General features: G+C 36.0%; 52 protein-coding genes, 9 tRNA genes, 1 rRNA gene, 4 pseudogenes and 2 riboswitches (1 of these 68 running past the window's edge). Of the genes and pseudogenes, 51 read left to right on the top strand and 15 right to left on the bottom strand.

All coding sequences use genetic code 11. The features are described from left to right. From rrf to ACX5JI_RS23035, 21 genes and pseudogenes are all read left to right on the top strand, one after another. A 5S ribosomal RNA gene (gene rrf, locus ACX5JI_RS22935) occupies positions 1-116 on the top strand. A gap of 9 nt (positions 117-125) precedes the next feature. Then, positions 126-200: transfer RNA gene (locus tag ACX5JI_RS22940), tRNA-Asn, on the top strand. A gap of 4 nt (positions 201-204) precedes the next feature. Beyond that, positions 205-277 (top strand) — tRNA-Thr (locus ACX5JI_RS22945). A gap of 22 nt (positions 278-299) precedes the next feature. Next, a tRNA-Glu gene (locus ACX5JI_RS22950) sits at positions 300-374 on the top strand. A 5-nt stretch (positions 375-379) separates the two neighbouring features. Further along, a tRNA-Val gene (locus ACX5JI_RS22955) sits at positions 380-455 on the top strand. Between the two features lie 16 nt (positions 456-471). Then, positions 472-555, top strand: a tRNA-Tyr gene (locus tag ACX5JI_RS22960). 66 nt (positions 556-621) lie between these two features. After that, a tRNA-Gln gene (locus ACX5JI_RS22965) sits at positions 622-696 on the top strand. Between the two features lie 5 nt (positions 697-701). Further along, positions 702-777 (top strand) — tRNA-Lys (locus tag ACX5JI_RS22970). Positions 778-782: 5 nt separating this feature from the next. Then, positions 783-854, top strand: a tRNA-Gly gene (locus ACX5JI_RS22975). A 10-nt stretch (positions 855-864) separates the two neighbouring features. Further along, positions 865-937 (top strand) — tRNA-Ala (locus ACX5JI_RS22980). 163 nt (positions 938-1,100) lie between these two features. After that, positions 1,101-2,246, top strand: coding sequence for a glycerate kinase (locus ACX5JI_RS22985; protein WP_459503329.1), 1,146 nt, complete (start codon positions 1,101-1,103; stop codon positions 2,244-2,246). A 217-nt stretch (positions 2,247-2,463) separates the two neighbouring features. Then, positions 2,464-3,357 carry an arginase gene (gene rocF, locus ACX5JI_RS22990; RefSeq protein WP_459503330.1) on the top strand — a complete coding sequence of 298 codons (894 nt, stop codon included), beginning with the start codon at positions 2,464-2,466 and terminating at the stop codon, positions 3,355-3,357. 260 nt (positions 3,358-3,617) lie between these two features. Further along, positions 3,618-4,445 (top strand): diadenylate cyclase CdaA, encoded by an 828-nt coding sequence (gene cdaA, locus ACX5JI_RS22995; RefSeq protein ID WP_459503331.1) that lies wholly within the window; start codon positions 3,618-3,620, stop codon positions 4,443-4,445. Then, positions 4,438-5,919: a CdaR family protein gene (locus ACX5JI_RS23000; RefSeq protein WP_459503332.1), complete on the top strand. Its 1,482-nt coding sequence runs from the start codon at positions 4,438-4,440 to the stop codon at positions 5,917-5,919. The genes cdaA and ACX5JI_RS23000 overlap by 8 nt, the downstream gene beginning before the upstream one ends. Further along, on the top strand, positions 5,912-7,258 hold the full coding sequence (gene glmM, locus ACX5JI_RS23005) for a phosphoglucosamine mutase (RefSeq protein WP_459503333.1): 1,347 nt from the start codon (positions 5,912-5,914) through the stop codon (positions 7,256-7,258). The genes ACX5JI_RS23000 and glmM overlap by 8 nt, the downstream gene beginning before the upstream one ends. Positions 7,259-7,545: 287 nt before the next feature. Beyond that, positions 7,546-7,729 (top strand): annotated as a pseudogene (locus ACX5JI_RS23010) (hypothetical protein). A 12-nt stretch (positions 7,730-7,741) separates the two neighbouring features. Continuing rightward, positions 7,742-9,544, top strand: coding sequence for a glutamine--fructose-6-phosphate transaminase (isomerizing) (gene glmS, locus ACX5JI_RS23015; protein WP_459503334.1), 1,803 nt, complete (start codon positions 7,742-7,744; stop codon positions 9,542-9,544). 419 nt (positions 9,545-9,963) lie between these two features. Continuing rightward, entirely contained in the window at positions 9,964-10,446 is a 483-nt protein-coding gene (locus ACX5JI_RS23020; RefSeq protein ID WP_459503335.1) for a DUF2975 domain-containing protein, read from the top strand. Positions 10,447-10,457: 11 nt separating this feature from the next. Next, a complete protein-coding gene (locus ACX5JI_RS23025) occupies positions 10,458-10,673 on the top strand; it encodes a helix-turn-helix domain-containing protein (protein WP_017153334.1) in 216 nt (71 codons plus the stop codon). 47 nt (positions 10,674-10,720) lie between these two features. Further along, positions 10,721-11,968 carry a DUF4153 domain-containing protein gene (locus ACX5JI_RS23030; RefSeq protein ID WP_459503336.1) on the top strand — a complete coding sequence of 416 codons (1,248 nt, stop codon included), beginning with the start codon at positions 10,721-10,723 and terminating at the stop codon, positions 11,966-11,968. Between the two features lie 607 nt (positions 11,969-12,575). Next, positions 12,576-12,790, top strand: a pseudogene (locus tag ACX5JI_RS23035) (heteromeric transposase endonuclease subunit TnsA); the annotation flags it as partial. Positions 12,791-12,841: 51 nt separating this feature from the next. On the opposite strand, the gene ACX5JI_RS23040 reads toward ACX5JI_RS23035, so the two are convergent. Further along, positions 12,842-13,510, bottom strand: a complete 669-nt coding sequence (locus tag ACX5JI_RS23040; protein ID WP_459503337.1) for a DUF4097 family beta strand repeat-containing protein — start codon at positions 13,508-13,510, stop codon at positions 12,842-12,844. A 394-nt stretch (positions 13,511-13,904) separates the two neighbouring features. Here ACX5JI_RS23040 and ACX5JI_RS23045 point away from each other — a divergent pair, with 394 nt between their 5' ends. The 11 genes and pseudogenes from ACX5JI_RS23045 (at position 13,905) to ACX5JI_RS23095 (ending at position 26,729) form a co-directional block, all read left to right on the top strand. Next, positions 13,905-14,048, top strand: coding sequence for a hypothetical protein (locus ACX5JI_RS23045; protein ID WP_003201958.1), 144 nt, complete (start codon positions 13,905-13,907; stop codon positions 14,046-14,048). Positions 14,049-14,113: 65 nt separating this feature from the next. Then, positions 14,114-14,872, top strand: a complete 759-nt coding sequence (locus tag ACX5JI_RS23050; protein WP_459503338.1) for a MerR family transcriptional regulator — start codon at positions 14,114-14,116, stop codon at positions 14,870-14,872. 13 nt (positions 14,873-14,885) lie between these two features. Further along, on the top strand, positions 14,886-15,542 hold the full coding sequence (locus tag ACX5JI_RS23055; RefSeq protein ID WP_459503339.1) for a GAP family protein: 657 nt from the start codon (positions 14,886-14,888) through the stop codon (positions 15,540-15,542). A gap of 230 nt (positions 15,543-15,772) precedes the next feature. After that, positions 15,773-16,034, top strand: a pseudogene (locus tag ACX5JI_RS23060) (hypothetical protein); the annotation flags it as partial. A gap of 223 nt (positions 16,035-16,257) precedes the next feature. After that, positions 16,258-18,231, top strand: coding sequence for a S9 family peptidase (locus ACX5JI_RS23065; protein WP_459503411.1), 1,974 nt, complete (start codon positions 16,258-16,260; stop codon positions 18,229-18,231). A gap of 109 nt (positions 18,232-18,340) precedes the next feature. Further along, on the top strand, positions 18,341-18,907 hold the full coding sequence (locus ACX5JI_RS23070; RefSeq protein ID WP_459503340.1) for a DUF4256 domain-containing protein: 567 nt from the start codon (positions 18,341-18,343) through the stop codon (positions 18,905-18,907). 357 nt (positions 18,908-19,264) lie between these two features. Next, positions 19,265-20,173, top strand: coding sequence for a cation diffusion facilitator family transporter (locus tag ACX5JI_RS23075; protein ID WP_459503341.1), 909 nt, complete (start codon positions 19,265-19,267; stop codon positions 20,171-20,173). 476 nt (positions 20,174-20,649) lie between these two features. Next, complete coding sequence (locus tag ACX5JI_RS23080) at positions 20,650-22,149, top strand: malate:quinone oxidoreductase (RefSeq protein WP_459503342.1); 1,500 nt, start codon at positions 20,650-20,652, stop codon at positions 22,147-22,149. A 433-nt stretch (positions 22,150-22,582) separates the two neighbouring features. After that, positions 22,583-23,842, top strand: coding sequence for a multidrug effflux MFS transporter (locus tag ACX5JI_RS23085; protein ID WP_459503412.1), 1,260 nt, complete (start codon positions 22,583-22,585; stop codon positions 23,840-23,842). A 397-nt stretch (positions 23,843-24,239) separates the two neighbouring features. Continuing rightward, complete coding sequence (locus ACX5JI_RS23090) at positions 24,240-25,838, top strand: LPXTG cell wall anchor domain-containing protein (protein WP_459503343.1); 1,599 nt, start codon at positions 24,240-24,242, stop codon at positions 25,836-25,838. 387 nt (positions 25,839-26,225) lie between these two features. Next, a complete protein-coding gene (locus ACX5JI_RS23095; protein WP_459503344.1) occupies positions 26,226-26,729 on the top strand; it encodes a hypothetical protein in 504 nt (167 codons plus the stop codon). 17 nt (positions 26,730-26,746) lie between these two features. Here ACX5JI_RS23095 and ACX5JI_RS23100 read toward each other — a convergent pair whose 3' ends face one another. After that, on the bottom strand, positions 26,747-26,959 hold the full coding sequence (locus ACX5JI_RS23100) for a DUF3951 domain-containing protein (protein ID WP_459503345.1): 213 nt from the start codon (positions 26,957-26,959) through the stop codon (positions 26,747-26,749). Between the two features lie 168 nt (positions 26,960-27,127). Continuing rightward, positions 27,128-27,233, top strand: a riboswitch (SAM riboswitch). A 138-nt stretch (positions 27,234-27,371) separates the two neighbouring features. Here ACX5JI_RS23100 and ACX5JI_RS23105 point away from each other — a divergent pair. From ACX5JI_RS23105 to ACX5JI_RS23125, 5 genes are read left to right on the top strand one after another with little or no spacing between them, the layout of a single operon-like run. Beyond that, on the top strand, positions 27,372-28,289 hold the full coding sequence (locus ACX5JI_RS23105) for an ABC transporter permease (protein WP_459503346.1): 918 nt from the start codon (positions 27,372-27,374) through the stop codon (positions 28,287-28,289). A gap of 13 nt (positions 28,290-28,302) precedes the next feature. Continuing rightward, on the top strand, positions 28,303-29,307 hold the full coding sequence (locus tag ACX5JI_RS23110) for an ABC transporter permease (RefSeq protein WP_459503347.1): 1,005 nt from the start codon (positions 28,303-28,305) through the stop codon (positions 29,305-29,307). Further along, positions 29,264-30,274 (top strand): ABC transporter ATP-binding protein, encoded by a 1,011-nt coding sequence (locus ACX5JI_RS23115; protein WP_459503348.1) that lies wholly within the window; start codon positions 29,264-29,266, stop codon positions 30,272-30,274. Before ACX5JI_RS23110 ends, ACX5JI_RS23115 begins: the two co-directional genes overlap by 44 nt. Continuing rightward, positions 30,271-31,044 (top strand): ABC transporter ATP-binding protein, encoded by a 774-nt coding sequence (locus tag ACX5JI_RS23120; RefSeq protein ID WP_459503349.1) that lies wholly within the window; start codon positions 30,271-30,273, stop codon positions 31,042-31,044. Before ACX5JI_RS23115 ends, ACX5JI_RS23120 begins: the two co-directional genes overlap by 4 nt. Before the next feature lie 13 nt (positions 31,045-31,057). Beyond that, entirely contained in the window at positions 31,058-32,662 is a 1,605-nt protein-coding gene (locus ACX5JI_RS23125) for a peptide ABC transporter substrate-binding protein (protein WP_459503350.1), read from the top strand. 37 nt (positions 32,663-32,699) lie between these two features. Here ACX5JI_RS23125 and ACX5JI_RS23130 read toward each other — a convergent pair whose 3' ends face one another. Further along, on the bottom strand, positions 32,700-33,167 hold the full coding sequence (locus tag ACX5JI_RS23130) for a YusW family protein (protein WP_459503351.1): 468 nt from the start codon (positions 33,165-33,167) through the stop codon (positions 32,700-32,702). A gap of 181 nt (positions 33,168-33,348) precedes the next feature. Here ACX5JI_RS23130 and ACX5JI_RS23135 point away from each other — a divergent pair, with 181 nt between their 5' ends. Next, complete coding sequence (locus tag ACX5JI_RS23135; protein WP_459503352.1) at positions 33,349-33,930, top strand: TetR/AcrR family transcriptional regulator; 582 nt, start codon at positions 33,349-33,351, stop codon at positions 33,928-33,930. Positions 33,931-33,985: 55 nt separating this feature from the next. Further along, on the top strand, positions 33,986-35,125 hold the full coding sequence (locus ACX5JI_RS23140; protein ID WP_459503353.1) for a YhgE/Pip domain-containing protein: 1,140 nt from the start codon (positions 33,986-33,988) through the stop codon (positions 35,123-35,125). Positions 35,126-35,170: 45 nt separating this feature from the next. On the opposite strand, the gene ACX5JI_RS23145 is transcribed toward ACX5JI_RS23140, so the two are convergent. Beyond that, positions 35,171-36,811: a peptide ABC transporter substrate-binding protein gene (locus ACX5JI_RS23145; RefSeq protein WP_459503354.1), complete on the bottom strand. Its 1,641-nt coding sequence runs from the start codon at positions 36,809-36,811 to the stop codon at positions 35,171-35,173. Between the two features lie 142 nt (positions 36,812-36,953). Next, positions 36,954-37,058: riboswitch (SAM riboswitch) on the bottom strand. A 276-nt stretch (positions 37,059-37,334) separates the two neighbouring features. Continuing rightward, entirely contained in the window at positions 37,335-38,141 is an 807-nt protein-coding gene (gene proC, locus ACX5JI_RS23150) for a pyrroline-5-carboxylate reductase (RefSeq protein WP_459503413.1), read from the bottom strand. A gap of 77 nt (positions 38,142-38,218) precedes the next feature. On the opposite strand from proC, the pseudogene ACX5JI_RS23155 reads away from it, so the two are divergent. Next, positions 38,219-38,317: pseudogene (locus ACX5JI_RS23155) on the top strand (nicotinamide riboside transporter PnuC); the annotation flags it as partial. Between the two features lie 89 nt (positions 38,318-38,406). On the opposite strand, the gene ACX5JI_RS23160 reads toward ACX5JI_RS23155, so the two are convergent. The 3 genes from ACX5JI_RS23160 to modA form a co-directional block, all read right to left on the bottom strand. Then, the gene (locus tag ACX5JI_RS23160) at positions 38,407-39,258 is read right to left on the bottom strand and encodes a GRP family sugar transporter (RefSeq protein ID WP_459503355.1); all 852 of its coding nucleotides are present in this window, start codon (positions 39,256-39,258) and stop codon (positions 38,407-38,409) included. Between the two features lie 510 nt (positions 39,259-39,768). Further along, entirely contained in the window at positions 39,769-40,446 is a 678-nt protein-coding gene (gene modB / locus ACX5JI_RS23165) for a molybdate ABC transporter permease subunit (protein ID WP_459503356.1), read from the bottom strand. A 5-nt stretch (positions 40,447-40,451) separates the two neighbouring features. Beyond that, positions 40,452-41,258 (bottom strand): molybdate ABC transporter substrate-binding protein, encoded by an 807-nt coding sequence (gene modA, locus ACX5JI_RS23170; RefSeq protein ID WP_459503357.1) that lies wholly within the window; start codon positions 41,256-41,258, stop codon positions 40,452-40,454. Positions 41,259-41,417: 159 nt separating this feature from the next. Between modA and ACX5JI_RS23175 the strand changes: the two genes are divergently transcribed. After that, positions 41,418-42,338: a helix-turn-helix transcriptional regulator gene (locus ACX5JI_RS23175; RefSeq protein WP_459503358.1), complete on the top strand. Its 921-nt coding sequence runs from the start codon at positions 41,418-41,420 to the stop codon at positions 42,336-42,338. Positions 42,339-42,403: 65 nt separating this feature from the next. On the opposite strand, the gene ACX5JI_RS23180 is transcribed toward ACX5JI_RS23175, so the two are convergent. Both ACX5JI_RS23180 and ACX5JI_RS23185 read right to left on the bottom strand, forming a co-directional pair. Further along, a complete protein-coding gene (locus ACX5JI_RS23180) occupies positions 42,404-42,511 on the bottom strand; it encodes a DUF3948 family protein (protein ID WP_459503359.1) in 108 nt (35 codons plus the stop codon). 254 nt (positions 42,512-42,765) lie between these two features. After that, on the bottom strand, positions 42,766-43,632 hold the full coding sequence (locus ACX5JI_RS23185) for a LysR family transcriptional regulator (protein ID WP_459503360.1): 867 nt from the start codon (positions 43,630-43,632) through the stop codon (positions 42,766-42,768). Positions 43,633-43,769: 137 nt separating this feature from the next. Here ACX5JI_RS23185 and ACX5JI_RS23190 point away from each other — a divergent pair, with 137 nt between their 5' ends. From ACX5JI_RS23190 to ACX5JI_RS23225, 8 genes are all read left to right on the top strand, one after another. Continuing rightward, positions 43,770-44,738 (top strand): DMT family transporter, encoded by a 969-nt coding sequence (locus tag ACX5JI_RS23190; protein WP_459503361.1) that lies wholly within the window; start codon positions 43,770-43,772, stop codon positions 44,736-44,738. Positions 44,739-44,772: 34 nt separating this feature from the next. Further along, positions 44,773-44,913: a YrzO family protein gene (locus ACX5JI_RS23195; protein ID WP_459503362.1), complete on the top strand. Its 141-nt coding sequence runs from the start codon at positions 44,773-44,775 to the stop codon at positions 44,911-44,913. A gap of 354 nt (positions 44,914-45,267) precedes the next feature. Beyond that, positions 45,268-45,873, top strand: a complete 606-nt coding sequence (locus ACX5JI_RS23200) for a lysophospholipid acyltransferase family protein (RefSeq protein ID WP_459503363.1) — start codon at positions 45,268-45,270, stop codon at positions 45,871-45,873. 355 nt (positions 45,874-46,228) lie between these two features. Then, positions 46,229-46,729: a YybH family protein gene (locus ACX5JI_RS23205; protein ID WP_459503364.1), complete on the top strand. Its 501-nt coding sequence runs from the start codon at positions 46,229-46,231 to the stop codon at positions 46,727-46,729. A 112-nt stretch (positions 46,730-46,841) separates the two neighbouring features. Further along, on the top strand, positions 46,842-47,918 hold the full coding sequence (locus ACX5JI_RS23210) for a hypothetical protein (protein ID WP_459503365.1): 1,077 nt from the start codon (positions 46,842-46,844) through the stop codon (positions 47,916-47,918). Positions 47,919-47,986: 68 nt separating this feature from the next. Continuing rightward, complete coding sequence (locus tag ACX5JI_RS23215) at positions 47,987-48,964, top strand: LacI family DNA-binding transcriptional regulator (RefSeq protein WP_459503366.1); 978 nt, start codon at positions 47,987-47,989, stop codon at positions 48,962-48,964. Positions 48,965-49,124: 160 nt separating this feature from the next. Further along, entirely contained in the window at positions 49,125-49,454 is a 330-nt protein-coding gene (locus ACX5JI_RS23220) for a PH domain-containing protein (RefSeq protein ID WP_459503367.1), read from the top strand. A 117-nt stretch (positions 49,455-49,571) separates the two neighbouring features. After that, positions 49,572-50,408, top strand: coding sequence for a YitT family protein (locus tag ACX5JI_RS23225; protein WP_459503368.1), 837 nt, complete (start codon positions 49,572-49,574; stop codon positions 50,406-50,408). Between the two features lie 31 nt (positions 50,409-50,439). Here ACX5JI_RS23225 and ACX5JI_RS23230 read toward each other — a convergent pair whose 3' ends face one another. The 5 genes from ACX5JI_RS23230 to nirB are packed head-to-tail and all read right to left on the bottom strand — an operon-like array spanning position 50,440 to position 55,808. Continuing rightward, positions 50,440-50,889: a precorrin-2 dehydrogenase gene (locus tag ACX5JI_RS23230; RefSeq protein WP_459503369.1), complete on the bottom strand. Its 450-nt coding sequence runs from the start codon at positions 50,887-50,889 to the stop codon at positions 50,440-50,442. Continuing rightward, positions 50,882-51,592: a sirohydrochlorin chelatase gene (locus tag ACX5JI_RS23235; RefSeq protein WP_459503370.1), complete on the bottom strand. Its 711-nt coding sequence runs from the start codon at positions 51,590-51,592 to the stop codon at positions 50,882-50,884. Before ACX5JI_RS23235 ends, ACX5JI_RS23230 begins: the two co-directional genes overlap by 8 nt. After that, positions 51,589-53,013, bottom strand: coding sequence for a uroporphyrin-III C-methyltransferase (locus ACX5JI_RS23240; RefSeq protein WP_459503371.1), 1,425 nt, complete (start codon positions 53,011-53,013; stop codon positions 51,589-51,591). The genes ACX5JI_RS23235 and ACX5JI_RS23240 overlap by 4 nt, the downstream gene beginning before the upstream one ends. 59 nt (positions 53,014-53,072) lie before the next feature. After that, on the bottom strand, positions 53,073-53,390 hold the full coding sequence (gene nirD / locus ACX5JI_RS23245) for a nitrite reductase small subunit NirD (RefSeq protein WP_459503372.1): 318 nt from the start codon (positions 53,388-53,390) through the stop codon (positions 53,073-53,075). 12 nt (positions 53,391-53,402) lie between these two features. Then, a complete protein-coding gene (nirB, locus tag ACX5JI_RS23250) occupies positions 53,403-55,808 on the bottom strand; it encodes a nitrite reductase large subunit NirB (protein ID WP_459503373.1) in 2,406 nt (801 codons plus the stop codon). Positions 55,809-56,062: 254 nt separating this feature from the next. Here nirB and ACX5JI_RS23255 point away from each other — a divergent pair, with 254 nt between their 5' ends. Together ACX5JI_RS23255 and ACX5JI_RS23260 are read left to right on the top strand one after the other, a co-directional pair. Then, positions 56,063-56,434 carry a YxeA family protein gene (locus ACX5JI_RS23255; protein ID WP_459503374.1) on the top strand — a complete coding sequence of 124 codons (372 nt, stop codon included), beginning with the start codon at positions 56,063-56,065 and terminating at the stop codon, positions 56,432-56,434. An 817-nt stretch (positions 56,435-57,251) separates the two neighbouring features. Further along, positions 57,252-57,671: the 5' portion of a transglycosylase SLT domain-containing protein gene (locus ACX5JI_RS23260; protein WP_459503375.1), read on the top strand. Its footprint extends 105 nt past the window's final position; 420 of the gene's 525 nt are visible here — the first part of the coding sequence; its start codon is at positions 57,252-57,254; its stop codon lies off the right edge, out of view.

Here is a 57,671-nt window from a genome sequence, read left to right on the forward strand (position 1 = left end):
TCTGGTAATGATGGCAGAGAGGTCACACCCGTTCCCATACCGAACACGGAAGTTAAGCTCTCTAGCGCCGATGGTAGTTGGGACCTTGTCCCTGTGAGAGTAGGACGTTGCCAGGCTTGTATTATTCCGCAGTAGCTCAGTGGTAGAGCTATCGGCTGTTAACCGATCGGTCGTAGGTTCGAGTCCTACCTGCGGAGCCATTATGCTTCCATAGCTCAGCTGGTAGAGCACTTCCATGGTAAGGAAGAGGTCACCGGTTCAAGCCCGGTTGGAAGCTTGCGAACGGTATTACAATTTTTGGCCCGTTGGTCAAGTGGTTAAGACACCGCCCTTTCACGGCGGTAACACGGGTTCGAATCCCGTACGGGTCACCACTTTTGGAGGATTAGCTCAGCTGGGAGAGCACCTGCCTTACAAGCAGGGGGTCGGCGGTTCGATCCCGTCATCCTCCACCATATTATTTATCATGTCGGAGGGGTAGCGAAGTGGCTAAACGCGGCGGACTGTAAATCCGCTCCTTCGGGTTCGGCAGTTCGAATCTGCCCCCCTCCACCATTTTTTTAAAAACAACCTGATAAAGGTTTATTTTTTTGAAAAGACAAGCATACTAGTAAATATTAATGGGCTATAGCCAAGCGGTAAGGCAACGGACTTTGACTCCGTCATGCGCTGGTTCGAATCCAGCTAGCCCAGCCATTTACGAGCCATTAGCTCAGTTGGTAGAGCATCTGACTTTTAATCAGAGGGTCGAAGGTTCGAATCCTTCATGGCTCACCATTTTTGCGGAAGTAGTTCAGTGGTAGAATACAACCTTGCCAAGGTTGGGGTCGCGGGTTCGAATCCCGTCTTCCGCTTTCTTACTTCGGGGCCTTAGCTCAGCTGGGAGAGCGCCTGCCTTGCACGCAGGAGGTCAGCGGTTCGATCCCGCTAGGCTCCATTATAAAATAGGAAAAAACCTTACATCAAAAGATGTAAGGTTTTTTGTTTATCTTGCTTAATAAGGATAAGTTTCTATGTAGTTCGTTTACAATAGAAAGATAAAATGAAATAGAGGGTTTGAATTCAAGCGTGTTTGTATGCGGGGAATGGAGGAAGCAGTGTTGAAAATTGTTATTGCATCTGATTCATATAAAGAAAGCTTACGAGCGATAGATGTATGTAAGGCTATTGAAAAAGGATTTACTAAAATTTTTCCTGAAGCTGAATATGTAACAATACCAATTGGAGATGGTGGCGAAGGAACCGTCCAATCTCTTGTTGATGCTACAGGTGGAAAGATTATTTCACTTCCTGTAACAGGACCACTTCTTGAGCGCGTAGAGGGGTTTTACGGCATTTCTCAAGATAAAAAGACAGCTTTTATTGAAATGGCAGCAGCATCGGGATTACACCATGTTCCAGTGCAAAAGCGAAATCCTCTCATCACAACGACAAAAGGAACCGGAGAACTCATATTAGATGCGCTGGATAAAGGCGTACAGCATATTATTTTAGGGCTTGGTGGGAGTGCCACGAACGATGGAGGGACCGGTATGCTCTCTGCTTTAGGTGTAAAGTTTTTAAAGCGAGATGGACGAGTAATAGAACCTGTCGGTGGAAATTTACATACTATTGATTCTTTTGACTTAACGAAGTTGGATTCTCGTTTAGCACATGTAAAAATAGAAGCGGCATGTGATGTAGATAATCCTTTAACAGGGCCAAAAGGAGCATCCTTTGTATTCGCAAAACAAAAAGGTGCAAGTCCAGAAATGATCACACAGTTAGATGACAACTTAAAGCATTATGCCCATGTATTAAAACAACATTTACATATTGATGTGGAAGAAATTGTAGGTGCAGGTGCAGCTGGGGGAGTAGGAGCTGCAGTTATTACTGTATTGCAAGGAAGCTTAAGAAAAGGAATTGAAATTGTATTAGACTATATAAACTTTGATGAACATATAAAAGAAGCGGATCTTGTTCTTACAGGTGAAGGAAGGATAGATGCACAAACAGCTTATGGAAAAGCACCAGTTGGAGTTGCTAGACGTGCAAAGAAATTCCATCTACCTGTTATAGCTATTGGGGGTTCCGTACTTTCTAATCACATTTCAGTTTATAAAGAAGGAATAGATGCTGTGTTTGCTGCTACATCAAGCCCAATGACGCTAGAAGAAGCGTGTATAACAGCAAGAGAAAATGTTGAAATGTCCGCGCAAAATATCGCATCTGTATGGAAAATAGCATCAGCAAGACGTCTCTAATATAGGAGACGTTTTTTATTTTTAATTATTTATATACATATGTAATGAGATTTCCTAAGGAAAGGTTCATCTTATGCATAAAATAGAGCTAGGAGATTAATTTTTCAGTTGATATGAATGAATAAGGTGTATATACATACAAAAAAATGTTGAGTTGAGTCAGACTATAGAAAAGATTTAAAATATTTAGTGAAGGCATAAAAGGGGGATACTATCTATGAAGAAAGAAATTTCAATCGTTGGAGTTCCAATGGACTTAGGACAAATGCGTCGCGGAGTCGATATGGGACCAAGTGCGATTCGTTATGCGGGAGTAATTGAAAGAATTCAAAATATTGGATATGACGTAGAAGATATTGGAGACATCTGTATCGAGAGAGAAAAAGAAGTAGCTGAAAATACAAAATTAAGAAACCTTGCACAAGTTGCTCATGTTTGCGATGAATTAGCAGGTAAGGTTGATAATATTATAGAAAAAGGTCGTTTTCCACTTGTACTAGGTGGTGATCATAGTATTGCTATTGGGACACTTGCTGGTGTAGCAAAGCATTATAAAAATTTAGGGGTTATTTGGTATGATGCTCATGGAGATTTAAATACAGAAGAGACATCACCATCTGGAAACATCCATGGTATGTCACTCGCAGCAAGTTTAGGTTATGGACATCCTTCACTTGTTAATTTATATGAAGGGTATCCAAAGGTTAAAAAGGAAAACGTTGTTATTATTGGTGCGCGTGCATTAGATGAAGGTGAAAAAGAATTCATTCGTAATGAAGGAATTAAAGTGTTCACAATGCATGAAATTGATCGCCTGGGTATGACCGCTGTTATGGAAGAAACAATGGCATATTTATCTCATACAGATGGTATCCATTTATCATTAGATTTAGATGGACTTGATCCGCATGATGCACCAGGAGTTGGGACGCCTGTAATGGGTGGATTATCATATCGTGAAAGTCATTTAGCGATGGAAATGTTAGCAGAGGCTGATATTATTACATCTGCTGAATTTGTGGAAGTAAATCCGATTTTAGATGAGAAAAATAGAACGGCAACAGCAGCTGTCGCTTTAATGGGTTCTTTATTCGGTGAAAAACTAAAATAAATGTAAAAAAGCAGCTATAATGCTGCTTTTTTTATTGTAAAATGAGAGTATAATAATGAGTTATATTATACCGCTTTATAAAAAAGGTCCGACATCTTACCAATTTCAACCAAGTGAAGAACGTTGTTTGTAATTGTCGTTTCTTTCATGTATGGTATAATTAACTAGTTGTTGTAAATACATACAGATAGAGCAGAATAATAATATTTCAGTATTAAGTATATAGATAAAATTGCTCATAAGTAGGAGGAAGGATTAGCATGCCTTTTGGAGATATGAACCTTTTGAAATATCTCAGTACGATATTAGATATCGCCGTTGTCTGGTTTGTTATATATAAGCTAATTCTTGTAATCCGAGGGACGAAAGCTGTTCAACTTTTGAAAGGGATTACAGTTATTATTATCGTTCGTATATTCAGTTATTTGTTTGAGTTGCATACACTGCAATGGCTCACGGATCAAGCTTTGACATGGGGATTTTTAGCGATAATAATTATTTTCCAACCAGAGCTTAGACGAGCGCTTGAACAATTAGGAAGAGGAAGCTTATTTTCTCGTGCAATTGGTCAGGAAGAAGAAGAGCGTGAAATAGTTGCAAATGCTGTGGCAAAGGCAACTGAATATATGGGGAAAAGACGCATTGGTGCGCTTATTACATTATCTAAAGAAACTGGGATGGGAGATTATATAGAAACGGGAATTCCGTTAAATGCAAATGTGTCATCAGAACTGCTTATTAATATCTTTATTCCCAATACACCGCTTCATGATGGAGCTGTTATTATGCAGGGGAATACGATTAGAGCAGCAGCATGCTACTTGCCATTATCAGAAAGTCCGTTCATATCAAAAGAATTAGGAACGCGTCATCGGGCTGCGATGGGGGTTAGTGAAGTAACTGATAGCGTCACAGTAGTCGTATCAGAAGAAACTGGTCAAATCTCTTTAACTAAAAATGGAGAATTGCATCGTGATTTAAAAGTCGAACAGTTGAAAGAGATGCTTTTAGTAGAGTTCAGCGGAAATGTGAAGACAACTTCTTCATCTTTATGGAATTGGAATTGGAGGAGAAAGCGTCATGGATAAGTTGATGGAGAACCACTGGTTTCTAAAAGGAATTTCATTACTATTGGCGTTAATGCTTTACATGTCAACGAATTTGTCAGATAAAACTATTTCCAGCAATAAGAACGCATCGCCTTTTCCAACAGGTGATGTAACAGAAACAATTTCTAACATTACAGTAGCAGTAAACTACGATGAAGATAAATATATTGTAAGTGGTATTCCAAAGTATGTAAAAGTAAAATTGGAAGGATCAAAAAACATAATTACTGCAGCAAGGTCACAACGTGATTTTGGGGTATCTGTAGATTTAAGTGGATATTCTGCAGGAACATACGATGTACCTTTAAAGTATACCGGGATGGAAAGTAATTTAAAAGCAACTGTGCAACCGGCGAAAATTAAAGTTACAATCCAAAATAAGGCGAAGAAGTCAGTTCCTGTGGAAGTGAAGTATTCGAATGAGGATCAGGTGCCGGGAGGTAGTATCGTTGAAAAACCGACTATTAAACCGGGAACTGTCGAAGTTATTGGTACAGAAGATGAACTAGAAAAGGTGGCTTTTGCTAGGGCATCTATTGATTTGAAAGGGATAACAAAAACAGTTACAAAGACAGTTGGAATTGTACTATATGATGCAGATGGTCAAAAATTAGACTTACAAACAACACCTTCTAAGGTAAGTGTTACGATCCCGGTTTCAAATCCAGGTGCAGCGAATAATATTGAAAAAACTGTACCATTAACGTATGTGAAAAAAGGGAGTATATCAGAAGGGCTGGCTATTACAAACATCGGTATCGAACCAAATGAAGTGACAATATCAGGTCCAAAAGATGTGTTGGATACGATAAAGTCCTTGGAGGGCGTCGAAGTAGATCTTAGTAAAATTACGGAGACTACGACATTCGATGCCTCTGTTTTATTACCGAAAGGTGTAACAACTGTAAACCCGAGCCAAGTAAAAGTTTCTGTTGAAGTGCAAAAGCAAAAAAATACAAAGCATAAGACGATAGATGGCATTTCTATACAGAAAAATGGGTTGTCAGATGAATTCACTTTACAATTACTTTCTCCGCAAAATGGGAAGATAAGTGTTGAAATTTCAGGGGAAGAAAATGTAGTAGATAAAATAACAGCAGCACAAATAACAGCGTCAATTAATCTACAAAATGTATCTTCTGGAACGCACGATATTCCAATTCAAGTTAGTGGTCCTGATAATGTCGTAATAGAAATAAAACAAAAAAATGCAAAGATAAATGTCGTGAAAAAGGAAAAACCAGATCAAGAAGTACAAGGAAGACCAGAGCAACCAGATTCACAACCAAACAAAGAAAAAGAACCAGAAAAAGAAAAAGAACCAGAAAAAGAAAAAGAGCCAGAAAAAGAAAAAGAGCCAGAAAAAGAACCAGAAAAACCAAATGGGCAAGACAAAGAGAATGAAACAGAAAAACAAACAGAGCAAGAAAAAGGAGCGAATAACAATGGGTAAATATTTTGGTACAGATGGTGTGCGCGGTGTCGCAAATAAGGAATTGACGCCTGAATTAGCATTTAAAATTGGGCGTTTTGGGGGATATGTATTAACAAAAGATACAGATCGTCCGAAAATTATTATTGGCCGAGATACACGTGTATCTGGCCATATGTTAGAAGGTGCTTTAGTAGCAGGTCTATTGTCAACTGGAGCAGAAGTTATGCGCCTTGGTGTTATCTCAACTCCTGGAGTTGCGTATTTAACAAAAGCGCTAGATGCACAAGCAGGTGTTATGATTTCAGCATCTCATAACCCAGTACAAGATAACGGAATTAAATTTTTCGGTTCAGATGGATTTAAACTAACTGATGAGCAAGAAGCAGAGATTGAGACTTTATTAGATAAAGAAGTGGATGAATTACCACGTCCAACAGGAACAGAACTTGGGCAAGTGAATGACTACTTTGAGGGCGGACAAAAATATTTACAATACATTAAACAAACTGTAGAAGAAGATTTCTCAGGGTTACATATTGCTTTAGATTGTGCACATGGGGCAACATCTTCCCTAGCACCATACTTATTTGCAGATTTAGAAGCGGATATTTCTACAATGGGAACTTCACCAAACGGTATGAATATTAATGACGGTGTTGGTTCTACACATCCAGAAGGTTTGGCGAAATTAGTAAAAGAAAAAGGTGCGGATATTGGGCTTGCTTTTGATGGTGATGGGGACCGTTTAATTGCAGTAGATGAAAAAGGAAACATTGTTGATGGGGATCAAATTATGTACATTTGTGCGAAGTACATGAAAGAAACTGGTCAGCTAAAACATAACACAGTTGTTTCAACAGTTATGAGTAACTTAGGATTCTATAAAGCAGTTGAAGCAAATGGTATTACAAGTAATAAAACAGCAGTTGGCGATCGCTATGTAATGGAGGAGATGAAACGCGGCGGTTATAACCTTGGCGGTGAACAATCTGGCCATATCATTTTGCTTGATTACATTACAACTGGTGATGGAATGTTAAGTGCACTTCAGCTTGTAAATATCATGAAAATGACGAAAAAGCCACTATCTGAGCTTGCTGGTGAAATGACGAAGTTCCCACAATTGCTAGTGAACGTTCGTGTAACAGATAAAAAATTAGCTTTAGAAAATGAAAAAATTAAAGAAATTATCCGTGTGGTAGAAGAAGAAATGAATGGAGATGGCCGTATTCTCGTTCGTCCATCTGGAACAGAGCCATTAATCCGTGTAATGGCAGAAGCACCAACACAAGAGCTTTGTGATGGATATGTACATCGTATTGTAGAAGTTGTGAAAGCTGAAGTTGGCGCTGAATAATTCGCCAATTTTATATGAAAAAGAAGCACTCTTTGTGCTTCTTTTTCATATGTTTTATAGACAATGAAAAATTTTCATTGACGGTTTATGTTGTTTGTTATAAGATGGTTTTGTTCTTTTTCTCAAAGTAAATATTGTAAATTATAAAAGCGCCAGAACTACAAGTTGTGTAGTTGACGAGGAGGAGTTTTATCGAGATTTCGGCGGATGACTCCCGGTTGTTCATCACAACCGAAAGCTTTTACTTAAATCACTGAGGTGACTTGGTGGACAAAGGTAAAGGTGTGATGAGAGAAAAGGAACGGATGAATACTAGCTGTATAAGTATATACGGACTGAAACCAATCGAGAGGAAGGTGAAAGCCGTTACAGACTTACAGGGCTAGCAATATGTAATCCGTTTTTTTATATATAAATAATGGGATCGGACTATGTCGTTACATGTTCGCAAAGCAATGTAAGTATTTGTAACGGCGACTAAACATGTGTGGAATCGTAGGATTTATTGGAGAGCAGGATGCAAAGGAAATTTTATTAAAAGGCTTAGAGAAGTTAGAATACCGTGGATATGATTCAGCGGGTATTGCAGTACAAGCAGACAATGGTGTCGTTGTATACAAAGAAAAAGGTCGTATTGCAAAACTTCGTGAAATCGTAGATGAGAATGTAGTTGCAAGCGTGGGGATCGGTCACACACGCTGGGCTACACATGGTGTTCCAAGCACAGTAAACGCACATCCGCATCAAAGTACATCAAAACGCTTTACACTTGTTCATAATGGTGTAATTGAAAATTATGAATTAGTGAAAAAAGAATATCTTCAAGATGTAACGTTTGTAAGTGAAACAGATACGGAAGTTATCGTTCAGCTTATGGAACAACAAGTAAACACAGGAGTAAGTGTAGAAGAGGCATTCCGTAAAACGTTATCCTTGTTACATGGTTCTTATGCGATTGGATTACTTGATGCTGAAAATCCAAACATGATTTATGTTGCTAAAAACAAAAGCCCGCTATTAGTAGGTGTTGGTGACAATTTTAATGTTGTTGCAAGCGATGCAATGGCGATGTTACAAGTTACAGATCAATTTATCGAGTTAATGGATAAAGAAATAGTGATCGTAACACAAGAAAGCATTACAATTAAAAACTTACAAGGTGAAACGATTGAACGTGCACCGTTTACAGCTGAATTAGATGCAAGTGATATTGAAAAAGGAACATATCCTCATTTCATGCTAAAAGAAATTGATGAACAGCCACTTGTCATTCGTAATATTATTCAAAAGTATCAAAGTGAAAATGGCGAAATTGAATTGGACGAAGACATTCGAAATGCAATTTTAGATAGCGATCGTATTTATATTATTGCATGTGGAACAAGTTATCATGCTGGTCTTGTTGGGAAGCAATTCATCGAAAAATTTGCGAAAATACCTGTAGAAGTACACGTAGCAAGTGAATTCTCTTACAATATGCCACTACTAACAGAAAAACCATTCTTTATTTACATTTCACAGAGTGGTGAAACAGCAGATAGCCGTGCCGTACTTGTGCAAACAAATGAAATGGGTCATAAAGCATTAACAATGACAAACGTACCAGGCTCTACACTTTCTCGTGAAGCTGATTATACATTGCCTTTATATGCAGGGCCAGAAATCGCAGTTGCTTCTACGAAAGCTTATACAGCGCAGCTAGCAGTACTAGCAATCTTAGCAACTGACATTGCAAAAGCAAAAGGAAACGTTCTTGCTTTTGATTTAATACATGAATTAGGTCTCGTAGCGAATGCAATGGAAGTACTTTGTAATCAAAAAGAAGAAATGGATGCACTTGCAAAACAATTTTTAGCAACAACACGCAACTGTTTCTTCATTGGCCGTAGCGTAGACTTCTACGTAGGTTTAGAAGGTGCGTTAAAGCTAAAAGAAATCTCTTACATCCAAGCAGAAGGTTTTGCTGGTGGAGAGCTAAAGCATGGTACAATCGCGTTAATTGAAAAAGGTACACCAGTTATTGCACTTGCTACCCAAGAGCACGTAAATCTCGGAATTCGCGGTAACGTAAAAGAAGTCGTAGCACGCGGAGCTAACCCATGTATCATCTCAATGAAAGGCTTAGAAATGGATGGAGATAGTTTCATACTACCATCTGTGCACGAAGCATTAGCACCGCTTGTAGCAGTTATTCCGCTACAACTTATCTCATACTATGCAGCCCTTCACCGTGAGTGTGATGTTGATAAGCCACGTAATTTAGCTAAATCGGTTACGGTTGAGTAGAAGATTGGGAGAAGCGTTTTATTGTTGTGGATTTGATATAAAGTGACAAAAAAGTTGTTTAATTTACAATAAAGTCGTTTAAAAAATAATAAAGTTGTTTAATAAAATGCGAGTCATTCCATTCAACAATCGGGCCATTTTGTGGAATAACACTTAATAAGAAAATTAGATATTTCTGTTAAAGCATATAGAGAATATTGTGAAGAAACGTACTTAAGCTAACTGGCAGGTTAGCTGTACAAGTTATAAATTTAATACTTTAAAGTTATAGAGCATTTCTTTTAATGAGGAATGCTTTTTATTTTTGCTTAAAACAAAAACCCACAATAAAAATGTTATCCAAATTAATAAAAATTTATTGTAAAACGATAAAATATATATTAAAATCAAAATCAGAATAAATAAGTGAGGTGCTTTTTATGGAAAAAGTAACAACGTTGTTTTTAAAAATAGCTGTTATTCTTTTAGGAGTCCCAGTTCTCGCTCTGTGTATTTTTTTTGTGCCTGAGATGGCGAATCTTGCAGCAAAATTGCTTCCAGAGTTTGCTTTTATAAAATATCTCGTTTTCATCGCTTTTGATGCATCGGCGATACCTTTTTACTTTGCTTTGTATCAGGCTTTCAAACTCTTACGCTATATTGACAAAAATAAAGCTTTCTCCGATTTATCTGTAAAAGCCTTAAAGAAAATCAAATACTGTGCCATCACAATCAGTATTTTGCATATGCTAGTTTGGCCTCTCTTCTATATCTTTGCGGAAGTAGACGACGCACCAGGAGTTATCTTTATCGGATTGGTTGTTCCTTTTGCTTCGATGGTTATCGCAGTCTTTGCGGCTGTTCTCCAAAAACTTTTACAAGAAGCAATTAATATCAAATCAGAAAATGATTTAACGGTCTGAGGTGAATAACAATGGCAATTATAATCAATATTGATGTGATGTTAGCAAAAAGGAAAATGAGCGTAACAGAACTTTCGGAGAAGGTTGGAATAACAATGGCGAACCTTTCTATATTGAAAAATGGAAAGGCAAAAGCGATTCGATTATCCACTTTAGAGGCAATTTGTAAGGCTTTAGAATGTCAGCCTGGAGATATTTTAGAATACAAAAGTGACGAAGACAGTTAAATTAATCAATGACACTTAATATAACAATTATCAGGGGAGGTATAACTATGGACATTTACAATTTGATTATTGAAAATATTACTAACCCTCATGAGCTGGAGAGAATGTATAGAAAGGACCCGAAAACTTTTAAAAAGTCATTCTCACACGCATGGGAACAAAATCCTGATTCTCAGGTTCTTGACGTTTGGTATGAAAGATTGCATTTCAAGGAGACGGCAAATACAGAAAAATCTTCCTTGCTTCAAAAGGGTTTCTTATTCATGGGCATTTTAGCCATTCTGGCCGGGATAAGCACCAGGATCATTTTCCATTTTGTCGAACTGGAAGCAATTGCTCCAATTAACCTGGCTTTTGGTATAATTCCCTTTATTGCTGCCTATTTTGTTTACAATAATACTCCGAAAAAAAGTGTTATTTATTCCCTTGCAGCGTTGTTCCTAATTTCCGTTTTTTATCTTAATATGCTGCCATTAAATTATAAAGACAGTATTATCCTTACTTATTTACACCTTCCCATATTCTTATGGGTATTGGTAGGGCTTGCATTCACAGGAAATGAATATTCAAAAGGCAGTACAAGATTAGCCTTTATTAAATTTAATTTGGAATATTGTATTCTCTACGCCAGCATGGCAGTTAGCGGAATGGTACTAGCAGCATTAACCATGCAGTTATTTAGCTTTGTTGGCTTGGATATAGAAGACTTCTACTTTAGTAATGTCGTTTTATTTGGTGCTGCCGCTCTCGCTATTGTGGCTGCATACCTGGTATCAATGAATCTTAAACTTGCTAAGAATATTACACCATATATAGCTAAAATTTTTAGTCCTCTTGTCCTGGTCACATTGTTGGTCTATCTTATAACGGTTATATGGGTCGGAAAAAATCCATTCTTGGACCGCAATTTCCTGATAGTCTTCAACGGAATACTCCTTGGTGTATTGGCCGTTACCATATTTTCCATTATCGAGAGCGACTCAGACGAGAAAAAGAACATTTCAGATTATATAAATTTTGCCTTAATTGTTCTTGCGCTTATCATTGACAGTGTGGCTTTGTCAGCCATCGTGTTCAGACTTTCTTCTTATGGGATTACGCCTAATAGACTTGCTGTTTTAGGAGTAAACATACTTATCTGGGCAAATCTAATTTGGATTATGCTCTCCTATATGCGTTTTCTACAAAACAAATCTGGACCTTCAACTATCCAAGATGCCGTTACTAAGTATTTGCCGGTCTACGGACTTTGGGCAGCTTTCGTTATATTTACTTTTCCTATAATTTTTAATTAGAAAGGCTCTGTTAATGTAACGAAAAGCTAATCTTCTATAACGTATAAAATCCTTAGAGCCGATATTATGCAGCTTTTTATACAGAGTTGCATAATAACGGCTTATTTTTATTACTAAAGTTAAAAAGAGGGTATTCAAACTAGAAGACATAATATATTGTTGCAACTGGATTCTTTAAAATATGTCCAGTTTCATGTGCCCAACGAAAAAGGACTTCATGAAACGTATTTGATAAGCTAAACTTGCAGGTTTTAAGTTTGAGTTTGATTTAGATTAAATGTGAAAAGGTATACTTACACTAAAGGGGGCTTTTCTTCAATAAGATTTGAATAATGATCTTTAATAATCGGGCGCGATTGTTGAATAAAACTTAGATTTTCAAACGACCTTATTGTTATATTTTTTAGTGTAGTGAAGTATCTTACATCAAAAATTAAACAACTATATTTTTAACCCCGTCCTAAATTTAGAACGGGGTTATGCTTGTTTGAGCTTTTAAAATTAAATAACTTTATTGTCATTTTACATTTGAAATAAAGATTAACTGTTTATAAAAAAGTTGCGAAGTTTTACCCCTTTAGATATTTTTGTCTAAAGGGGTGTTTTTATGTCTAAAAGAAAAAGAACATCTGAAATTGAAAAGTGGATGAAGCAAGGTCGAGGTTCAGGTATAGGTCCAGATTATCAGCCTTAGTTGAAGATTCAAGCTGTTTCATCATTGGGTAGATCAATGAGATTAAGGGTATCAAAACGAAGCGTCAGCATGAATTTTTATCAGACTTGGAACGAAACCACTTTTACTTAACTGAATTTTCGTGTTTATAGATAGATATTAGAGAGAAATTCCCTCTATTACTTCAAATAGTACCTGTATTATTTCAATGATATATTTCCCGAAGAGGTTTCCAATTGCACTTTATAATCCCCGCTCCCAAACGTTCCTTTTGTTTCTTTTTTATCTTGTTGATGATTATTCAATACGATGCCGACTGAACGTCTCCCGCTGTCGGATTTGAGGAGTAGCGTGATATCTGGTTCATCCCCATTCAAGGAAACGTCCACATTTCCACTTGTTGTAGTAACGTAAATCTCACTATGAAAGTGAAGGAAGTCAAGTTTTACGTTGCCACTACTTCCATTAACTCGCAGGTTATGCGTTTGCAGCTCCTTACCAACGACGCTGCCAGAAGAGCCACCGACTATGATTTCTCCTGTGAATTCAGTGGGAATTCGAACTTCCAATTGGGGCATTCGATCGAGTTTAAACAGACGGGTTATATCATTTTTTACTCGAATCATTATTTTTCGTTTCCCCTTATCCATTAAAATTCCCGGACCATTGTCGTTTAAAAGTAAGTAAGCTTCCAATTCATCTATATCCGCTGATACCATATTTATCTTTGTGCTTCCATGATCTATGTGAATGGTATCTATATCTTTAAGGGAAGTCATTTGAAAGTCTTCACTTTCCAAACCTTCCGTACAGGCACTTAAAAACATTACAGCAAAAAGAGCCGACATGACCATAAAGTATTTCTTCATCTTACAACACTCCTCTCGTTGGATACCATTATAGAAGGCGACGTTACGTCAATTTCAAGTTTTATATAGATTTATTAATGAAAATTAAAAAAAGTCTAAAAAAACTTGAAGTTTACGTTGCGTCATTTTATATACTGTTTAGTAACTACTATATATTCATTTTGATTTTTCGACATATAAGTCGCGGCTATGGATAACAAAAGGTGACCTGTACTCGTTTTTTCTCTTTGTTTTCACTTGGCATGGGGCACAGGAAAAGGATCTAACCGCTTCTATGCATGAACGGATGCTCTCTCCCATCTAAAAAGAAGGGTTTTATATCGGTTTTTTAATTTTTATTTATATATTTAGAGATACCTAGATAAAAGAGATTAGGAAAATAGGAGGTTTTTAGATGAAACAGGGAGATATTATTATTTATGGAAGCGTCATTATAGGTGCTGGTATTGGACTCACATTGGATAATGCATTTCCTGGTGTACTGATTGGCTTAGGGGCAGGATACTTACTTAAAAATTTTTTTCGTAAAGAAGAATAAATGTGGAATAAATAAAACAATTGTTAACGATAGGGTCTTAACGTACAGAAAGGTAGGTTTATCAGTTGATACACATTAATAAGGTTGGGGAGCTGACAGGTGTTACAGTAAGAACACTGCGTTACTACGATCAAATTGGATTATTAGAACCAGCATCCAAAACAGAGGGTGGCCATCGTTTATATACGAATGAAGAAATAAAAAAACTACAGCAGGTTCAATTTTTAAAAAAGGTTGGATTTCCGTTACATGAGATTAAGAATATGCTCGCTTCCAGTGCGTGGGATTGGTCGGATAGTTTAAAGAGTCAATTATCTTTTATAATAAAAGAACAGGAAAATTTAAAGAAAATAGAGTTATCCTTACGGGAAATGATACATGGAATCGCGATAGAAGGAGAAGAAAACTGGATCGCGATTCAGAAGATTATGCAATTATCCAGTAAAGATAAAGAAATACAGCAGTATTATCGTGAATCCGTATTTAAAGACAGAGAAATAAAACTATGGGAAAAGGTTCCCAATATGACAAGTGACAGCTCTGATTCACTCGAATGGATTGCTCTGATAGGTCAGTTAAAGCGTTATATGAAGGACGGCCCAAAAGCACCCAAAGTCCAAAATATCATTAGAAGAATGGATGAAAAGCGCTTAGAGGAGTTTGAAGGTGAGGATGAATTTTTAGATAAGCTGTGGGAAATAAGGATGTCGCCGAAGCAATCAGAGAAACTGAGATTATATCCAATCGACCAGGATGTGCTTGAGTTTATGGATCAGGCATATGCCATTTTTATGGATGAAAAGAATAATCCCCAACCGGAATAAGGGGGAAAGAATGATGAGTACAGAACTACTTCTCCTAATAGGGGGATTGGCCCTATTGGACACGCTAAGCCCTACCACATTAGGGGTAACAGTATATTTGCTTTTAACAGATAAAGAGAGACTTACCAAACGTTTATTGGTTTATTTATTGACGATAGCAGGATTTTATTTTGCTGTTGGAGTTTCACTCATGTTAGGATTAGATTTCTTGCTTGAGATTATTTCTGGCGTATTTCAAAATCGAATCGTAAGCTGGACGTTCTTTATTATTGGGGGGATATTGTTCATAGCAAGTTTTTATGTTCCAACAAAGAAAAGTTCAGACCTACCTGCACCAAAATCAAAAAGCATTCTTTCAATGGTTGCTCTGGGATTCACTATTTCATTAATTGAAGTAGGTACTGCATTTCCTTATTTTGCAGCAATTGGCATAATGACTACTTCTAATCTATCGTGGGTGGAATGGTCTTCTATTTTAGCTGGATACAACTTTATCATGGTGTTGCCTTCCCTCGTGCTGTTTCTCTTCTATCTCTTGTTTGGGCGATGGATGCAAACATCTCTCGAGAAGCTTCGAGTGAAAATCGCTGATAATACAGGATCGGCTCTTTCGTGGATTATGTGTATAGTTGGACTCATCCTGATTTTTAATAGCCTGGATTATTTGTAGGATGTTTGACCAGAGTATTAGATAAAAGTAGAATTATTCACCAATCGGGTACGATTTTTGAATAACAAAGGCAAAAAATGATTAAATTTTTTTATAAAGACCAATTTTAATTCTGCTGAAGAAGAATCCATTTTGATCAAACTTTATTACAAAGCTACAATTTGTGTAGCTTTGTAATAAAGTTGCACCGTTTTCCCCCTTTAGATATGATTATCTAAAGGGGTGTTTTTATGTCGAAAAGAAAAAGAACACCTAAAATCGATAAGTGGATGAAAGAGGGTAGAGGAACAGGTAGTGGAGCAGAGTATCAGCCTTGGCTTAAAATTCAAGATGTTTCCTCATTAGGGTGATCAACAAGATTAAAAGGTATAAAGACCGCCAGACAACATGAGTTTTTATCGGATTTGGAACGGAACTACTTTTATTTAACTGAATTTTCCGATATTTTTAGATATTCGTGAACAATTTTCTTTATTACTACAAGAACACAGTTCTAAAGGGGTTCAGCATAGGGAAGAGATTTTATCCTGCTATTTGCGGGCAGTCAGACTCCCACCTCGAAATTCGGCGAATGCGAGGAAGTTAGGTGGGAGATCAATTGCCCATAAAAGCCTGATTGGTTCAACGAATAATCAGTGGGGCACGGAAAAAAACACTGATGAAAGTTTCACTTTATTGAACAAATTAGATTACTAGACATTACGAGGGGGGATTAATAGAAATGAATGAAAAAACATATCTAAGTATAGAAGAGATTATTTCATTATCAACCTTGTCAGGTACAAACATAAGTGATGATGGCAAAAATGTAGCATTTGTTAAGAAGACAGCTAATTGGAAAGACAATAAATATAGGAATCATGTATGGATATATGAAAAAGATAAGGGGCAGAGTTACCCATTAACAACTAGGGATATAGATAGTACATATCCATTATGGTCTCCAGATTCTAGGGATATCGCATACCTTAGCCCAGTTGGTGACGGGGATAATAAGAAAAATCAAATCTTTGTTAAGTCAATGGATGGTGATAGTGGGGTTCAAATTACTGATGGGACAGAAGGGGTCAGTAAATTCAAATGGGAGTCTACTGGCAAGGGTTTTTATTATGTTGCACAGTCAAAAGAATCTGAGGTAATAAGGAAACGTAAGGAACTATATGGGGATTTCCATCATATAGGTAAGGAGTACCAGAATAATTGTTTATATTACATTGAAATAGAAAAAGTGATACAAAATGATAAAAATGGACACGAAAATAGCGTTGTTTATCAACTAACTGATGGAAAGGATTTTCATATCCATGAATTTGATATTTCAAATGATGGGAAAAAGGTTGTATTTATGGCTACACCAAGCCCCAATATGGGAGATTATATGAATGGAGACCTATACATACTAGATATTCAAGCTGGAGAGCTACAAAAGATGAATATAGATAAGTTGTTGGGAGGGAGCGTGTGTTTTTCTCCTGAAGGCAGCAAAATATGTTACTCAGCAAGTATAAGGGAAAAGGATTACTATAAGACCCATATACAAGACAGTACATTAGAGATATATGATATTAATAATGGAGAGCTAATTCAACCTTTAACAGATTTTGATAGTACGGTTATTCCATTACGGTGGACAGCTAAAGGAATTTTAATTAGATGGCAGGATAAAACGAATTATCTTATTGGGTTGCTATCTGGGGATGGCACTGTGGAAATGTTAAGCGAAAAAGTAGATAGCTTTATAATGGATGCTTCTATAACGAGGGATGGAAATCATATATCCTATAATAAGGCTATAACAAATGAAACCTTTGAAATCTATTTAGACGATAAAAAAATAACGAATGAAAATAGCTTTTTCGAAGGGAAGCTTAAAAGTAACAGGGAAATAATCTCATGGCAAAGTAGTGATGGTCTTGAAATAGAGGGTGTTTTATCAACCCCAATAGAGTTTGACGCAAATAAAAAATATCCCTTATTAGTGGTAATTCATGGTGGTCCGGCTTGGGCATCCTTTCCAATATTTTCAGACTGTTTTAATGAGAAATATCCTATTGAACAGTTTATCGAAAAAGGCTTTATAGTTTTAGAACCAAACTACAGGGGAAGTTCTGGTTATGGTAATGAATTCTTAAAAGCAAACTATAGAAAACTGGGAATTGCTGACTACGATGATGTTATATCTGGAGTGGATAAACTAGTTAATGAAGGGATTGCAGATAAAGATAGAGTAGGGGTTATGGGATGGAGCAACGGGGGATATATATCAGCTTTCTGTTCTACATTTAGTAGTAGATTTAAAGCTATTTCAGTTGGGGGTGGAATTACTAATTGGAGTACCCATTATGTAAATACAGATATACCTTACTTTATTAGGATGTATTTAGGAAATAATCCATGGAATGATCCAGATATATATAAGAAAACATCACCAATGACATATATTAAATCAGCCTGTACGCCCACCTTAATCCAACATGGCGAAAAGGATGCAAGAATTCCAACTCCAAATGCATATGAGCTATATCAAGGATTAAGGGATATGGAAGTTGATACAGAATTAATTATATTTAAAGGAATGGCATATAGTTCTGACCAGCCAGGAATGAATGTAGCTATTATGAAGCAGAATTTGATGTGGTTTTCACACTATATTCTTGGAGAAAGTATGAGAGATTTTAGGGCTTTATAATGGATATTTGTACAGGATACATAAGGTTGAAACAGTCTTCATATTGAGACGATTTATTATAAAATATATACTTAAACTACTATCAGTAAACACAACAAGGAGGACTAATATGACAGAGAGTAAAATGGAGTTATCAATAGAACAGCGTGAAGAATTACTTGGAGCATTGAAAGCACGCTTCGAGAAAAACATGAACCGTCATGAAGGCCTTGAATGGGCTAAAGTCCAAGCGAAGCTGGATGCTAATATTGACAAACTGTGGTCGCTTAACGAAATGGAAGTAACTGGTGGAGAACCGGATGTTATTGGTCATGATAAAGAGAAGGAGGAATATATTTTTTATGATTGTTCAGTAGAAAGTCCTAAAGGTCGCAGAAGCCTTTGTTATGATCGTGAAGGGCTAGAGTCAAGAAAAAAACATAAACCAGAAAATAATGCTATTGATGTGGCAACTGCCATGGGCATTGAACTATTAACTGAAGAGCAATACCGTACGTTGCAAAAACTTGGGAATTTCGATATGAAAACATCGAGTTGGGTACAAACACCCTCTGATATTAGAGAACTCGGCGGTGCCCTTTTTTGCGATTATCGCTTCGGACATGTTTTCTTGTATCACAATGGAGCAGAATCCTACTATGCTGCTAGAGGTTTTCGTGGTTCATTAAGAGTATAAATTTGAATTTGAGAATGGATCCGTTACGTCTGCTTGGAAATTTTGTTCTAAACGAGTTGGCGTCACTTTTGGGCGGAAATAAAGTTGTATACTAAAGTGATTGTTGTTGTAAAACATATCGCAGGAAGCATGACATGAAAAAGTCATGCTTTTTTGTCTTGTGCAACAAATAAGGATAGAAGAAACAAAGTAAGTTAGGCTCTAAATCTATAGAATCGTGAAAAAATGTTTGTATAGACCCACCCACTTTTTATTTGATAATGTATGAAGGTGCTTTAAGAGTTGATAGGTAAGTAAAACATTATGAAATCAATTACTTATATTATGTGAAAAAAGTAAAGGTAAGGTGGGATCAATATGGGTGAAAAGCGGAACTCCTCGTTAATAGCCGCGTGGATCAGTGTAATTAGCAATATCTTGCTCACTTTTATCAAAATTATAGTCGGTTTACTATTTAAAAGTCAGGTATTGTTAGCGGATGGGATTCATAACGCTGCTGATGTTGTTGCTTCGGTAGCATCATTGGGATCAATGAAAATTTCAAATCAACCGGCTGATGAGGATCATCCCTATGGCCATGGTAAAGCGGAAGTAATCTCTTCAGGAATTGTAGCTATTATTTTAACTCTCGCAGCTTTATTTATGGCCTACGAATCAATACAAGCATTATTTGCCCCAGCGGCTGATCCTCATATAATTGCTTTTATAGCAGCTGTTGTTTCTTTAGTGTGGAAACAAATTTTATATGTATATACAATACGAATTGGTCGACAAGCAAATAGTAAAGGTCTTATCGCAACTGCTTATGACCACCTTGCTGATGTGTATGCTTCAATTGCAGCTGTGATTGGAGTTGGAATTGCTTTGTTAAATAATCTATTTCCAATCCCATACGCAGCTTATGGTGATCCGTTAGCTGGTATCATTGTTTCCTTTTTTGTTTTAAAGCTTGCAATTAGTATGGGGAAAGAAGCTGTATATATATTAATGGAAGGCGGTTTACCTACTGAGAAATGTAGTGAATATAAGGAGATAATTCAGGCACATCCATTGGTGAAAAGGATTGATAGAATGCGCGCCCGTGAACATGGCCATTATATTTTGATTGATGTTAGGGTTAGTGTCCCAGCCTATTTAAGTATTCAACAAGGACACGATATTTGTAGAGAGATAAAAACGACTATTATGAAACATGATTCAGAAGTAGATGAAGTACTCATGCATTTAAATCCGTGGTATGAAGAAAATGAGCGTATTGAAGTTTAGCGTTATAAAAATAGGGAATTAGAAAGTGCTTTTGTTAGTTTAGGTAAATAATAATAGTTAGAGTTATTATAGTCATATGAACACAAAGTAGTTACGTACTTACAATGGATTTCAAGGAGGAAGTGTCCGTATGACAAATAAAAAATGTAATGAAGAGTTTAAAAAAATGGTGGTTGAATTATACCGAAAATAAAGCTTTAACCCTTGATATAAGTGGATTTAAGGCTTTATTTTTGTTTATCCCGAAAGCCTTTTAGATAGGATTCTTAACTTTGTAATAGTTTTAAATCGTTTATAATTATCAGATAATACTAGATATTTTACTCCATAAATAATTATAATAGAATATGATACGGTTTAATTCAAACAGAAAAGGTGTGTTCCTAGGTGGGGTCTAGGTGGTACCTTGCTTTTTGTTAAACTTAAGCAGGAGTGCCTATTCTTTTTTGTAAATATAGGGGATGAGGAAGATTATCATGAGTAGCATGCAGAAAAAAACAGACGTTATCTTGATTGGTGCTGGAGTTATGAGTGCGACTTTAGGATCATTACTAAAAGAGTTAGCACCTGAATGGGAAGTGAAAGTGTTTGAGAAACTAGAAAGTGCAGGCGAAGAAAGCTCTAACGAATGGAATAATGCAGGTACGGGTCATTCTGCACTATGCGAGCTTAACTATACATCCGAAAAACCTGACGGATCTATAGATATTAGTAAGGCTATCAAAATTAATGAGCAGTTTCAGCTTTCAAGACAATTTTGGTCTTATCTTGTAAATGGTAATTTAATTCGTAATCCGCAGGACTTTATTATGCCAATACCCCATATGAGTTTAGTCCAAGGAGAAAAAAATGTAACGTTTTTGAAAAAACGTTTTGAAGCGCTGTCAAACAATCCGCTGTTTCAAGGAATGGAGTTTTCCGATGAACTTGAAACATTGAAGGAATGGATGCCGCTTATCATGGAAGGTCGTACAGCGGATGAACCGATAGCAGCAACAAAAATTGATTCTGGAACAGATGTTAACTTTGGTGCGTTAACACGCATGTTGTTTGAACACTTACAGAGCAAAGATGTTGAGATAAACTACAAGCATAGCGTCCAAGATATTAAACGCGTTAATGATGGCTTATGGGAAGTGAAAGTGCATGATATTGAAAGCGGTAAAATCGAATACCATACTGCAAAATTCGTCTTTATTGGTGGCGGGGGTGGAAGTCTGCCTTTACTACAAAAAACGGGTATTCCTGAGTCAAAACATATCGGAGGGTTCCCAGTAAGCGGACTATTTATGGTATGTAACAATCCGACAGTTATCGCGCAGCACCATGCGAAAGTATATGGTAAAGCTAAAGTCGGTGCTCCTCCAATGTCTGTGCCGCATCTTGATACAAGATATATCGATAACAAAAAGACATTGTTATTTGGGCCGTTTGCTGGCTTCTCACCGAAGTTCTTAAAAACTGGTTCGAATTTTGATTTGATCGGTTCTGTAAAACCGAATAATGTTTTCACTATGCTAGCAGCTGGTGTAAAAGAGATGGGATTGACAAAATACTTGATCCAGCAAGTTATGTTATCGAATGAAAAGCGTATGGAGGAATTACATGAATTTATTCCAAATGCAAAAATCGAGGATTGGGATATAGTGGTAGCTGGGCAACGTGTGCAAGTGATTAAAGATACTGCTGCTGGTAAAGGAACACTTCAATTTGGTACGGAAGTTGTTAGTGCCGCTGATGGTTCGATAGCTGCATTACTTGGCGCTTCTCCAGGTGCTTCTACTGCTGTTCATGTTATGCTTGAAGTATTAGAAAAATGCTTCCCACAACATATGGAAGAGTGGAAACAGAAAATAAAAGAAATGATTCCTTCTTATGGTGTGGCATTAATGGAAAATCCAGAGTTTTTCCAAGAAGTTTATGATTCAACAGCGCAGACGCTTCGTTTAAGTAAAAAAGAATTGGCTTATAATTAATTCTTTGGATGCAGGATAGTTATTCTTTCTTTAATAAATATAATTCTAAAAAAACTAAGACATCACTACGATTTTGTTGTGATGTCTTAGTTTTTTAAGCTAGTATTATATGAATCATAACTTAAACTCTAGAGGCTGAATAATCACCGGGTTCTTATGTGGATCTAACCATTTTAAAGTAATATCCACGTACCCCATTTCTAGTTAAGCTACGTGTAATATGAATTGGACGGTTATCATAATTTTGAGCAGAACCAGAAAAAGATGGCTCATTTTCACCATCGATCGAGCCTAACAATTTTTCGATTGTCATCACATGGTACTAGGTTTGAGTTCCTTTTTTTGTAAAATTTATTTTTCTATGATATGCTTGACGTACGTTTTAGTTGTAACTATAATTGTTACGATTCGGAATTTATTATGGAAAGGGTGGATCATGGAAGTGAATGAAGTTAATCACGATGTATATAAACCTGTAAAAGCAAACAGGTTATGGATGATTCTTGTATTAGGGACACTCACAGCAATTGGGCCATTGTCTATCGATATGTACTTGCCTTCGTTACCAAAATTGACGGATGATTTACAAACGAATGCCTCTCTTGCTCAGCTTACTTTAACAGCATGTTTACTAGGACTTTCGGTTGGACAATTATTTGTTGGTTCAATTAGTGATATTTATGGACGGCGCAAACCGCTTATTATTGCTCTTATTATCTACGTTGCATCTTCTTTACTTTGCGCAGTTGCACCATCTATTTGGAGTTTAGTTCTTTTACGATTTTTACAAGGGGCTTCAGGCTCAGCAGGTATTGTTATATCTCGTGCTATGGTACGTGATATGTACTCAGGTTCTGAGATGACAAAGTTTTTCTCACTACTTATGTTAGTAAATGGAGCAGCGCCAATTTTAGCACCAATTATTGGAGGGCAATTGCTACAGTTTACATCATGGCGCGGAGTGTTTATCGTTCTTGGAGCGATAAGTGTATTTATGTTAGTATCAGCTACATTTGTGTTACGCGAAACATTACCTCTTGAAGAGAGGGAAACAGGTGGTTTAACAGGGACATTAGCGACATATGGGAATTTACTAAAAGATCGTTTGTTTATGGGATATGCTTTGTCTCAAGGATTAGTATCAGCAGCAATGTTTGCTTATATTTCTGGATCACCGTTTGTGTTGCAAAATATATACGGGGCATCACCACAAGAATTTAGCTTATTCTTTGCTATTAATGGTGTTGGTATTATTATTGCCAGTCAAATTACTGGCCGTTTAGCAGGGAAGGTAAGTGAGAAAACGTTATTTGTAACTGGTATTGGAATTGCGGCTGTCGGTGGTATTTCTTTACTTCTCACAATTGTACTAGGGATTGGGTTAATTAGTGTGTTATGCTCATTATTCCTTGTTGTATCGAGTGTTGGGGTCGTATCGACCACAGGTTTCTCACTAGCGATGAGAAATCAAAAACAAGCTGCAGGAACGGCATCGGCATTACTTGGCTTATTACAGTTTATTTCTGGAGCACTTGTTGCACCTTTAGTAGGTATTGGAGGTAGTAACACTGCACTTCCTATGGGCATTGTTATCGCCCTTTGTGAAGTAGGGGCCGTTGTTTGTTATATTTTTATGACGAGTCGCAGCGAAAAGCAGTATGCTCTTCAGGAAAAGAAAAATATTGATTTGTAACAAATAGAAAAGAGCCGTAACATATAGTTGCGGCTCTTTTTAGTATGTTGGGCAACAGGAGCTAGGGAGCTCTTGTTTTTTGGCGTTTTTTGTTGGTTAGTCGATATCCTTGAAAGATCGCCGATAAAATTTCATTCACCACCTCTCCACAGCCCTTTTTTCTGTAATGCGGGATAAAACTAGTTACTACGGCGGTCGAAGTGACAAGTAAGAATATGTTTTGTTTTGAAAAAAGTGCGTGAAGTTCAAAAAATCTCATTATTCGATAAATTAATTGTTTTTATCCTTCTTTTTCCTTATAATGGATATGGATTCTATTTTGCGGTTTTTATATTTTATTATGCAATGAAACTATGAAACCCGTAAACTAGAATAAAAATAAAAAAGGAGTGTTCATATGCTGAAGAAAGTAAGTGCCGTAACTCTTGTATCTCTTTTGGCTTTTTCTCCTGTTGCGGCGTTGGCAGCACCGGATGAAAATGTAAAAGAAGTACAAGTTCAAAATCAAGAAAAGGTACCTGAAAAGCAAAATGACACCAAGAATTCAGCGGTAAATGAAGGAAAAGAACAACAGAAGCAAGACAGTGTGGAAGTAAAGAAAGAAGAATCTAAAGAAGGAGTGAAGGATGTACAACAACAAGAGAAAACAGACCCACAAAAACAACAGCCTGCTCCAGAGAAGAAAATTGACCCAGTAAAAGAAGCTGAAAAAGAACAAAAGAACGAATCGAATGTGAAGGGTGAATCAGAAAAAACAGGAGTTGTAAATCCATCAGGACAACAGGTAAATACACCTCCGGCTAAAAAATCAAAAGAGGATGCTAAGGATTTAAATCAGATAGCTACTGCTGATTTTAGCGGCAAGGTAACAGGTAAAGCGAAATGGGACGCAAAAAATAACCATTATGTATTAGATGTGACTGCGACTGTAACGAATACTTCAAAGGAAAAGGTAAGCGGTGTATATCTTGGCGTTTCTATACCGAAAGGGCTAGATGGTGAATTGAAAGATTTTCCTGTACTAACACTTGAAGATGGTTCTGAAGCGATTGCATTACCATTACCAGATATGGAGCCAGGAAAAACAGTTACAAAAAACGTGAAAATACCCGTACTTGGAAATGTAGCAGGGAAACCAGTGAACAAAGATATTGAGCTATATTTAATCGATAAGAAAGAGGGATATACACCTCTTGGTAAGATTAAAGGAAGCGCAAATATTGATTTTTCCGAGATGAATAAAGATCTACGTTTTGAAGGTAAGGCAAAAGCGACAACCTGTGTACCGAATTTAAAGGAAAACCAATTTACATTAGATTTCTTATTAACGACTCAAAACTTAACAATTGAGGATTTACAAGGGTTCGATGTAGAAATTGAGGTTCCAAATGATATTAAACTGACAATTCCAGATCACTACACGCAAGGAGAAATTCCAGATTATCTAAAAGATGGTTCTTTGCAAGAGGGCACTGGAAAAGGAACGATGAACTTAGATGTTAAATGGAATGGAAATAAAGCAACAATTCCAGTTAAAACAATGGGAGCTGGAGAAGGATCTGCTTTATACTTCCAAGTTGTTGGGGAAACAGCGAAGGAATTAAAAGATTTAAAAGTTAAGTTTACAGCAAAACGTGGAGATAAAACGATTGCTGTACAAGTGCCAATAGAGAAAGTAGAACAAAAGGATTGCAAGAAACAAGATAATAAAAATACAGGTGGAAATAACAATGATGATGGAAAAGGTAATGGAGGCAATAAACCTAATACGCAAGTGCCAAATCCAAATCAAGTAAATAATCAACCAGCAAAAGTTACACCGACACCAGCGCCAACACCAACAAAAGTTACAACAACACCAGTCGTAAGTAATACACAATCTCTTCCTAAAACAGGTGCTTCAAGCAGCGATAATATGCTGACATTACTTGGCGTTGTAATGCTTGCTGGTGGTGCTTTTGCATATAGACGCAGTCGTACAACTATTAATAAATAATAAGCGGTAAAACTACATATTTGATTTTTCCGTTTACAAGAACCCGGTAGATTACCGGGTTTTTTATTGCTTTCGAAAGGTTCACTTTATGGAGATATCAGTAGTATAAAGTGACGATACTGTGACAAAAATTGTTATATGTGTATAAAAATAAGCTCATAAGTGCAAAGTGTGAAAGGTTCTCGTTATAATAACAAGTGGAGATAAGTAGTAGAGGTAGATAAAGTGAAACTTTAATCAGTGGGGGGCTTCATCCCCCACTGATTATTAGTTAAACGAGTCGGGCCTTTACGGGCAGTTGATCTCCCATCTAACTTCTTTGTATATGCTGAACTTTGAGGTGGGAGTCCTACTGCCCGTTAATGCGGGATAAAAGGAGAGTAAGAGATGAAGAAAGTGTGGGGTGTTATCTTGCTTGGAAGTATGCTTCTTTTAGCAGGATGTAACGGAAACAAGGACACAAAAGAACCGAAAGAAAAAGTAGAACAATCGGCAGAACAGACAGAAGAGATGAAAGTATATCTTGATGTGCATAAGAAGTACGATGAGAAAATGAATAAAGAGTTAAATGAAGCGGTAAAATTGTGGGAAGAAGCGAAGGAAAAAGGCGGGAAGGCATTAGTACATGCTAAGTTTAAAGAAGATGTACAGAAGGTAACGGCAAGCATGTTAGAGGATATTGATCACATGCGTAAAGAGATTCGCGTACCTAAGTCAAAAGAGCAAGAACATGAGTTGTATGTCGGTTTCTTAAACGAGACGGAACAAGCAATGAAGAAGTTAGAGAAGTTAGCGAAAGATGAGGATTCGTCATTAATTCGTGATATAGAAGTTCACTTTTCAACAGCTTCAACATACTATAAACGTTTTCAACAAGAGTTTCAAAAATAACCTCGCGATGTGCAAGGTTATTTTTTCTTTCCATCCCCGTCTTCATCTTCAGCTACTAAGATTTTCTGTTCCTCGTGAAATTCTGAAATTGTTTGACCGGTAATGTTATCGAATGGGGTATAGAAAGAAGTGATACTTTTCTTTTTAACAAATAATTTGTAGAAGCCAATGATGACTAATATGACAATTGTTAATGGTAATCCTATAACGGCCATAAGTAATGGATCCATTGTACATCTCCTTTTCGGGGTGAATCTTTTATTTTAATTATAAAGTGAAAAATGAAGTACCACCATAAAAACTGATTTTTCTAAAAACGACCTTTTGGATTGACTTTCCATTTTTTCGGAATTATAATTCAAAATATACAATTCAAACTAAATAATAATATAACAATTTACTTATCCAGAGAGGTAGAGGGACTGGCCCTATGAAACCTCAGCAGCGGGTTCTGAAAGATGAACACCGTGCTAATTCCAGCAAGCAAGGCTTGAAAGATAAGTGATGGGCATAGATGTATTAAGCCTTGATCTTATTTTTTGAGATCAAGGCTTTTTTACGTTAGGAAAAGGAGGAAAGAAGGAATAGGCATAAATAGTGCAATAAAACAAAGTAAATTCATGTGTTTAGGGGGCTATAAGAGTGTATGTTGTAAAAAAATTATCGATTATGGTATTTACGTTATGGATTATCACTACTGTGACATTTTTAATTATGCATATTATACCAGGTGATCCATTTTCATCAGATGCAAAAATTTTCCCAGAGGAAGTTGTTCAAAACATGCGGGCGAAATATCACCTAGATGAACCGTTATGGAATCAATATGTTGCTTACTTAGATGGGGTTATTCATTTTGATTTTGGGGAATCCGTTCAATCAACAGGTCAAGGCGTATCAGAAATTATTACGACAGGATTTGGACCATCGGCAATTATCGGATTACAGGCATTTATTATTTCATTATTAGTTGGAATTGCTGCTGGGACATTTGCGGCACTGTATCATGGCAAAATTATTGATTATGGGATCAGCTTATTAGCGATTTTAGGAATCTCAATTCCAAGCTTTATTTTGGCACCATTATTTATTCAATTGTTTGCTATTCAATTGGAATTACTTCCAGTTGCTTCTTGGGGCACACTTTCCCATACTGTATTACCATCATTTGCGTTAGCTTTAGGGCCAATCGCTGTTATTACGAGATTTGTTCGTTCTAATATGATTGAAGTTTTGCAAAGTGACTATATTAAGCTAGCACGAGCGAAAGGAATACCGATTCGGAAAATTATTGTAAGACATGCACTTCGAAATGCTCTTGTCCCGGTACTTACATTTGTAGGACCGCTTATGGCGGGCTTATTAACAGGGACTTTCGTTATTGAAAAAATTTTTTCAATTCCTGGTTTAGGAAAATATTTTGTAGAGAGTATCTTTAATCGAGATTATCCAGTCATTATGGGAACAACAATTTTCTACAGTGCATTGTTAATTGGATGCATCTTTATTACAGATATGATTCACCGCTTAATTGATCCACGCATTCGTTCTATTACGTGAGGAGGGGATTTAGATGAGTGCATATGAAATTGATGAACAGCTCTTGTCTAGTGAAGAGAAGAGAGCACTAACAGCAAATCAGAAGCAGCTAACAATTAGCCGAAAGAAAGAAGTATTTCAAAAATTTATTTCAAATCCAATTGCAATTTTTGGAACAGTTATATTAGTTTTCATTATTCTTTTTTCGCTTATAGGTGAAAGCTTAACTTCGTTTAGTGCGAATGAGCAAATAAAAGAAGCAACAAACTTGCCGCCTAGTAGTGAGCATTGGTTTGGTACAGATGACCTAGGCCGAGATATTTGGGCACGTGTTTGGGCTGGTGGGAAAATTTCATTAACAGTTGGATTGGTCGCAGCGGTACTTGATATCGGAATGGGAGTACTAATTGGTGGTCTTAGTGGATATATAAGAGGGCGCAATCGTCTTGGAACGTGGATTGATGAATGGATTGTAAGAGGAATTGAAGTGTTATATGGTATCCCGTATTTGTTAATTGTTATTTTATTATTAATCGTTATGAAACCTGGACTTTTTACAATTATTATAGCTCTTGCATTAACGGGATGGATTGGAATGGCACGACTGATTCGTGCGCAAGTGCTTTCGTTGAAACAAAGGGAGTTTGTAATTGCAGCTGAACGATTAGGTACATCGCATATGAAAATTATCTATCAGCACTTAATTCCAAACTTAACAGGAATTATTATCGTAAATTTATCATTTACAATTCCAGCTGCTATTTTCTCAGAATCATTTCTTAGTTTCATAGGACTTGGAATCCAATCTCCAGCGGCAAGCTGGGGAACGATGACGAACGATGCACTAGGAACGTTGTTAAGCGGAGAATGGTGGCAACTCTTTTTTCCAGCATTAATGATTGCGTTAATTATGTTTGCATTTAATGCGATTGGTGATGGTTTACAAGATGCGATTGATCCAAAAATTGTGAAGCAAAATCGAAAGGGGAAAAAACATGGAACAGCTCTTATCTTTAGAAAACGTAACGTTAGCCGTTGAGAAAGAGAATGATAAGCAGGCGATTGTAAAACATGTTTCCTTCTCTATTGAGCAAGGTGAAATTGTTGCACTCGTTGGAGAAAGTGGTTCAGGGAAAAGTGTAACGGCACAGTCCATTATCGGATTAAATCAAGATTCAATTCATATTGATGAAGGGAAAATCTCCTTTCAAGCGGGTGAACTAACGAGTTTGCAAGAATCCGAGTGGAATAAAATTCGAGGGAAAGATATTTCATTTATATTTCAGGATCCACTTTCATCTTTAAATCCAACGATGAAAGTTGGAAGACAAATTACGGAAGTGATTTTGCAACATGAAAAGAAATCAAAGAATGAGGCAAAAAAAATTGCGATTGGATTGTTAAGTGATTTAGGAATACATGAACCTGAAAAACGATTTGAGCAATACCCGCATCAGCTAAGCGGAGGAATGAGACAACGTATTTGTTTAGCAATTGCTTTTGCTTGTCATCCAAAGCTTGTTATTGCAGATGAACCGACCACTGCACTAGACGTAACGATTCAAAAACAAATTATGGGTTTATTAAAAGAACGAAAAGAAAAGCAGCAAACTAGCATTTTATTAATTACTCATGACCTTGCTCTCGTACGCGAGGTGGCGGACCTAGTTGTTGTAATGTATGGAGGGCGTGTTGTTGAAAAAGGTGCGATTCAAGAAGTAATTGAATCACCACAGCACCCTTATACGAAAAGTTTATTACAAGCCATTCCAAATATGGACGATTCAGAAAAGGTGCTTCGGGCAATAGAAGGAACAACACCATCAATTGAAATATTAAACAGTTTTGGATGTCCATTTGTAAATCGTTGCCCGGTTGCGATGAAGGAGTGTATCGATCGTTTCCCAGGAGAGACCGCATCTTCACCGCAGCACGTTTCGTATTGCTGGAAGCATATGACTGAACAAAGCAAAGGTAAATCAAAAGAGAAGGTGAACGTCTCATGACAACGGATTTCATTACAGTGCAACAAGTAACGAAAACATATGGAGATAAAGACAGGGAAATCACCGCTTTAAAGGATATCTCGCTATCAATACAAAAAGGTACAACGCTTGGGATTATAGGTGAAAGTGGTTCAGGAAAAACAACACTTGGAAAGCTAATCGCTGGAATTGAAAAACCTTCGTCTGGAGAGATTGAGTATAATGGCAAAGTTGTTCATACGCTCAAATCAAAGGGAAAACGTAATTTTTTACAAAAGGTACAATTTATTTTTCAAGATTCTACCGCGGCTTTAAACCCACGCTGGAAAGTTAGGGATAGTGTTACAGAAGGCTACATTTCATTTGGATTAGGCGATAAGAAAGAAAAAGATAAAGTTGCTGGTGAAGCATTAGAGCGTGTTGGATTAGATAGACGATATATTGATCGTTATCCACATGAATTCAGCGGTGGACAACGTCAACGTATTGCAATCGCAAGGGCGCTATTATGTGAACCTGAAGTGTTAATACTAGATGAGCCAATTTCAGCATTGGATGTATCTTTACAAATTCAAATTGTTCATTTACTGCAACAAATTCAAAAACAACAAGGCTATACATATTTATTCATCGCTCACGATTTACCGATGGTTCATTATTTATGTGAGAAAGTAGCGGTCTTATACAAAGGAGAACTTGTTGAATTTGGCGATACGGACGAAGTATTCCGTAACCCACAACATTCTTATACAAAAACATTATTACAATCTACACCAAAAATTTCAGGTTAGGGGAGAATGCAGGATGAAGAAGTTTTTACTTTTTGCCATTATAACAGTGTTAGCGATTGCTTCTGTCGGTTGCGGTAAGAAAGAAGCATCGAAAGCAAGTGCTGGTAAGGGAGATCGTTTCGTAACGAATATTAGTAGTGATCCTTATACATTGGACGCAGCGATCGCAACAGATAGTACATCTGGTTACGTAATTGATCATTTATTTTCAAGCCTATATAAAAAAAATAGTGATGGAAAAATAGAAAATGAATTAGCTGAAAAAGAGGAAGTAACCGCAGATGGAACTGAATATACAATCCATTTAAAGAAAAATATGAAATGGTCAGATGGTTCCCCTGTTACTGCAAATGATTTTGAATTTGCGTGGAAGCGCCTGTTAAACCCGAAAACAGGGGCTATGAATGCGACCGAAATGTATTTTATTAAAGGAGCAGAAGCATATAACACTGGGAAAGGAGAAGAAGGACAAGTTGGTATTCAAGCGGTAGACGCTCAAACATTAAAAGTGGCGCTTGAGCATCCAGTCGCTTCTATAAAACAAAAACTGGCAAGTTCATTATTTATTCCGCTTTCGAAAAAATCAATTGATGATAAAAATAAATTAAAAACAGATCCAAAAGAATTAATTACAAACGGACCATTTACATTAAAAGAATGGAAGCATAATCAAGCAATTATTTTACAAAAGAATAAAGAATTCCACGATAAAAAAGTGACGTTGAAAGAGTTAGAGTTCCGTATTATTCCAGATACAAAAACGGCATATCAATTATATAAATCGAAAGAATTAGATTTATTAATCGGCTTGCCACAAGAAATGATTGAGAAAGAAAAAGGAAATAAAGAATATAAACGTATTGCAGATTTTTCATCTTATATTTATTCATTTAACGTAGAAAAAGAGCCATTTAATAATGTGAAAATTCGTAAGGCATTTGCGCTAGCACTTGATCGTAAATTTATCGTTGAAAAATTATATAAAAATAATGCGCAAGAGGCATATGCATTTGTTCCAGAGGGAGCAAAAACACAAGGTGGCCGTGATTTCCGTAAAGAAAAAGGTGATTATTTAAAATTTGATGTGGCAGAAGCGAAAAAATTATTAGAAGAGGGTATGAAAGAACAGGGTTGGTCTAAGCTGCCACAAGTAACGTTGAAATATACAACCGATACACAACATAAAAAAGTGGCGGAAGCAATGCAAGAAATGTTTAAGAAAAACTTAGGTGTAGATGTATCGTTAGAAAATAAAGAATGGAAAAGTTATATTGATACGTATAAGCAAAGTGACTTCCAATTAGCTTATATGGGATGGGGTGGTTCTGTACTAGATCCAATTACGAAATTAGAATTGTATGCAGGTGACGGTCCGAATAACTATGCAAAATGGCATAATAAAGAATTTGATGCGTTAGTGAAACAAGCAAATGTTGAACAAGATGAAGGTAAGCGTTTTGACTTATTGCATCAAGCAGAAGATATTATGTTTGCAGAGACACCGTTAATTCCAATTATATTCCCTTCTGATTCTTATTTGCAGAAGAAATCTGTTTCTGGTATCGAGTATTATATCGGTTCTAGTCCGGATTTACGCTACGCGAAAGTTGAAAAGTAAGTAGAAAAATAAAGAAGTAGGCAAATTGCCGACTTCTTTATTTGATTTCTTTCTTATACTCTTTCTTTGTTCCATCAGAGAAAACAACTTCTAAATCAAACTTTTGATAGTCTTTATCAAGTTGGAATACGTCTACAACTTGATCAATTACTTCTTGGTCAGGTGTATCTTTATCAAACTTTAGCTTTTGTAGAAGTGGACTTAGTTTTGAAAATGCTTCGTCACCTGTTAGTCTTGCATCTGTTTTATGGTCCTCAATTTTTGCTTCCATCTTTTGGTTAGCATCTTTATTTTTGTAGTCAGCTTCATAATCTTTTTTCGTATCTTGATAATCTGCATCTAAATCAAATTCATTGAAGTTTAGTTTTAAATCCGCAGGTGCTTCATTTTTTGCATTTTCTGTTGTCTTTTTTTCAGAAGTTGTATCTTCTTTAACAGGCGCCTTACAACCTGTTAATACAGGTACTAGCATAAGTGCTAATAAAGTCGAAAGTAAAATTTTCATCGTATATTCCTCCTTATTGTATCTTTCTATACAAGTTTTTCCTGATTTTGTGTAATTATGTATGTGCTTTAAATAAATTATTTTCCTTATACTATTTGATTTAAAAAACGGATTGACAATATTTAGAAAAGTTATATAATCTAAATGTAAGTGATCACTTGCATATGGAAGAGAGGATTATATGGCGCGCTCAAAAACAGCAGAAAAAATTATTCAAGCAGCAATTGAGTTAGTAAAAGAAAGAGGATATAAAGCAGCAACAACAAAAGACATCGCAATGCGTGCTGGTGTCAATGAAGTCACGATATTTCGCCATTTTAAAAACAAAAAGGGCATCATTGAAGCAGCCGTTTATGAATTTTCATATGTACCGCATTTAAAACAGTTTTTACAAACAGAAATTGTGTGGGAATTAGAAATGGATTTGAAGAATTTAGCAAGGCACTATCATACATTTTTGAACGAAGTGAAAGATATCATTTCAATTGGTATACGCGAAGCAGGTGAATTTCCTGAACTAGATGATGAAATTGCGAAAATACCAAAAGGATTAAAAGAAGAATTAATGATTTATTTTGCACAGATGCAGCAAAAGAAAAAAATCATTGATACGAATATTGAAGCGCAAGTAATGAACTTTATATGGATTAATTTTGGTTACTTTCTATCTAAATTGCGCTTTGAAAATCGACTTACAGAGATTGATGATGAGAATTTTATTGAGAATAATATAACTTTATATGCTAGGGCATTGAGACCCTAGTATTTCTTTAAAATAAAATGCAAGTGTGCACTTGCTTGCAAGGAGGGGGAGACAAATGAATACATTGAAACAGTTTTTAAAACTACCAGGTACGTATGTAGGAATTGTTGTGGCGTTAGCTTTCCAGCTTATCTTCTTTTGTGTATGGCTCACAGCTTATGATGGAGTGAATGAAAGAGCAGATCAAATGCGTATCGCTATTGTAAATGAAGATATGAACATGGGAAGTAAAATAGCAGAAGGCTTACAGAAAAAATTACCGTTTCAAGTGAATGAAGAAAAGTCCATGGAAAAAGCAAAAGAAGAGATAGATAATCATGTATACGATATGATTATTGAAATTCCGGCTTCTTTTTCAAAGGATATAGCTGAAAAAGGAAAAACAGATTTACGGTTTCATATTAATCAAGCAAACGCTATGATGGCAAAGCAGATGATGGAAGGAGCTGCGAAACAGGTTCGTGACAATGTAAGTAAGGAGATATTAGGTTATAAGCAGCAAGCGATTGCTGGGAAGTTACAAGCTATGGGGCCAGAGGGGATAGAAGCAATAAAAGGTTTAACCGAAGATTCAGTTGGGTTTACAGTTTATAAAGTACATGATGCAAAAGGATTTTCAGCAAACATGGTTCCACTTATGATTGTGCTAGCTTCATTTGTAGGGGCGATGATTATGAGTATGGAGATATCTAAAGCAGCAACACAAGTAGAAGGCGGTTGGAGCAATTTTCTATCAAGACAAATCATTAACAGTACAGTATCCATTCTACTCTCATGCATTACGATCGGTTTAATGAAAGGATTCCAAATTGAAGTGCAAGAAACAATATGGCACGTCTGGATCTTCCAAACAACGGTTTTCTTTGCATTCTTATCATTAACACAAATGTTTCTTACTCTATTCGGAAATGCGGGTATGCTTTTTAATATTATTTCACTTTCATTGCAACTCGTTAGTTCTGGTGTGATGGTACCACATGCCATGTTATCAAAAACATATCAAATAATTGGTGAATTATTTCCCGCGACATATGCGGCGAATGGTTATTTCACAATAATATTTGGCGGTGGGAACTTAAAAGAGAATATTATCTCTCTATTATTTATAATTTTTATTACACAAATTATAGCATTAGTTGTTGTGGGGATATCAGTCATATTGAAAGGGAAAAGACAGGTGGTAAAAGAAGTATAAAGCAAAAGGGCATCTTTTCGAAGGATGCCCTTATTGCGAAGTAGATTACTTTTCAATTTTTGCCCATTTAAAGTTTAGTTGACCTGCAAAGTCTACTTGAACGATGCCTTTTACGTAAGAACGTTCTAAGTAAGACTCACCTTTTTGATACAACGGAGCGATTACAGTATCTTTAAATAAGATTTTTTCAGCGGCTTGTAGAGACTCCCAGCGAGCTTTTTCGTCTCCGGCTAAGTCAGTTTTAACCTTTTCAATGACACTATCAAATTCTTTGTTAGTGTAATGATCTAAGTTATAAGGGTTGTTTGTTGTGAAAAGTTCTAAAAATGTAATTGGATCCGCAAAGTCTGGGCTCCAACCATCGATGCCAATTTCATATTCACCTTTTAACAGCAACGATACTTGTTGTTTACGTGGCTGTGTTTTTATATTTACTGTTAATCCATCTAGAGTTTTTTCTAGTTGTCCTTTTAAAAATTCACCTGTTTTTTTATCAAGATCAGTATCGTTTGTCAGTAATTCTAATGTTATTTTTTCTGAACCTAGTTCTTGTTTTGCTTGTTTCCATAATGCTTGTGCTTCTTTTGGATCAACTTTCGTTAAATCGCCATTTATAGATCGGAAGTCCTTGTTATCAGGTCCTTTTGCGAAGTTTTTTGGAATGAGACCATAAATAGGTGTGGCTCCATCATTTAACAATGTATTTACAAAGGATTTTCGGTCGATTGTTTTATCGATAGCTTGACGCGCATGAACATTTTGTAAAATTTTATTTTGCTGATTCATGCGTAAAAATTGTACTCCTACGTTCGGACGTTCTTTAAAGTTTGTATCTTTACGGTATTTATCAACAAAATCAGATGTTAGTTTTATACGGTCTAGTTGTTTTGATTCAAATAAGTTTATTTCTGTTGATTTTTCTTTTACAACATTAAAATTAATTTCTTCAAGCTTTACAGTACCTTTATCCCAGTAGTTAGCGTTTTTCTTAAATTTAAAACTTTGTTCATGCTTCCAATCGCTTAATGTAAAGGCACCATTATAGATAATCTTATTGTCTTCTAAGGCGTACTTATCACCTTGCGATTTGAAGAATTCTTCATTAATCGGTAGGAATGTTGGGAAGGCTGTTAAACTAATAAAGTATGGTACAGGACGTTCCAATTCAACCTCAAAGGTGTGGTCATCAATTGCCTTCACGCCGAGTTGATCAGCTGGAAGCTCTTTACTATTAATTTTCTTCGCGTTTTTAATATCGAAGAATAAAAATGCATATTCAGAAGCTGTTGCTGGATCGACAGCACGTTGCCAAGCGAAAACAAAGTCTTTTGCTGTGACAGGGGTACCGTTTGACCATTTTGAATCTCGTAAGTGGAATGTATATTTTGTTTTATCTGCGCTTACATCATGAGATTTGGAAACTCCAGGTACTGGTTTATTCCCTTCGCCAAGATTATATAAACCTTCAAATACATTTCTCATTACTTGACCAGAGTCAGTATCTGTTGCGCGAGCAGTATCCATTGTACGGATTTCCGTAGGAGATGATAAGTTTAAAACTTGTTTATCAGGTGCTGTATCTTTTGCCTTTGTCGCACTCGCATCTTCTCTATAACTCCCGCATCCTGTTAATAAAATACTTGCTCCTAAAACAGATGCGACAGTAGGTACAAATTTCTTTTTCATGCTAAATTCCTCCCTAAATTGTTTAGTTATTAAAAATAGTTGATGAACAATTTATGAGGGAAATAAAAATTCCCTCTTTTCTTATCCAGAAAGAGGGAATTTAGTTTATAAGGAATGTACTCATATATAAACGAAGTCCCTCATTCTATCTTTCAAGCGTAATGCTTGCAGGAAGTGGCACAGTATTCAAAGTGAACCTGTTGCCGAGGTTTCAAAGGGCCAGTCCCTCCACCTCTCTTGATACAATGAGTAAACATAGTGATCTATATTATTTTTTTGTTTCTTTGATTATTCAAAATATTACACCTCGAGCAATTAACTGTCAATAAAATGAAATATTGTTTTAATTTTCAGTTTTTAATACCCTTGAAAAAAGGAAATCCGTTAGTTATTTATGTAGTGGATTTCCTGATTAAAAATTAAAGGTATGCATCTTTTTAGTAATACGGTTTGTAACAATTTCTTCTTCACCAGTAAAGCACTTGAGTCAAAGTATTTTCACACCTTTATGGAACTTTGTAAGTTATGATTTTTCCCTAGCTTTTTTATTTGTTGCTTCAATTGCTTGGTGCATCATCTTTGAAAAATTATATTCATATAAAACTTTTAACCCTTCTGCAGTTGAACCGCCGGGTGTTGTTACTTGTTCACGAAGCATAGTTGGGTCTTGTTCTTGCTCTAGCATAGCAGCAGAGCCAGCGATCATTTGAATAACAAGGTGTTTTGCTGTTTTTTCATCGATTCCGTATTTTTTTGTTGTTTCAATTAAGCTTTCAGTAAAATGATAAAGGAATGCAGGCGCACTTCCAGTAATAGCGGTAAGTTGATGCACTTCTTCTTCGGTACATAGCTGTGCTGTGCCAATTCCTTTTAAAAGTAGTTGCAATGTTTCTTGCTGTTCTTCATTTACGAAATGCCCCATTGCATATAGAGAAATAGATTTTCCGATTGTTGCAGCTGTATTTGGCATAATCCAGGCAACCGGCGTACCTTGAGGAAGCTTTTCTTCTAAATAAGACGGACCAATGCCAGCAGCAACTGTTACAACAAACTGATTGGTGAGAAGAGGTGATAACTCAGCTAACAATTGATCATGCGCATATGGTGGCATTGCTAACACAATTGTATCGACAGCCGGGATGGATTGCTGCCAATCATTTGTAATTGAGACACCATATTGCTGTTTGAGTTGCTTCAGTTTTTCTATATTACTTCGGTTGGATACAATAATTTCTTCAATGTGTTCTTTACTCGTTTTGAGAAGTCCAGCGAAGATTGCTTCTGCCATACGACCGGCACCAATAAATAAAATTTTATTTTTCTTTGGCATATCCATTATTCCTTCCTACTTCGAATGTGTATAAAAAACGATAACATCTTTGAGAGATATTTGTAAAAAGAAATGGTTTATATAATGTTGTTAGTATTGTCATTTACATTTTGACAGGTTTATATGTGATGTGAATTCTTGTTGTAGTCAATTTATTTTTATGTATAGATGGATAGTTAGAATGGAAGTCAAATGACAAAAGAAGAAATTTCATTAGTTAAGAGAAAACCCCCTAAGCATTTCTAATGCTTAGGGGGTCTTTAATTTATGCTTTTGTCATACCAAGTAAAACAGCGCCACCTATAATTAACACACTACCTAGTGCAATAAATACCATTTGGCGTTTTGTTTTCTTTTCTCCTAAGAAGACAATCGCGCCGAATGTAGAGATGACGATACCAGTTTGAGATAATGGGAAGCTTGTTGCTACTCCAACTTTCGGTAATGAAAGTAGTAAGAATAAGTTTCCTGTTCCCCATAGTAAACCAGATAAAGCATTACGAACTGCATATTTGTTAAATGGTTTATGTTTAGATGTCAGTACAACTGCCCCAACAAACATACCAACTGCTTGTGGTAAAATAGCAGACCAACCATCAATATTGTACCAACGAATGATAATAACATATACAAGATAACCAAAAGTAGAAACAATTAGTGTTAACAGTCCATTTTTTAGTTGTCCTGGTGGTTGTGCATTTTCTTTATCGTCTAGTGAAGTAAAGACAACACCAAGTACAATTAATAGGATTGCAATCGTTCCCAGAATGATCGTAGTAGTAGTAGTCCATTCACGAAAAGCGATAACACCAAAGATAGAAGTTGCAACAAGTTGCATACCAGTAGAAATCGTTACAGTTGTAGAAACACCGAGTTTTTCAACTGTTTTTAATTGGTTTACTTGTCCTAATGCCCAGAATAAACCTGAAATAAAACCAACAATTAAGATTGTCATCGTTAAAGCTGGTTGAGTAAAGACGTACATAATTGTTGCGAAGAATAGAGCACCAATGGTCATACCTACCGTTTGGCTATATGCACCACCGCCCATTTTTACGCTTACTAATAAGATGTTTCCCCATGCAATTGCAGGAAGAAGCGCTAATAAAATGTCCATTACAAGACTCCCTTCGTTTTGTTATACCGATATAATGAAAGTCCGTTCTACCGATCGGTAATTTCCCACCTAAAAGTAGAAGATTACCGATCGCTAAAACAGAATGAAGAATTTGCAATATAAATGCGTTTTCATTTCTTCATTTTTTCAAACACCTCCATATAATAACAGGAAAGTGCCCTTTTTAGAAAGTAAATTCAAATAGAATGTATATTGTTATAAATATCAAAATTCTGTTATTTTTTCACAATAAAAAAAGACCTCAATTTGAGGTCCTTTTATAAAGGGGAAGGATAAAGTTACTTAGGGATTTTTAACTAACAGGAAGAGGGGGGGACAATCCAATTCCTATATGCTTTATCTTATGTCCTAATTATATGGAATATAAGTAATCATAACTATCGAATTAGCTTACAGTAAAATTACAAATTTGTAAGGTGAGAATAAATTGTTCCATTCTACAAAACAATTTATTTTTCGGGAAATAAAAAAGTAGCTTTTTGTCGAAAGCTACTTTAAAGAAGTAATTCTCTTATTAATGAATTGAATGCATAGTAAGAAAATGAATGACATACTAACCGTGATGATAACGAGTGTCCAAGCAATCTGCATATTACTTGCATCAATTGCCATGTAAATGGCTGTGGGAATCGTTTGTGTTTTTCCTGGAATATTACCAGCAAACATAAGTGTTGCTCCAAATTCACCAAGTGCACGGACAAAGCTTAAGATCATTCCACTAAGTAGTGCAGGGAATGCAAGTGGCAATGTGACATGTAAGAAGACTTGATATTCATTAGCTCCAAGGTCACGAGCGCCATCTTCAATTTGTTCGTTTGCAATTGAAAATCCCGTTTTTGCCGATTGATACATAAGAGGAAATGAAACTATTGTTGAAGCGATGACAGCAGCCCACGATGTAAACATAATAGGTTGTTGAAATAATGATTCAATCCATTTACCAATGGGGCTGTTATTTCCGAAAATAATAATGAGAAAGAATCCAATAACAGTTGGCGGAAGTACCATTGGTAATAGAAAAATGGTTTCTACTAACACCTTATAGCGCCATGAAGAGCGAGCTAATACTCGTCCGATAACTGTCCCAAAAATCATAACAATAATGGTAGCGAACCCAGCTACTCGTAAGGAAAGAAAAACAGGTGGCCAAAGTGTATCAAACACCATAAGAATTAAGGTAAAATTGTAAATCCATATTTTTTAAAGATGTCTTGTGCCTCTTTTGACTGTAAATATTCATAGAATGAAGTAGCCTCTTTCCTATGCTTAGATTCTTTTATAATCCCTACTGGATAGTGGATTGGTTCGTGAGAATTGGCCGGTGCTGCAGCTGTTATTTTTACTTTATCTGAAATGAGAGCATCCGTTTTGTATACAATTCCAGCTTCCACATTCCCTGTTTCTACATATGTTAATACTTGGCGGACGTCTTTTGTAAATACAATTTTGTTTTGAAGGTCGTCCCATAGATTTTCATGTGTAAGAGTAGCTTTTGCATATTTTCCAGCTGGTACAGATTCTGGTGTACCAATTGCTAATTTCTTCACTTTGTCATCTTTTAACTCTTGAAAAGTTTTAATGGAGCTTTCTTTTGGAACGACTAAAACAAGTTCATTTCCAAGAAAGTTTTTTCCTTCTTTTTCATTAATAAATCCTTTTTTTACAAGTGTTTGAAACTTATCTTCTGCTGCAGAGAAGAATAGATCAGCAGGAGCACCTTGTTCAATTTGCTGCTGAAGTGCACCGGAACTACCAAAGTTAAAGGAAAGTTTGATGTTTGGTTCTTTTTGTTTATATTGCTTTTCGATTTCTTTGAAAGCATCCTGTAAACTTGCAGCTGCGGATATTGTAAGTTCAACTGTTTTGTTTTCTTTTGCATTTGTTTTTTCTTTCTTTTCTCCATTTGTACAAGCGGTACTAAATAGAAGAAGGAAAGAAAGCATAAATACCCCAATGTACTGTAATGTAAATTTGTTCATACATATAATCCCCTTTCTTTTTACCATATTAATTATAACTAATTATATTTAATTATAAATAGTTATAATTAAATATAATGTGAAATAAATCACTTTTTGAAAAAATAGGAGAAACTTTTTTTCTTTGTTACAATGAAATGAGAAAGTGAGGAATCGTCTATGGATCATTATTCCTACACAACGGAAGAAGTAGCAAACCGATTGAAAGTTTCAAAGTTAACAGTTTATGATTTGATTAAAAAAGGTGAACTGCCTTCTTACAGAGTTGGTAGACAAATGCGTATCGATGCTGCGGATTTAGAACAATATATTAAGCAAATGAAAACAGGGAAAGTGCAAGATACTTCTATAAATTTAGAGAGGAAGAATAGAGAATTGTCCCATGTAATTAGCGGACAAGAACTTACATTGGATATGCTAGCAAAACATCTTGAAAGATTTTTGCCAAGCTCTAATATTCTTCGGGCTTATCAGGGGAGTTTAATGAGCTTAATTAAAATGTCTCAAGGAGAAGGAAGTATTGTCAGTTTACATTTGTTTGATGGAGATACGAGGGAATATAATATTCCATACGTAAAACGAATTTTAGTTGGACAGCCATATATTGTAATGAACTTATTAGCGAGAAATGTTGGATTTTATGTTCAAAAGGGAAATCCAAAAGGAATACGAAAGTGGACTGATTTGAGTCATTCATCGATTCGGTTTGTGAATCGTGAAAAAGGATCGGGAATTCGGGTACTAGTAGATGAACAGGTGAGAATTCAAAATGTAGTGAAAGCAAATATTCCAGGATACGATTGGGAGGAGTCTAATCATCTTGGGGTTGCCTCGCAAATTGCTAATGGTAAAGCAGATGTTGGCGTCGGGGCAGAAAAGGTAGCACAAATTGTGAATGTAGATTTTATTCCACTTATGAAAGAACAATATGATTTGGTAATCTTAAAAAATAAAGAAAATGAACAACTTATTGAGGCTGTAAAAGAAATATTGCAATCTGCAGAATTTCAAAATGAATTACGAGCAATTGGTGGATATGATATAAGTAAAACAGGTCAAATTATATATGAAACAAATTGAAAAAGGCTGCTTGTCCATAGGACGAGCAGCCCTTTTTCTATATAAAGGGGTTAGGGGAAATGATTTTATAGGATCAGTCCTTGAGCTAGTAGGCAAATGAAAGCTGTAAGAAGAGCTGCGCCGCTTGCAAGTCCGATAAAGTCCAATTTGTTAAATGTGATTGTATGATTCATGTGTAACTCTCCTTATTTGTTTAAAGTTGTAGCAACTGCTTTTGCATCGATTAGGGCGGATAACACCATGCCCATTGTATGTAAGAATGTATTTGTTTTCATTTTGTTCATCATGCGTATCCGCTCCTTTTCAAATGTTTGTTGCCCTATTTCTGTCTTCATTATATGAAATAGAGACAGGGGTAACTATCGAATTAGCTTACGGGAGAATTACAGTTTTGTAAGGAAAAAAGACATTCGTGTAAGAATGTCTTTTAAAGCATATTTATATGATGATGTTCTTCGATCGTTTTTAAAAAGCTGCGCATCGAATTTGTCATATAGGCATCTTTCCGGCGTATAAAGACAGTTGAAATGCTCCCGTATTTTTCAGGAATTGGATGACAGTGAACTTTCCCTGTAGTAGAAAGATGCCTAACAGCTGATTGCGGCACGAGTGTAATCCCAAGACCAAGTGCAACGCTGTTTAAAATAGTCTCTAATATGTTAAATTCCATAATTCTTTTTGGGAGCAAGCCTTCATCTTTGAGCCATCGTTCTAATTTTGAGCGATATCCACATCCTTGATTAAAGACGAGAAGTGGCGTCGTGATAAATTCTTCTATATGAAACGCTTTATTTTGTGTTACGAGAACGAGTCTTTCTGTACATACATCATATTGTTCTAAAAGTGGATGCTTAATAGGCCCCGATATAAATGCACCATCTAATTGGTGATCAATTACCTCTTTAATAAGTGCTTCTGTTAAACCGGCTTGTAGTGATAAATCGACATTTGGGTATTTCTTGTAGTAAGAAGATAGGATAGTAGGTAATGTACTTACTGTTTCGACTGTACCAATTTTTAAAATACCGGATGGAGTCTCACTATCTAGAAATATTTGTTTTAATTCTTCAACATCCAACAAAATTTTATTAACATAAGCTAGCATTTTTCGGCCTTCTGCGTTTAATGTCATCCCTTTTTTATGCCGATAAAAAAGCGATGTTTTGAGCTCGTTTTCTAATTGTTTAATACGTGTTGTCACGTTGGATTGCACATAATTTAATTCTTTTGCTGCTTTGCTGACACTTCCGTGATTGGCAACATATTGGAAAATTTGTAAGTCTCGAAGTTCCATGAACATTCCCCCTTGATGCTAAATATCATTATAAATGATGTTTAGCATCATTTTGAATCATTTTACGTGATATGTTTTTTCTTTTAAAATTTTCATTGCGCAATGCATCGAGATTTACATAGAATCGGGGGATTACGGTGAGAAAAGGTCAAATGATAATAGGCGCTCTGGCATGTTTAACCGCAAGTATGTCATGGGGAGCAATGTTTCCAGTGGCAGATCATGCACTAGAGTATATAGATCCATTTTATTTTTCGTTCATTCGTTACGGAGCAGTAACTCTTCTGTTAGTTTTATTATTATTGATGAAAGAAGGTAAGAAGGCATTTCGTTTAGAAGGGAAAGGAAAGTTACTCGTTTTCTTCGGAACGATGGCGTTTACTGTATATAATGTGTTTGTTTTCTTAGGTCAAATGTTAATGGGAAAACCCGGTGTTATGGTAGCGTCTATTATGGAGGCGCTTATGCCGATGATCTCGATTGGTATCCTATGGGGATATAAACATATAAAACCGAAGAAGTATATGATTACAAGCATGGTAATTGCTTTTGTTGGAGCTATTTTTGTTATTACAAAAGGTAATATGAGTTTCTTTCTTACATTGAAAGATAACCTGTTTTCACTCGTATTTATTTTTATTGGCGTTGTGGGATGGGTAATTTATACGATGGGTGGTCAATCATTTCGTGACTGGTCTACACTTCGTTATTCAACATTGACATGTGTATTTGGCACAGGGGTAACCGGTATGATAACAATTATGTTGACAATGATGGGGTATGTGCCGGTGCCAAGTGTAGAAACGCTTTCTATCGTCAAGTATGATTTATTATTTATGATGACATTACCAGGTATTGTAGCGCTGCTCGCTTGGAACTATGGTGTGAAAATTTTATCATCTATTAATGGGATTTTATTTATTAACTTTGTGCCAATTACTACATTAATCATTATGATGATGCAAGGGTATAAAATAACTATTTTTGATATAGTAGGAACATTACTTGTTATTACAGCTCTTATTCGAAATAACGTATGTCAGCGTAAAGAAGAAAATAGGAATAAGAAAATTTTACAAGAGGAACAGTTGCGCCAGGCTGTCTAATAGATAATGGGACAATATATGTGGAGGATTTTATATGTTAGAAAGTTTATTGTTTTTCTTTGCTATTGGAATTGCCTGCGAACTTGCAGCAATTAATCGAAATGGTCGTAAGAAGATAAAACAACAAGCTGAAATGATAAAGCTTTTAAAAGAATTACATGAAAGAAAAGCATAATAAGAAAGACGACCGGGCATAGACGGTCGTCTTTCTCTTACTATCTATATAAAGGGGAAAGGGGACACAAATTTATATGAGCATAGTAGCTATAAATGAAAGCTGTAAGAAGAGAAGAGCCACTAGCAGGTCTGATAAACTCTCCTTATTTGTTTAAAGTTGCCTTGTTTCTATCTTAATTATATGGAATATAGACAGGGATAACTATCGAATTAGCTTACAAGAGGATTACACTTTTGTAAGGATTAGTGTTTGAAATTATTACTTATTTTTATTACCAACTACTAAAACTTAGTGTTATAATCGGTGTAAGGAAATGAACAAATTTTGAACATGTAGAAGGGAACGAGTGAAATGTATAAGCCAATTACATTTTTATTGAAATATATATTTAAAATCGCTGGAAAAGTAGAGGTATATGGAAAAGAAAAATTGCCTGAAGGTGGACCATATGTTGTTGCTTGTACACATACAAGTTTTATGGATGTGTTAATGTTAGCAGCTGGGATGTATCCGACAGAAATTCATTATATGGCGAAAAAAGAATTGTTTGAAAGTAAGTTTACAAATTGGTTTTTTAAGAATGTGAATGCTTTCCCGGTGGATCGTGCAAATCCAGGACCAAGTACACTTAAAATTCCATCGCGGTTATTAAAAGCAGGGAAAGTAGTCGGGATTTTTCCAAGCGGAACGAGATCGACAGAGGATGTTTCCTTAAAAGCAGGAGCTGTTACGATTGCGATGCGTTCTAATGTTCCTTTAGTACCGGCAGCTTACGTTGGACCATCAAGTGTAAAAGAGTTAATTAAGGGGAAGAGGGCGCAATTGATTTTCGGTGATCCAATTCAAGTGGAAGTGGGAGAAACCATAGACAGAAAAACAGCGATGAAAATGATGACGGATCAATTGAATGAAACATTTGAAGAATTAACAGAGACATTAAAAAGAAGTGACAAATAGAGAAAGACGACCGGGTATGAACGGTCGTCTTTTCTATTGCTATCTATATAAAAGGGAAAGGGGACACAAATTTATAGGAGCGTAGCAACAGATTTCGCATCGATAAGAGTAGATAGCACCATGACCATTGTATTTACGAATTTGTTTGATTTCATTTTGTGCATCATGTGTATCCGCTCCTTTTCGAAGGAGTGTTTGTTACTTTCTGACCTAATTGTAGGAAATATAGGGAGGAGTTACTATCACATTAGATTACAAAAGAATTACAATTTTGCAAGGAGGAACCAATTCTAATAGTCATTTTTATGATAAAATACATTTGTGGAATATTAAGGGAATTAAAAGGGGGAACATCATGGGAGAGTTAAATAAGAAAAAATATGGGGTATTAGCTTGTATGGTTTTAGCATTAGGGATAAGCGGTTGTAGTGCGGAAAAAAAGAAAGAAGATGAAAGTGCAAAAGCAAAAAAAGAGATAGAACAGGTAATCTCAGACCAAGTAAAAGCAATTAATCGTAAAGATGTTGATGATTATATGCAAGCATATTCTAAAGATATGTTTACATATGACGCAATAAAAAAAGAGTACGAGACTTTAGTAGATGAGTATAATATCAAACTTACAGTTGATCGGGTACAGGTTTTATCTATTAATGATAAATATGCAACGATAGAGGCAAAAACAACAGCTAAAAATAAGGATAAGAGTGTAGCATATACGGATAATGTTGTAAAGATGCGTTATGTATTAGAAAAAGAGAAGGATAAGTGGATTATTACAAGTCAAGGGTTGCTAACTGCTGAGACATTGGATGGGGAATCTTTAATACAAGAGAGAAATGGGAAAGAATCTTAATATTTAAAATAGAGGGAATAGGGCAAGTCTAGCGATATTGTGTATGAAATAATCAAAGAAAAAGTTAGATTATAAAGTAACTATGAATTTCATAAAATAAAGGGGATTTAATATGAGAAAAGTAATATATGTAAAGTGGGGAATGTCGTTATTAGCCGGTGTCTTATTACTTGGAACTATGGGATGCTCAACAAAAAGTAATGCAAAACCTAAAGAAAGTAATGTGGAAAAAGAAGTGAAGCAAACGTTAGAAGACAATACAGAAGCATTTAACCAAGAAGACTTAGATAAATATCTAGATACACTTTCGAGTAAAGTTTATAGTTATGAAATTTCAAAGAAAACAACAAAACAAATATTTGAAGCATTTGATTTAAAAGCTAGTTTAAAAAAGGTTAAAGTACTTTCTTATTCTGATAAGTATGCAACTGTAGAAGTGAAGCAAGAAACAAAGAGTAAAAGGAAAAATGAGCATTATACAGATAATGTAACAGAAGCCGTACATACACTCGATAAAGAAGGGGAAAAATGGAAAATAAAAAGTACGTCAATAAAATCAATCAAAACATTGGATGGAAAAGAAATTAAATCTCTAAATGAATTGTTTTCAGCGGATGGAAATAAAGGTAGTACAAGTTCTTCAAAATCCCCTGTTGCTGAAGATAAAGCAAAGGATAGTTTAAAGGAGAAAGGTAACCAAAATCAACCTCCTCAATCCAATGAAAGTATGAGAGCGAAATATGTAGATAGACCTGATACTAAGGGCGGAACAATTATAAATGGAAACCGAATTGATTTTGACGGATATGCTGTACAAATTCTAGAAGGCGAATTTGATTATAAAAAGTTAACTGGTGATCGAATTACGCTAAAAGTCAGAGTTGAGAATCGAACTGGGCTGAAGATGAATATGTATCCAAACAATACGGTTATTTTGCAAGATGGTAAACAAATTTCTCCATTAGATCGCGACAAGTTACCGATAGTAGATGATGCAGAGGTTCAAGATGGTGAGGCGAAGGAATATATCATTAGTTTTCCGATGATTGAGGCAAAAGAGTTTGCGATTAAATTTATAGCTGGAGGAGCTCGTGTAGGTGATAAACCAGGTCGATATGAGGAACATGTATTTATCTACCAGCCTGAAAAGCAGGAGCAAGATAGCAAAAAGGATGTAAATACGTTATAAAAGAAGGAGAAGGTTATCATATGATAACCTTCTCCTTCTTTTATAAGATGTGGGAAAGAGGTGAACGTATGACTAATATTAGGGATATTGCAAAGCTAGCAGGTGTGTCAGTTACAACTGTTTCAAGAGTTCTAAACCATCATCCGTATGTAAGTGAAGCAAAACGACAGGCGGTTTTAAATATAGTTGAGAAATTGAATTACTCTCAAAATGCAAATGCAGTTCATTTATCAAAAGGGAAAACGAATATTGTTGGTGTAATCTTGCCTTATATTAATCATCCTTATTTTGACGCAATGGTTGGAGGAATTATGGACGCGGCATTAGCTCATAATTACCGAGTACTTCTTTGTCAAACGAATTATGATTGTAAAGAAGAAATGGAAAGTTTACATATGCTAAAAAGTAAGCAGCTAGATGGGATGATTATATGCTCGCGCTCTAATGAATGGGAAGTAATTGGACAATATGCAACATACGGATCGATTATTGCTTGCGAGAGTACGGATACTATAGGTGTATCAAGTGTTTATACAAATCATTTTGGAGCTTTCCAGTTAGGAATGAGTTATTTAATTGACAAAGGATATAGAGAAATTGGGTATTGTACGGGAAGGAAACAAGGAGCAAGTAGTATAAAAAGGTTGGATGCTTACAAGAAAAAGTTACAAAAGATAAGTGAAGAAATGGTAGAAGAATGGATTTTTACAGAATGTTTTACATTAGAGGATGGTGTAAGGGTTGCACATAAGTTAAAAGAGATGGAGCATGTTCCTGAGGCGTTATTAGTAGCTGGGGATGAAGTTGCTATTGGAATTATGACAGAAGCTAAAAAATTAGGTATAAATGTTCCACAGGATTTAGCGATTATTAGTTTCGATAATCAACCCATTTCCCAAGTGTTACAAATCACAACAATTGATCAACATGTGAAAGAGATGGGTAAAAGCGCTTTTGAACTATTTTACAAACAAATAAACAATGATGAGTGGAAACAAGAAAAAATAGAAATTCCTTATAAGTTGGTAGAGCGCTCTACTGTTTAGTTGAAATCCGTTATGTGTAATGGCATATAACGGATTTTTTTGAGAATATATTTGACCGGAAACGCGTTTCATACTTTATAAATAAGCTATACCGGTTATGTAGTAATCCATGGATTCTTTTCAAATGTTACGATAATGAATTGAATTTGGAGGAATATTCATGAATGAACTATTATTGAATGTGAAAAAATATGTAGAATCTGATGAACAAATTTTATCTTTTGTGGTAGGAGTATTTGAGAAGGATAACTTTGTCTTTTCATACCAACAAGGTATATTTGTTGCTACAAATAAGAGGATTCTTTTTTATGGGAAGTTCCCGTATTATCCTATAACATTCGAAGAATACTCGTATTTTTGTATAGATGATGTAGAAATATTTCCACGGTTAGTTTTTATTCATAATAGAGAAGTTATAGTGGCTAAGTATATTCAGGCGGGGAACGTGAAGAAGTTTGTTGATACGATTAGAGCGAATTTAAATAACTAAACAAACGTTTATTAAAACATAATTATATAGGAGTTATAAGAAAAGGGTGTGGTAAAAACTATTTCTATACCTCTGTAAGATAGTGATACAATGTCAAATGGAGGGAGGTTACAACTTATGTTTAATCAACGAATGAAAGAAATTGCATTAATTACAATTGGTTCATTGTTATTTGCAATCGGTATTAACTATTTTGCAATTCCAAACCGTTTATCGGAAGGGGGAATCATCGGTTTAACAGTCGTCACCTATTATTTATTTGGATGGTCACCGGGGATTATGAACTTTGCTTTCAATGCGGTTCTATTAGCTATTGGTTATAAATTTTTTGATAAAAAAACGATGGTTTACACAATCCTCGGTATTGTAGAAACCTCTTTGTTTTTATATGCTACAGAACATATTGGACACAGGGTAAATAGCGATACGTTATTAGCAGCTTTGTTTGCCGGGTTGTTTGTTGGTATTGGATTGGGCTGTATGTTCCGAGCAGGAGGTACGTCTGGAGGATCAGCAATTTTAGCACAATTAGCGAATCAATATTTAGGGTGGAGCGTTGGAAAAGGTGTTCTTATTATTGATATTGTGGTAATTGTAGGATCGGTATTCATCATTGGACAAGAAAAAGCAATGTATACGCTCGTTGCGGTATTTGTCGGAGCAAAAGTAATTGACTTCATTGTAGAAGGAATTAATACGAAAACAGCAGTTACAATTATATCAAGTCAACCAGACTTAATTCGTGAAACGATTACGAAACATATGACACGCGGTGTGACTGTCCTAGAGGGACGCGGGGGTTATACTGGGAAAAATAAAGAAGTACTATATGTCGTAATTAATAAACAAGAGCTTGTAAAATTAAAGCAAGTAATCAGTAACGTGGATGAAGATGCGTTTGTTGTTATTCATGATGTAAGAGATGTACTTGGCGGTGGTTTTAAAGCAAGCTAAAAAGATGAATGAGTGGATTCGTTCATCTTTTTTATTTTATAATTTGAGGAAGGATCTGCATTAGTTTTTCTTTTATCCGTTTTGCAAAGGATGGGTTTTTACCAGAAGTTGAGATGCTTATAACATATTCACTGTTTCGAATGATTGCAGGTGTATGAAAGGATGACTCTGTCCCGTCACTTACGATGTTCACCCATTGAAAATCGTGTGCAGCTTGTTTGACCATCATATTTACATTATGATGATTTGTTGCAGCATAGATGAGATGGGCATCTTTAATATCTTCTTCTGTAAATATTTTTTTCTTCCATGTAATATAAGTAAGATTCTTCATTTCTTCACACATATAGGGGCTCACAACAGTGACATGAGCTCCCGTGTTTTCTAATCCAGCTGCCTTTCGGTATGCAATTTTCCCACCACCGATAATTACAACGGTTTTGTCTTGTAGATTACACATAATAGGGTAGATGTTATACATGTACATGTTCCTCCATTCGATCTAATAAAGCGGACTTCATATAGGAATCAAATTGAAGACAGTTACAAGTTGTAACGTTAGCGTACTTTTTAGTATGCCGATTTATTTTTTGAAGTAATAACCCAGTGAAGAGAAGATAGGGCATGACATATACATGTCTTACAGATGCTGCCTTTTCCTTGAGTACATCAGTAAAAGAAGGTGTTCCCTTTGTTAAAAAGGAACAGGAAACAGGTAGGCAGAGTGTTTGTTCGACTGCTTCTCCAATTCGTCTTAATTCATGTATAGGCTGAGAATCGCTACTACCACGGCCGACAAGTACGATTTCACTATTTGCTATTGGCGTAGTTTCACGTATTCGTTTTACGATAAGTTCAATCATAAGCGGATGCGTACTGAAAGGTGGTACAACTGAAAATGTAATGTGTGGATAGAGCTTTTGCACTTTTTTAATTTCAAAAGGGATGTCACGTTTATAATGGGCTGCTGCAAATAATAGAACGGGGACAATTAAAATCTCCGTTGCGCCATCTCGAATCGCTTCTGTAACTGCATCCTGAACAGTTGGTGTTGTTAGTTCAAGAAATCCGACTTTTTGGATACTTTCGCTTCGCTCGTTTATAACGGACTTAACAAAGTGAATGAACTGTTCATTGCCTTCTTGTAATCGACTACCATGTCCAATATAAACGATGCCTTTCATCCTGCCACCACTTCTTTCTCATCGATGATAGCTTGCAGCTGATGATCGATATTCTGGAATCCAACCTTATTTGCATATTGTAAGGTAGGTTCATCCGCATATGAAAATGGCAAATGAAGAATATCCAGGAAACCAAGGCGGTTTACTTCTGTTATAAATGTATCGATTGCAGCGCGTCCTTCAAATACAATACTATCCCATGCAAATTCAGTCAGTGTACGTGTATGAATTTCATCAAAACGATGATCAATTTTATATTCATGTGTCATTATATGAGAACCAGCACCTATTTTTTCTTGAATGATGGCAATGCGGTTGATATTTCGTCCTAAGTAAACGCTTGTTTCGGTTGAGAATTTTGCTGATTTGCTTAATAAGCCATACTGCATAAGTGCTTTTTGGGTAGCGCTATTCATATGTTGTAGTGTTACTTGTAAGGAACGAATATCTTTTTGATGTTGTGCACATGATTGGAATAAGATTGCTACACTTTCAGGTGAGCAGACAACAAGGCGCTCAGCCTTAAAAATTTCATTAATCTGCGCAGGTGTTAATACACATTCTTGTTTTTTGAAAACCGGTATTTGATATATTTCTGCTCCAGCTGCTTGTAATCTTTGCGCTAGTATGCTCGTTTTGTTTGTTGCAGAGGCAAATAAAACTTTTTTTCCGTGTAGTGATTTGCGTTCTTGCCAAGCGATTTGTTTACGTAAGGATACAACCTCACCAACAATTGTCATCGAAGGATTTGAAATATGTTCTTTCTTTACGGAATCAACGATCGTAGCGAGTGTACCTGTAACAACTCGTTGTTTTCCAGTTGTACCCCACTCAATGACCGCTACGGGTGTATTTTTTTCTCGTCCTGTTTGTAATAAGTTTTCACAAATAATCGGTAGATTTTTAACGCCCATATAAAAGGCAATTGTATCGCTATTTAAGAGGGAGCTGTAATTTACTTGTTCGCTAATTGCACCTTTTGTATGACCAGTTAGCAACGTTACACTATTGCTGTGGTCTCGATGGGTAAGAGGAATACCGGCATATGCACTAGCAGCAATGCTAGATGTAATACCTGGGACAATCTCATATAAAATATTTTCTTCAGCTAAAGCGGCAGCTTCTTCGCCAACACGGCCAAAAATAGATGGATCCCCGCCTTTTAAACGGACGACAGTTTTACCTTCTTTTGCAGATTGGATTAAATGTATGTTAATCATTTCTTGTCGCATAATATGATTTTTAGGCATTTTTCCGCAATAGACGAGTTCGCATGTTGGCTTCGTATAGCGAAGTAAATTTTGATTCAATAAGCGGTCATATAAAACAACATCTGCTCGTTTTAGGCAATCGACAGCTTTTTTTGTAATAAGTCCTTCATCGCCAGGTCCTGCACCAACTAAATATACGTATCCTTTCATCTCTACACCTCATCTATTTTTACTTGAAAGGAAGCTGAAAAAGGGCTTCCTTATACAAACTACATGTATATATAAATATCACCATCAATAACTTTTACTTCATATGTTTGAATACAACCATCATCAGGTTTTTGAACTTCACCTGTTAGTAATGAAATTTTCCAATCATGCAAAGGACAGAAGACGAATTCTTCAGAAACAATTCCTTCTGCTAAAGGCCCATTTTTATGAGGACATCGATTTTCGACAGCGCGGATGTCGCCATTTGAAAGGTGAAATAAGGCGATAGACAAGTCTTTTATTTGCACTTCCTTACCGATTTGTACGGGAAGATCTTTGGCACGCATTATTTTTATTTTCTCTTTCGTTTGTAACATGTAGATCGCTCCTTACTTTACAGTTTCTACTTCATAAATGGCTTTTAGTGACCGGTTTTCTAGTGCTTGTCCCCAAGCTTCTTCATATGTGTTACGTGCTTTTTGGAAACGTTCATTTAGCATAGCGACCATTTGTTTATCTTGCAGTATTTCTTTTATGTGATCTAAGCCCATTCGTTCTACCCATGGAGCTGTTCGTTCACCATAAATACCAGTTTCACGGTAATGTTGTACATAAGCTGTGGCAATGCGAAGTACATTGTCTTCCGTAGGGACAATCATGACAAAATCAGCTTCGCGCACTTCCGTCCCACCGTTACCACCAATATAAAGTTGGAATCCATTTTCAACACAAACGACGCCAAAGTCTTTCGTTAATGCTTCCGCACAGTTACGTGGACAACCAGTAACACCCATTTTCATTTTGTGCGGTGTATCTACCATTTCTAACGACTGTTCAAGTAACATACCAAGACCTAATGAATCTTTTGTACCAAAACGGCAGAAGCGAGAGCCGACGCAGGATTTTACATTGCGAAGGGATTTTGAATAAGCATAACCTGAGGTCATGTCAAGATCAGCCCAAACTTTTGGTAAATCTTCTTTTTTAACGCCATATAAGCCGATTCGACTTGCACCTGTTATTTTTACGAGCGGTACATCGTATTTTTTCGCAACTTCGGCAATTGTCATTAAATCATCTGCAGTAGTAACACCGCCATACATACGAGGGATAACCGAAAATGTACCATCATGCTGAATATTACCGTTCATTCTTTCATTGACGAATCGGGATGCCTTATCATCTGCATATTCTTCTGGACTTGCCATACGTAAATAGTAATTTAGTGCAGGACGGCATTTTGAACAGCCATCTTCATGTGCGAAGCCAAGGACATTTCGTACTTCTTTTGGTGATTTTAAACCTTTCTTATGAATTGCTGTGACAACTTCATCACGTGATAAAGTTGTACATCCGCACATACCAACTGATTGTACAGATGCATCAAAGCTATCCCCGAGAGTACGAGATAAAATCTGCTCAACAATTGGACGACATTTCCCGCATGATCCCGCAGCTTTTGTACATCCTTTTACTTCTTCAAAAGTTGCTAAATCTTGCTCTAAAATGGCATGAACAATTGTCCCTTTTGTCACACCGTTACACCCGCAAACAGTGTCATCAGCACCCATGCTTGCAATATCAAGTCCACTTTCTTCACCAGCTTTGTGAAGTAGAGAGACTGGTGTGTACTCTTGTATATCTTCTCCCTTTTTCAACATACTAAAGAGCCGTGTGCCTTCAGTGGTGTCTCCGTATAAAACAATACCAACGACTTTATTGTCACGAATTAATACTTTTTTATAGGAACGTGTACACTCATTAAAGATTGAGATTGCTTTTGTTTTATCATCTTCATAAATTTGTCCGGCAGAGAATAAATCGCATCCTGCAACTTTAAGTTGTGTACCGACAAGACTCCCTGTATAGCCATCTGTTTGCGAGTTCGTTATATGTTTTGCTAGTATGGCACCTTGTTCGTATAAAGGGGCGACAAGACCATAAGCAATACCGTCATGTTCGGCACATTCACCAACTGCATAGATAGATTCATCGTCTGTTTGCATATAGTCATTTGTAACGATACCGCGATTTACAAGTAAATTAGCATCTTTAGCTAACTGTGTGTTTGGGCGTATCCCAACAGCCATTACAATTAAATCGCATTCTGCAACACTACCATCTTCAAATTGAATACCTTCAACACGGTCAGTGCCAAGAATTTTCACTGTTTTCTTTTCCATCAGAAACTTCATACCTTGTGCCTCTAAATCTTCACGCAGTAATGAAGCTGCTTTAGCATCAAGTTGTTGCTCCATTAAGTGTGGCATTAAATGAATGACATGTACGTCCATGCCAAGATCAATAAGTCCTCGTGCGGCTTCTAAACCAAGTAATCCACCGCCTATTACAACAGCTTTTTTATATTGCTTAGCAGCATCCATCATAAATTGTGTATCTTCAATTGTACGAAATCCTGTTACACCTGAAAGCTCTGAACCTTCAACAGGTAAGATAAAAGCACTAGACCCTGTTGCAACAATGAGCTTGTCGTACATAACAATACGGTTCTTTTCTGTAACAATGACGTGTTCCTCTCGATCAATATTTATGACTTTTTCATTTGTATACAATGTAATATCATTTTCTTCGTACCAACTGTATTCGTTCATAATGATATCTTGCATATTTGTTTTTCCTTGTAGGACGTGAGATAGCATAATACGATTGTAGTTTTGGTGAGGTTCATCGCCAAAAATGGTAATATCATAGAGGTTTGAATCTTGTTTTAAAATTTCTTCTATGCAGCGTATACCAGCCATACCATTCCCGATCATGACTAAACGTTTTTTCATATTCATTTCCCCTCTTAAATGTGAAATGTTTAACAAGCTTTCATACTCGTATTATAGAATATTTAGAAAATAGAGGGTGTGATGTTTATCACAGTTTTGGAGGGTTCACAAATTGTTAAAAATAGTATAAAATTTCATTCGAATTCTTACAAAAATGTAAGGGAAATGTAAGCGGAGTCACTGGCAGAATGGATTGTATCTCTTTAAAATAGTTAATAGAAAGATACACATATTGTGTAGAGGAGGTTACAACTTTGGGGCGGAAAAAAGTAAAAAAGCGAGTAATTACGATTGGAATTGTGATAGTAACTGCAATTCTACTGTTGTTACCAACACAGTTTGGTCCAGTAATTGATAAATATAATCCGTTTTACAAAACGAAAGAATACTATACGGTTGTAAATAGCATGGGCCAGCATATTGGTGATGATTGGTATGAATATGAGTTTGTTGCATACGATGAAAAAGGAAGAGAAAAGAAGATAAAGAAAACGGTAAAACATATGTTAAAACGAGATGAAGCAGTGAAAATTTTTGCAAAAGGACGTTATGGTGAGTCATTAGTTGAAATTGATCCTCAAAATATACCTGTGCAGGCGAGAAGTAAGCTTTTGGAGACTAGATAAAGTGAAATTTTAATCAGTGGGGTTTTTCTTCATCCCGGACGATTATTAGTCCTTACCAATCGGGCTATTACGGGCAGCCCGCAAATAGCAGGATGAAAAAAGTCACTACATGCTATAAAAATGAGCGCACTAGTAATGTGGTAGCCGACAGTGTTGTATAAATTAGAGCAACTAGGAGAATGGAAGGTAAGGGTAACTATTAAATGATAGTATAGAGGGTTTACGATTATGTTATTTATGGATTTTACTACAATATAAAAGAAAGCTTGAATATACAAATTTCTGTCTGAAATGATGCATATTTGAAAATCAACTAACGATTGAATAAGTCTCGTCTCTTTATGAGATGAGGCTATTTTTTAAACCTTACAACAATGTAAGGTTTTCGTAAGTTAATTCGATAGCTTGTTTGTCATATTTTTTGCATAATGAAGAGGATAAGAAATTAGGGAAGCACAAAGAAGGGAGAAAAATGGGATGCGAAAAGAAGAAGTAGTTAATTTTCAGGTGAAAGATTTCTGTAGCTACTTTATAGTAGCGGCCTTATGTATTGGATTTTTTGATATAATTACAAATTTAATTGTTAAATAATATAGATGAAAAAAACAAGAAGGTGATCCTTTCTTGTTTTTTATTACTCTTAATATGAGGGAGTATATTAAAAGAGATGTTTTACAATTCATTTTTCAGAAACTCAGTCTTAAGCATGATGCTAGGGTGAATAGTAGTTTGTTATGATTTAAGAGTAATAGAATGCAAGTGATTGTAAGAAAGGGCTGAAAGGGGACAAATTTCAGCAGAGAAAGAGGTAGAGGACGTGAAAAAGTTCTTTTTAGGATTTTTAGTTGTTCTTGGAATGTATATATATTTTCAAGGAAAGTCTGAAGGAATGATGAATCAAACAAATTATGTTAATTCAGAAGAAGCAAAACAAATGAAACAAATTATTACTGAAGAAGCGAAGAAAATAAATCTTCCAGAATGGATACCTCTTACAATTGCCGAGCACGAAAGTCGTTTGAATCCAAGAAGTGTTGGAGATAATGGCACTTCATTTGGACTTTTTCAATTACATCGGGGCGGTGGACTTGCTCCTGATCACTTAACGGATGAGCAGTTGAAAGACCCACGGACGAATGCTCAAATTGCTATGCCTTATTTAATGCAAGGATATAAAAGAGGTGTGGACAAAGGGCTGGCGGATTTTGAATTATTGAAATATGTAGCAAATACATCT

Source organism: Bacillus sp. C1 (genome assembly GCF_054570475.1).

Coding starts and splice junctions, on each gene's coding strand:
- rocF (WP_459503330.1), top strand. CDS start 2,464: ATGAAGAAAGAAATTTCAATCGTTGGAGTTCCAATGGACTTAGGACAA.
- cdaA (WP_459503331.1), top strand. CDS start 3,618: ATGCCTTTTGGAGATATGAACCTTTTGAAATATCTCAGTACGATATTA.
- ACX5JI_RS23000 (WP_459503332.1), top strand. CDS start 4,438: ATGGATAAGTTGATGGAGAACCACTGGTTTCTAAAAGGAATTTCATTA.
- glmM (WP_459503333.1), top strand. CDS start 5,912: ATGGGTAAATATTTTGGTACAGATGGTGTGCGCGGTGTCGCAAATAAG.
- glmS (WP_459503334.1), top strand. CDS start 7,742: ATGTGTGGAATCGTAGGATTTATTGGAGAGCAGGATGCAAAGGAAATT.
- ACX5JI_RS23020 (WP_459503335.1), top strand. CDS start 9,964: ATGGAAAAAGTAACAACGTTGTTTTTAAAAATAGCTGTTATTCTTTTA.
- ACX5JI_RS23025 (WP_017153334.1), top strand. CDS start 10,458: ATGGCAATTATAATCAATATTGATGTGATGTTAGCAAAAAGGAAAATG.
- ACX5JI_RS23030 (WP_459503336.1), top strand. CDS start 10,721: ATGGACATTTACAATTTGATTATTGAAAATATTACTAACCCTCATGAG.
- ACX5JI_RS23040 (WP_459503337.1), bottom strand. CDS start 13,510: ATGAAGAAATACTTTATGGTCATGTCGGCTCTTTTTGCTGTAATGTTT.
- ACX5JI_RS23045 (WP_003201958.1), top strand. CDS start 13,905: ATGAAACAGGGAGATATTATTATTTATGGAAGCGTCATTATAGGTGCT.
- ACX5JI_RS23055 (WP_459503339.1), top strand. CDS start 14,886: ATGAGTACAGAACTACTTCTCCTAATAGGGGGATTGGCCCTATTGGAC.
- ACX5JI_RS23070 (WP_459503340.1), top strand. CDS start 18,341: ATGACAGAGAGTAAAATGGAGTTATCAATAGAACAGCGTGAAGAATTA.
- ACX5JI_RS23075 (WP_459503341.1), top strand. CDS start 19,265: ATGGGTGAAAAGCGGAACTCCTCGTTAATAGCCGCGTGGATCAGTGTA.
- ACX5JI_RS23080 (WP_459503342.1), top strand. CDS start 20,650: ATGAGTAGCATGCAGAAAAAAACAGACGTTATCTTGATTGGTGCTGGA.
- ACX5JI_RS23090 (WP_459503343.1), top strand. CDS start 24,240: ATGCTGAAGAAAGTAAGTGCCGTAACTCTTGTATCTCTTTTGGCTTTT.
- ACX5JI_RS23095 (WP_459503344.1), top strand. CDS start 26,226: ATGAAGAAAGTGTGGGGTGTTATCTTGCTTGGAAGTATGCTTCTTTTA.
- ACX5JI_RS23100 (WP_459503345.1), bottom strand. CDS start 26,959: ATGGATCCATTACTTATGGCCGTTATAGGATTACCATTAACAATTGTC.
- ACX5JI_RS23110 (WP_459503347.1), top strand. CDS start 28,303: ATGAGTGCATATGAAATTGATGAACAGCTCTTGTCTAGTGAAGAGAAG.
- ACX5JI_RS23115 (WP_459503348.1), top strand. CDS start 29,264: ATGGAACAGCTCTTATCTTTAGAAAACGTAACGTTAGCCGTTGAGAAA.
- ACX5JI_RS23120 (WP_459503349.1), top strand. CDS start 30,271: ATGACAACGGATTTCATTACAGTGCAACAAGTAACGAAAACATATGGA.
- ACX5JI_RS23125 (WP_459503350.1), top strand. CDS start 31,058: ATGAAGAAGTTTTTACTTTTTGCCATTATAACAGTGTTAGCGATTGCT.
- ACX5JI_RS23130 (WP_459503351.1), bottom strand. CDS start 33,167: ATGAAAATTTTACTTTCGACTTTATTAGCACTTATGCTAGTACCTGTA.
- ACX5JI_RS23135 (WP_459503352.1), top strand. CDS start 33,349: ATGGCGCGCTCAAAAACAGCAGAAAAAATTATTCAAGCAGCAATTGAG.
- ACX5JI_RS23140 (WP_459503353.1), top strand. CDS start 33,986: ATGAATACATTGAAACAGTTTTTAAAACTACCAGGTACGTATGTAGGA.
- ACX5JI_RS23145 (WP_459503354.1), bottom strand. CDS start 36,811: ATGAAAAAGAAATTTGTACCTACTGTCGCATCTGTTTTAGGAGCAAGT.
- proC (WP_459503413.1), bottom strand. CDS start 38,141: ATGCCAAAGAAAAATAAAATTTTATTTATTGGTGCCGGTCGTATGGCA.
- ACX5JI_RS23160 (WP_459503355.1), bottom strand. CDS start 39,258: ATGGACATTTTATTAGCGCTTCTTCCTGCAATTGCATGGGGAAACATC.
- modB (WP_459503356.1), bottom strand. CDS start 40,446: ATGGTGTTTGATACACTTTGGCCACCTGTTTTTCTTTCCTTACGAGTA.
- modA (WP_459503357.1), bottom strand. CDS start 41,258: ATGAACAAATTTACATTACAGTACATTGGGGTATTTATGCTTTCTTTC.
- ACX5JI_RS23175 (WP_459503358.1), top strand. CDS start 41,418: ATGGATCATTATTCCTACACAACGGAAGAAGTAGCAAACCGATTGAAA.
- ACX5JI_RS23180 (WP_459503359.1), bottom strand. CDS start 42,511: ATGAATCATACAATCACATTTAACAAATTGGACTTTATCGGACTTGCA.
- ACX5JI_RS23185 (WP_459503360.1), bottom strand. CDS start 43,632: ATGGAACTTCGAGACTTACAAATTTTCCAATATGTTGCCAATCACGGA.
- ACX5JI_RS23195 (WP_459503362.1), top strand. CDS start 44,773: ATGTTAGAAAGTTTATTGTTTTTCTTTGCTATTGGAATTGCCTGCGAA.
- ACX5JI_RS23200 (WP_459503363.1), top strand. CDS start 45,268: ATGTATAAGCCAATTACATTTTTATTGAAATATATATTTAAAATCGCT.
- ACX5JI_RS23205 (WP_459503364.1), top strand. CDS start 46,229: ATGGGAGAGTTAAATAAGAAAAAATATGGGGTATTAGCTTGTATGGTT.
- ACX5JI_RS23210 (WP_459503365.1), top strand. CDS start 46,842: ATGAGAAAAGTAATATATGTAAAGTGGGGAATGTCGTTATTAGCCGGT.
- ACX5JI_RS23215 (WP_459503366.1), top strand. CDS start 47,987: ATGACTAATATTAGGGATATTGCAAAGCTAGCAGGTGTGTCAGTTACA.
- ACX5JI_RS23220 (WP_459503367.1), top strand. CDS start 49,125: ATGAATGAACTATTATTGAATGTGAAAAAATATGTAGAATCTGATGAA.
- ACX5JI_RS23225 (WP_459503368.1), top strand. CDS start 49,572: ATGTTTAATCAACGAATGAAAGAAATTGCATTAATTACAATTGGTTCA.
- ACX5JI_RS23230 (WP_459503369.1), bottom strand. CDS start 50,889: ATGTATAACATCTACCCTATTATGTGTAATCTACAAGACAAAACCGTT.
- ACX5JI_RS23235 (WP_459503370.1), bottom strand. CDS start 51,592: ATGAAAGGCATCGTTTATATTGGACATGGTAGTCGATTACAAGAAGGC.
- ACX5JI_RS23240 (WP_459503371.1), bottom strand. CDS start 53,013: ATGAAAGGATACGTATATTTAGTTGGTGCAGGACCTGGCGATGAAGGA.
- nirD (WP_459503372.1), bottom strand. CDS start 53,390: ATGTTACAAACGAAAGAGAAAATAAAAATAATGCGTGCCAAAGATCTT.
- nirB (WP_459503373.1), bottom strand. CDS start 55,808: ATGAAAAAACGTTTAGTCATGATCGGGAATGGTATGGCTGGTATACGC.